The sequence below is a fragment of the Agromyces sp. NDB4Y10 genome, from assembly GCF_001620055.1.
GTDB lineage: Bacteria > Actinomycetota > Actinomycetes > Actinomycetales > Microbacteriaceae > Agromyces > Agromyces indicus.
On record NZ_LQGY01000025.1, the window covers coordinates 1 to 56221 of the forward strand.

Here is a 56221-nt window from a genome sequence, read left to right on the forward strand (position 1 = left end):
CGCCATGGCGGGCGGGGGAGGCGGCACGGGCCGCGCGGCGGCGGCGGCCTGCTGCGCGCGCATCCGGCTGAGGACGACCTGCCGCTCCGCCTCGGCGTCCCGCACGCGGGCGCCTGCCGCGAGCGCCTCGGCGGCGAGCGGGACGTCGAGCCGCAGGCCGCACGTGTCGCACACGTTCCGGAACAGCTGCGAGAAGCAGGCGGGGCAGCGGGTGGTGTCGACGAGCATGGCGGGGGCGCTCGGCCAGCGTCGCACGTCGGACGCCGCGGGATGCGTCTGATGGGGCATGCGCTCACTCTGGCACGCCGGCCCACCTCCGTCGTCGGTGTCCACACCGAGTCCGTTGTCCACAGGGCGCCGCCGGAGGAGTCGTCGTCAGGGCGGGCGGCGCCTCGTGCAGTAGACTTTCCGGCGTCCATCCCCACTTCGACGTGCTCCGGCATGCCGACCCGGGCGGACGACGAGTCAAGCCGACGGCTCGGGGCGTAGCTCAGCTTGGCTAGAGCGCCCGCTTTGGGAGCGGGAGGTCGCAGGTTCGAATCCTGTCGCCCCGACGAGTCGCACCGGCTCGACACGAACTTCCACCAAACAGGAGAATCTTCCCCATGCCGACCACTTCGGTTGAGAAGCTGAGCCCGACGCGCGCCAAGCTCACCATCTCGGTGACGCCCGAGGAGCTGAAGCCCAGCATCGCCCACGCCTACGAGCACATCGCCGAGCAGATCGCCGTGCCCGGCTTCCGCAAGGGCAAGGTGCCGCCGCCCATCATCGACCAGCGGGTCGGCAAGGCCGCCGTGCTCGAGCACGCGGTCAACGAGGGCCTCGACGGCTTCTACCGCGCCGCGGTGAACGAGCACGAGCTCCGCCCCCTCGGCCGCCCCTCGGCCGACATCGTCGAGTGGCCGAACGAGAAGGACTTCTCCGGCGACCTGCTGCTCGCGATCGAGGTCGACGTCCGTCCCGAGATCGAACTGCCCGACTACCAGGGCCTCGAGCTGACCGTCGACTCGGTCGAGGTCGGCGACGACGAGGTCACCGAGGAGCTCGAGCGTCTCCGCAGCCGCTTCGGCACCCTCATCACCGTCGACCGCCCGGCGAAGACCGGCGACTTCGTCACGCTCGACCTGGTCGCGACGATCGACGGCACCGAGGTCGACACCGCCAGCGGCGTCTCGTACGAGCTCGGCTCGGGCGAGCTGCTCGAGGGCATCGACGAGGCGCTCGACTCGCTCACCGCGGGCGAGACCACGACGTTCGAGTCGAAGCTGCTCGGCGGCGACCACCAGGGCGAGACCGCCGAGATCACCGTGAGCGTCACGGCCGTCAAGGAGCGCGAGCTCCCCGAGGCCGACGACGACTTCGCGCAGATCGCCAGCGAGTTCGACACGCTCGACGAGCTCACCGCGAGCCTCAAGGAGCAGGTCGCGAAGAACAAGTCGTTCGGGCAGGGCAGCCAGGCCCGCGACCTCCTCGTCGACAAGCTCCTCGAGCTGGTCGACGTGCCCGTCGCCGACAGCGTCATCGAGGACGAGGTGCACCGCCACCTCGAGTCCGAGGGTCGCCTCGAGGACGACGAGCACCGCGCCGAGGTCACCGAGTCCAGCACGAAGGCGTTCAAGACCCAGATCGTCCTCGACGCGATCGCCGAGCAGGAGAAGGTCCAGGTCAGCCAGGAGGAGCTCACCCAGTACCTCGTGCAGGGCGCCGCGCAGTACGGCATGGACCCGAACGAGTTCGTCCAGATCCTCAGCCAGAACGGTCAGATCCCCGCCATGGTCGGCGAGGTCGCCCGCAACAAGGCGCTCGCCATCGCGCTCGGCAAGGTCACGGTGAAGGATGCCGCCGGCAACGCGGTCGACCTCTCCGAGTTCACCGCCGTGGTCGACGAGAACGAGGCCGAGGGCGACGAGGCCGCGTCGGAGGCGCCCGCCGAGGAGGCGCCCGCCGAGGAGGCGCCCGCCGAGGAGGCGAAGCCCGCCAAGAAGCGCTCCAGCAAGAAGGCCGCCGAGGCCGACGAGGCGTCCACCGAGGAGGCCGACGCCGAGAAGAAGCCGGCGCGCAAGCGCACTGCGAAGCAGGCCGACGCCGAGTAGTCGGCGACGACCCGAGCGAGCACGCGACGGGGCCGGGCACCCATGCCCGGCCCCGTCCGTCGTCTCCGGAGGAGGAAGAGGAGCATGGACGACTGGCAGCGTCGGGTCGATGCCGTGTGGGCGGCGGCGTCCGACCTCGGCGATCGGGCCGTGATCGAGCGCATCGACCTGCTCGTGGCCGAACTCCCGGCGGACGACCCCCGCGGTCCCTTCGAGGCCGCGGGCGCACGCGACTCGGCGAGGCTCGAGGCGGAGGCGGAACCGCGCTACCGCCGGGCCCTCGAACTCGGACTGTCGGGTCGGGCTCGCGTCGAGGCGCACATCCAGCTCGCGTCGACCGTCCGCAACCTCGGACGTCCGGAGGAGGCGCTGGTGCTCCTCGACGGCGTCCGCGACGATGCGGGCGACCTCGCCGACGCGGTCGAGGCGTTCCGCGCGCTCGCGCTCGCGTCGTCGGGTCGAACGGATGCCGCGGCATCCGTCGCCCTCATCGCCCTCGCCCCGCACCTCACGCAGTACCGCCGCGCGGTCGACGCGTACGCGCGCGAACTCCTCGCGCCCGCACCGGAGGACGACACCACGACGCCGTGATGCCCGTCGTCGCGACGCGGCATCCGCCGACGGCGAACAGCCCGGTTCGCGCGTGTTGCACCGGATAGATTCGAGACAACGCACGAACGAAACGGAGCGAAATCCATGGCCGAACCGACACTGCAGCCCAGTGTGTTCGATCGACTGCTGAAGGACCGCATCATCTGGCTCGGCTCGGAGGTGCGCGACGACAACGCGAACGAGATCGCCGCGAAGCTGCTGCTCCTCGCCGCAGAGGATCCGAACAAGGACATCTACCTCTACATCAACTCGCCCGGCGGGTCGATCACGGCGGGCATGGCCATCTACGACACGATGCAGTTCGTCCCGAACGACATCGTCACGGTCGGCATCGGCATGGCGGCCTCGATGGGGCAGCTCCTGCTCACCGCGGGCACCAAGGGCAAGCGGTACATCACGCCGAACGCGCGCGTGCTGCTGCACCAGCCGCACGGCGGCTTCGGCGGCACCGCGAGCGACATCCAGACGCAGGCGCAGCTCATCCTCGACATGAAGAAGCGCCTCGCCGAGATCACCGCCGCGCAGACCGGCAAGTCGGTCGAGCAGATCAACCGCGACGGCGACCGGGACCGGTGGTTCAACGCGCAGGAGGCCCTCGAGTACGGCTTCGTCGACCACATCCGCGAGTCCGCGCTCGACGTCTCGGGCGGCGGCGGCACGCAGCCCGGCTTCGAGGACACCAAGGCCTGAGGAAGAGAGAACAGCGAATGAACATCCCCGCTTTCGGCGGCACCGCGTTCAGCGGCGTCCAGGCCCCCGGCTCGCGCTACATCCTGCCGAGCTTCGAGGAGCGCACCGCCTACGGCTACAAGCGACAGGACCCGTACGCGAAGCTCTTCGAGGACCGCATCATCTTCCTCGGCGTCCAGGTCGACGACGCGTCGGCCGACGACATCATGGCGCAGCTGCTCGTGCTCGAGTCGATGGACCCGGACCGCGACATCATGATGTACATCAACTCGCCCGGCGGCTCGTTCACGGCGATGACCGCGATCTACGACACGATGCAGTACATCCGTCCGCAGATCCAGACGGTGGTGCTCGGCCAGGCCGCCTCGGCCGCGGCCGTGATCGCCGCGGCCGGCACCCCGGGCCGACGCCTCGCACTGCCGAACGCGCGCGTCCTGATCCACCAGCCGGCGATGGGCGAGGCCGGCCACGGCCAGGCGTCCGACATCGAGATCCAGGCGGCCGAGATCCTGCGCATGCGCACCTGGCTGGAGGAGACGCTGTCGAAGCACTCCAACCGCACCATGGAGCAGGTGAACGCCGACATCGACCGCGACAAGATCCTGTCCGCGGCCGAGGCCCAGGAGTACGGCCTCATCGACCAGGTGCTCACGTCGCGCAAGACGCTGCCGGCGCTCGCGCGCTGATCGACGACGTCCGAGGGGCGGGTGCGGATGCCGCATCCGCCCCTCGTTCGTCACGTTTCCGCCAAACCGTGGCGGATCGGCCCCGCCCGGCTTCCGTCGGGCTAGGCTCGGAGCAGACGCGTTTCGAGGGAGGAAACGATGGCACGGATCGGGGAGAGTGCTGACCTGCTGAAGTGCTCCTTCTGCGGAAAGAGCCAGAAGCAGGTGCAGCAATTGATCGCCGGTCCCGGCGTGTACATCTGCGACGAATGCGTCGAGCTCTGCAACGAGATCATCGAGGAGCGGCTCGCCGAGGCGGGCGAGGCGGAGTCGGGCGAGTTCGAACTGCCCAAGCCGAAGGAGATCTTCGCCTTCCTCGAGGAGTACGTCATCGGCCAGGAGGCCGCGAAGCGTGCGCTCGCGGTGGCGGTGTACAACCACTACAAGCGCGTTCGGGCCAAGGCGGCGATCGCCTCCGCCGACCGGGCGCACGACGACGTCGAGATCGCGAAGTCCAACATCCTGCTCATCGGCCCGACCGGCTGCGGCAAGACGTACCTCGCGCAGACCCTGGCCAAGCAGCTGAACGTCCCCTTCGCGGTCGCGGATGCGACGGCGCTGACCGAGGCCGGCTACGTCGGCGAAGACGTCGAGAACATCCTCCTGAAGCTCATCCAGGCCGCGGACTACGACGTCAAGCGGGCCGAGACGGGCATCATCTACATCGACGAGGTCGACAAGATCGCGCGGAAGGCCGAGAACCCGTCCATCACGCGCGACGTGTCGGGCGAGGGCGTGCAGCAGGCGCTGCTGAAGATCCTCGAGGGCACCGTGGCATCCGTGCCGCCGCAGGGCGGGCGCAAGCACCCGCACCAGGAGTTCATCCAGATCGACACGACGAACGTGCTGTTCATCGTCGCCGGCGCGTTCGCCGGACTCGAGGACATCATCTCGTCGCGGGCCGGCAAGCGCGGCATCGGCTTCGGCGCCCCGCTGCACTCCAAGCAGGATGAGGCCGAGCTGTTCAGCGAGGTGCTCCCGGAGGACCTGCACAAGTTCGGCCTGATCCCGGAGTTCATCGGCCGTCTCCCCGTGGTCGCCACGGTGACGCCGCTCGACCGCACGGCGCTCATGGAGATCCTCACCGAACCCAAGAACGCCCTCGTGCGCCAGTACCAGCGCATGTTCGAACTCGACGGGGTCCAGCTCGAGTTCGAGCACGCCGCGCTCGAGGCGATCGCCGACCTCGCCGTGCTCCGCCAGACCGGCGCCCGTGGACTCCGCGCGATCATGGAGGAGGTGCTGGGGCCCATCATGTTCGAGGTGCCCTCGACCACCGGGGTCGCGCGAGTGGTCGTCACGAAGGAGACGGTCATCGACAACGCCGCGCCGACGATCGTTCCCTCGAAGCCGCGCCGCGCCGAGAAGTCGGCCTAGCCTCGGCAGCCGGCGCGCCGCCACCGGCGGCCGCCGTCAGTCGAAGACGCGGAACACCTGCCAGTGGCGACCGTCGTGGCCGACGTCGAAGACGTGGGTCTCGCCGTCGTCGGCGCTCGCCTGGAACCGCCACCCGGTGATCGCGAGCGGCGCGCGGCCGGGGGCGACGTCGTGGCCGTCGAACGGATGCCACCAGTCGGCCGGACCCACCAGGGGGGTGGGCGTGTCGCTCACGCGGTACCGGCGTGCCCGCCACACCAGCCGCTCGGGCGCGCCCGATGGCCCCGTCCAGACCTCCGCCGGTTCGACCGTGCGTCGCATGGCGCCCTCCGCCGTCATTCGAAACTGTGTTCGAATCCTAGCAGCGTTCGGGCACGACGGCACCGGTCGACCGAGGTCGACCGGTCGGCGTTCCGGTCAGGCCAGGTCGTCGTCCGTCCGGGCGCCGAAGACGATCTCATCCCAGCTGGGCATCGACGCGCGACCCTTCTTGGCGCGAGGAGCCGACGACGCCTTGCCGCCCCACAGGGCGCGCGCGGCCGCGCCCGCTCGACTCTCGTCGTCGTGCGAGGCGTCCGTCTCCGCCGGGGCCACCTCGGGAGCAATCGGTGCCTGGGTCGAGGGCGGGTCGGGCTGCGCCGTGACCGTCACGGTCGGAGCGAAGGGCGCCGGCTGCGGCATCCGCTCGGTCGCGCCGGAGAGGGACTCGCGTTCCCCGCGCCGGCGCCGGAGGGCCTCGAGCAGGTCCGCGGTCTCGCCGGTCGGGGGAGCGGGCTCGTCGGCGCGCTTGATCGCCGCCCTCGCGACCGCGCTGGAGGACCCCGCCGGCTGGCGCTGGACGGCGACCTCGGGCTGCGGCGCGGTGTCGTCGTCGGCGGTGTCCGACGATTCGAACGTGAACGCGCCGCTGTCGAATCGCGACGACTCGTCGTCGGCCGAGACCGCCCGCAGGCGCGGGATCATCCCGCCACGGACCTCGCCATGCTTGGACAGCGTCGCGGCGTCCGCGTTCTGCGGGTGCAGTGCCTGCTTTCGCGGCTCGAACGACCAGCGGGCGTCGTGGTCGATGCCATCGGCGGTGAACTCGAGCTTCACCATCCAGCCGTGCTCCTCGTCCTTCCAGCTCGCCCAGCGCTCGCCGTGCGCACCGAGGCCGGCGAGGCGCTCGCGCACCATGCTGCCGAAGGATGCCAGCTCATCGGCCTCGGCCTCGCCGGGGACGTGGATCGGGACGGCCAGCGCGGAGGTCACCATGTGCTCGCGCTCGGCGATCACCGGGCCCTCGAACCGGCGGATGTAGTCGACCGAGGCGCCGGTGAGTTCCGCGACCTCCTCGGCGGAGAGGCCCGAGCGGATGTGCGCCTGGACTTCGCGGGGCGACAGCTTCGGGCCCGTGTGGGCCTCGGGGATGGCCTGACGGATGCGCGACTGGAGCACCTCGTCGACCTCGATCCGGAATCGCGCCCCGTCTTCTGAGGCTGCGACGAGGGCGCCGTCTTCGACACCGATCACCTTCAGTTCCTGCATCGCGAGAAGCCTTTCCGTGCCTTCGTCTCCGCCCAAGGATGCCACGCCTCGGCCCGGCGCCCGGGAATACGGCGGGCGCGCCGCGAGTTGTGCCTGCAACCGGGGCGAACGCGACTCCGGGAGGGTTTGCCAACGGCATCGAATTGATGCAGACTATGGCGGCCGAACCCTCGGCACCGGAAAAAAGGATGGGAATGGCAACGGACTACGACGCGCCACGGAAGACCGAAGACGACTCCGAGTCGATCGAGGCCCTCAAGGAGCGCGTGCCCGACAAGATGTCGAGCGCCGTCGACGTCGAGGACGCCGACAACCCCGGCAGCTTCGACCTCGCGGGCGCCGACCTGTCCGACGTCGAGCTGGACGTGGTCGTGCTGCCGCCGCAGGCCGACGAGTTCACGTGCGTGAACTGCTTCCTGGTCAAGCACCGCTCGCAGATGGACCACGAGACCAAGCTCGGGCCGATCTGCCAGGAGTGCGCCGCCTAGGCCCGCTCCTCACCGACTCCTGGCCGCCGCGATCCGTTGATCGCGGCGGCCAGTTCGTTCGGGTGCCGCGTCGAGACGAGCCAGTACGGCGCCGGGTCCGCGGCATCCGTGATCGGTACCCGGACCACGTCGCGGATCCAACCGCGGATGACGAGGTGGGCGCGCGCGTCGAGGCCGGTGCCGCGTTCGACCCGGGCGTCCTCGCCGACCGCCGGGACCGCGGTGCCGACGTCCTCGATCGGGACGCGCGCACGACCGGCGCGGAACTCGCCGCCGGACACCTCGACCACCGGCGCCGTGAGGGTCAGCGACCCGGCCACCGCCGCGTACATCAGCAGGCCCGTGACCACGCCCGCGGGCACCGACACCGGCGCGAGCACGAGGATGCTCGAGGGGATGAGCAGGAGGCTGATGAGGTAGATCCAGGGCGTCGGCCACAGCCGTTCGCGGTACTCGGGCATGGATCTATCAGACCAGACTTCTGCACTACCCTCGAACGGTGACCGATTCCGTCGATGTGCTGATCACGGCCGACCGCGTCCCCGCCTACGCCCACCCGGGCGATGCGGGAGCCGACCTCCACGCCGCCGAGGCGGTGGTGCTCGAACCGGGGGAGCGCGCGACGGTCGGCACCGGAGTGGCGATCGCGCTGCCCGACGGCTACGTCGCGTTCGTGGTGCCCCGTTCGGGCCTGGCCTTCAAGCACGGCATCACGATCGTGAACGCGCCCGGGACCGTCGACGCCGGATACCGGGGCGAGATCAAGGTCGCACTGTTGAACACCGACGCCCGCGAGGCGTACCGCATCGAGCCGGGCGACCGCATCGCCCAGCTCGTGGTGATGCCCGTCAGCCGGGCGCGGTTCGTGGAGGTCGAGAAGCTGCCCGGCAGCCTCCGCGGCGAGGGGGGATTCGGGTCCACCGGATTCGGGGCGAACCAGTCAGGAGCACACGCGTGAGCGACATCGAGAACATCGACGACTTCCCGGTCGACCAGCCCAAGTCGGCCCCCGCCGATCGGGCCGCGAACGGCCCCCTCGACGAGTCGGAGGCCAATCCGGTCCGCCCGTACGTCGACCTCGGCGGCGTCAAGGTGCTGCCCCGCGAGGGCCTGCACCTCCGGCTCGAGGTCGAGGAGGGCAGCAAGCGCGTGGTCGCGGTCGGCCTCGACTACGCCAATTCGACCCTCCAGGTCCAGCCGTTCGCGGCACCGCGGTCGAGCGGGCTCTGGCATGAGATCCGCGACCAGATCGCCGAGCAGATCGCCCGGCAGGGCGGCACGACCACGGTCCGCGAGGGATCGTTCGGTCCCGAGCTCCTCGCGCAGATCCCAGTCACGACGGCCGACGGACAGGCCGGCCAGATGCGGCTCGCGCGCTTCATCGGCGTCGACGGCCCGCGTTGGTTCCTCCGCGGCGTGATCGCCGGCGAGGCGGCCACCGATCCGGCGGCGGCGGCGAAGGTCGAGGATCTCTTCCGCTCGATCGTCGTCGTCCGCGGCGACACGCCGATGCCCCCGCGCGACCTCATCCCGCTGCGCATGCCCGCGCCGTCGTCGGGCGGTCCCGGCGCGTGACCTCGCACGATCCGGACGCGAACCCGCCCGAGCGCGAGTCCGCTCCCGCCGACGGGGGCGGTCCCGCGCCGGCCGCGCGCGAGGGCGCCCCGGCCGACGACCTCGCGCGTCAGTTCGCGGCCGCGGCCGAACGATCAGGCCTGGGCCGGATCGCGCGCGACGAGAAGCTGACCCCGGCCGACCTGATCGGCGCGCTCGGCGGCGTGCGCGGCCTCGCCGAGGCGATCCTGCCCGGCCTGGTCTTCCTCGTCACCTACACCTTCACGCGCGAGCTCGTGTGGGCGCTCGTGGCGTCGCTCGGCCTCGCCGTCGTCTTCACGGTCGCGCGGCTCGTGGCCCGGACGCAGCCCACGCAGGCCATCGCCGGCCTGATCGGCGTCGCGGCATCCGCTGCGCTGGCGCTCTGGACCGGGCGCGCCGAGGACAACTACGTCATCGGCTTCTACACGAACGCCGCCTACGCGGTGGCGATCCTGGTCTCGCTGCTCGTGCGCTGGCCGCTCGTGGGACTCGTGGTCGGCTTCCTCATGGGCGACGGCACGGCGTGGCGCCGGCGGCGGCGGACCTATCGCGCCATGCAGCTGCTGACCGTCGTGTGGCTCGGCATGTTCGTCGCGCGCCTCGTGGTGCAGGTCCCGTTCTACTACGCCGGCAACGTCGAGGCGCTCGGCGCCACCCGGCTGCTCATGGGCGTGCCGCTGTACGCGCTGCTGCTCGTCTTCTCGTGGCTGGTCGTCCGGGCGGTGTACCCGGCGCGGACCGCGCCCGCGGAGTGATAGAGTTATCTCGACATCAAGATAATTTCCGGATGCCGGAGTGAGCCTGTCGGCAGGCGGGGCGCTGCACTAGCCTTGCTTGGGGCGGGGCAACGGATCATGACGAGCACCGCCATGCGCCGCCGCGCGGGCGGCATCCGCGAAGGAGAGGACACCGTGTCTGCAGTGAACAGTTTCGGGGCGAAGGACACGCTCCAGGTCGGCGACCAGGCGTACGAGATCTACCGGATCGACACGGTCCCCGGTCACGAGAAGCTCCCCTTCAGCCTGAAGGTCCTGCTCGAGAACCTGCTCCGCACCGAGGACGGCGCGAACGTCACCAAGGAGCAGATCCAGGCGCTGGGGTCCTGGGTCCCGACCGCCGAGCCCGACACCGAGATCCAGTTCACCCCGGCCCGCGTGGTGATGCAGGACTTCACCGGCGTGCCCTGCATCGTCGACCTCGCCACCATGCGCGAGGCCGTGGTCGCCCTCGGCGGCGACCCGAACAAGATCAACCCGCTCTCGCCGGCCGAGATGGTCATCGACCACTCGGTCATCGCCGACCTGTTCGGCACCGAGAACGCCCTCGAGCGCAACGTCGAGATCGAGTACGAGCGCAACGGCGAGCGGTACCAGTTCCTCCGCTGGGGCCAGACGGCCTTCGACGACTTCAAGGTCGTGCCGCCCGGTACCGGCATCGTGCACCAGGTCAACATCGAGCACCTCGCGAAGGTCATCTACCACCGCGACGTCGACGGCGTCACCCGCGCCTACCCCGACACCTGCGTCGGCACCGACTCGCACACCACCATGGTGAACGGCCTCGGCGTCCTCGGCTGGGGCGTCGGCGGCATCGAGGCCGAGGCGGCCATGCTGGGCCAGCCCGTGTCGATGCTCATCCCCAAGGTGGTCGGCTTCAAGCTCTCCGGTGAGATCCCCACGGGCGTGACCGCGACCGACGTCGTGCTCACGATCACCGACATGCTGCGCAAGCACGGCGTGGTCGGCAAGTTCGTCGAGTTCTACGGCTCCGGCGTGGCATCCGTGCCGCTGGCCAACCGCGCGACCATCGGCAACATGAGCCCCGAGTTCGGCTCGACCGCGGCGATGTTCCCCATCGACGAGGTCACCGTCGACTACCTGCGCCTCACCGGCCGCAGCGACGAGCAGATCGCCCTCGTCGAGGCGTACGCGAAGGCCCAGAAGCTCTGGCACGACGCCGACACGGAGCCCGAGTTCTCGGAGTACCTCGAGCTCGACCTGGCCACGGTCGTGCCGTCGATCGCCGGCCCGAAGCGTCCGCAGGACCGCATCGTCCTCTCGTCGGCGAAGGCGCAGTTCGAGGAGGACCTCACGAACTACGCCGACGTCGAGCACGACCTGGTCGACCTCGAGGTCGCCGAGTCGTTCCCGGCGTCCGACCCGCCGAGCAACACCCCGGAGGACGAGCACAACCAGCACGTGCACACGCACCGTTCGCACGCGCCGAAGACGGTCTCCAAGCCGACCTCGGTGCAGACGCCGGATGGCGCGAGCTACACGCTCGACCACGGCGCCGTGACGATCGCGGCGATCACCTCGTGCACCAACACGTCCAACCCCTCGGTCATGCTCGCCGCGGGCCTGCTCGCGCGCAATGCGGTGCAGAAGGGCCTGAAGGCCAAGCCGTGGGTGAAGACCACGCTCGCGCCGGGCTCGAAGGTCGTCACCGAGTACTACGAGAAGGCCGGCCTGACCAAGGACCTCGAGGACCTCGGCTTCTACACGGTCGGCTACGGCTGCACCACCTGCATCGGCAACTCCGGCCCGCTGATCGAGGAGGTCTCGGCTGCGGTGCAGCAGAACGACCTCGCGGTCACCGCGGTGCTCTCGGGCAACCGCAACTTCGAGGGTCGCATCAACCCCGACGTGAAGATGAACTACCTCGCGAGCCCGCCGCTCGTCATCGCGTACTCGCTCGCCGGGTCGATGAACTTCGACTTCGAGACCGACCCGCTCGGGCAGGACTCGGACGGCAACGACGTCTACCTGAAGGACATCTGGCCCGACGCCGCCGAGGTCCAGAAGACGATCGACGAGTCGATCAACGAGGAGATGTTCACGCGCCAGTACGCGAGCGTCTTCGAGGGCGACGAGCGGTGGCGCAACCTGCCGACCCCGACCGGTGCGACCTTCGAGTGGGACTCGGAGTCGACCTACGTGCGCAAGCCCCCGTACTTCGAGGGCATGACGCTCGAGACCACGCCGGTCACCGACATCAGCGGCGCGCGCGTGCTCGCGAAGCTCGGCGACTCGGTCACCACCGACCACATCTCGCCGGCCGGCTCGATCAAGGCCGACAGCCCCGCCGGGCGCTACCTCACCGAGCACGGCGTGGACCGGAAGGACTTCAACTCCTACGGGTCGCGTCGCGGCAACCACGAGGTGATGATCCGCGGCACGTTCGCGAACATCCGCCTGAAGAACCAGCTCCTCGACGGCGTCGAGGGCGGCTACACGCGCGACTTCACCCAGCCCGGCGGCCCCCAGTCGTTCATCTACGACGCGTCGATGAACTACCAGGCGCAGGGCACGCCGCTCGTGATCTTCGGCGGCAAGGAGTACGGATCGGGCTCGAGCCGCGACTGGGCGGCGAAGGGCACGAGCCTGCTCGGCGTGAAGGCGGTCATCACCGAGAGCTTCGAGCGCATCCACCGCTCCAATCTCATCGGCATGGGCGTCGTGCCGCTGCAGTTCCCGGCGGGGGAGTCGGCCGACTCCCTCGGACTCGACGGCACCGAGGTCGTGACCATCACCGGGCTCGAGCAGCTGAACGAGGGCGTCACCCCGAAGACGGTCCACGTCGTCGCCGAGCCGAGCGAGCACTCCCCGGAGGGCAAGCAGACGGTGGAGTTCGACGCGATCGTCCGCATCGACACCCCGGGCGAGGCCGACTACTACCGCAACGGCGGCATCCTGCAGTACGTGCTGCGCAGCCTCGTCTGACGCGGCGATCCACGAGGGCGGCGAGCACGGCTCGCCGCCCTCGTTCTCTGCCCGGGCTCTCAGGTCGCCCGGCGTAGACTTCTACGAACCCCGCCGGGGCGGCGACGCCCACGTCTTCGGAGGCACGACGAATGAGGCTGCTCGACACGATCCGCGGTCCCCGCGACCTGGACGCCCTCTCCCACGACCAGCTGGAGGAACTCGCTCGCGAGATCCGCGAGGTGCTCGTCGCGAGCGTCTCGAAGACCGGCGGTCACCTCGGACCCAATCTCGGCGTGGTCGAGCTCACCATCGCCATCCATCGCGTGTTCGACTCGCCCCGCGACCCGATCATCTTCGACACGGGCCACCAGTCCTACGTGCACAAGCTGCTCACCGGCCGTCAGGACTTCAGCAGCCTCCGCCAGACCGGGGGGCTCGCCGGCTACCCGCAGCGCTCCGAGTCCGAGCACGACGTGGTCGAGAGCTCGCACGCGTCGAGCTCGCTGTCCTGGGCCGACGGCATCTCCAAGGCGTTCGAGATGACCGGCCAGGGCGACCGGCACGTGGTCGCCGTCGTGGGCGACGGCGCCCTGACCGGCGGCATGACGTGGGAGGCGCTGAACAACATCTCCGACGACAACACGCGCAACCTCGTCGTCGTCGTGAACGACAACGGCCGGTCCTACGCGCCGACCATCGGCGGCATGGCCCGCTTCCTCAACTCGGTGCGCACCAAGCAGTCGTACCGCACGCTGCACCTGCGCAGCCGCAGCGCGTTCGACAAGCTCGGCTCGCCCGGCCGCGCGTTCTACCGCGGCGTGCGCGGTGGACTCCACGGCTTCCTCAGCCGGTTCAGCGGCAACGAGGCGCTCTACTCGAACCTCGACATCAAGTACATCGGACCGATCGACGGCCACGACGAACGCGCGGTGGAGGAGGCGCTCCGGCAGGCGAAGTCGTACGGCGCCCCCGTGATCGTGCACACCATCACCGACAAGGGCCGCGGTTACGAGCCGGCGCGTCGCGACGTCGCCGACCAGTTCCACGCCGTCGGCCAGATCGACCCCGAGACGGGCGAGTCGATCGAGAAGGCGTCGGCGCCCTCGTGGACCGGCGTATTCGCGGATGAGCTCGTGAGCCTCGCCGAGCGCGACGAGCGGCTCGTCGGCATCACCGCGGCGATGCTCCGTCCGACCGGACTCCACCGGATGGCTGAGCGCTTCCCCGCCCGCGTCTTCGATGTCGGCATCGCCGAGCAGCACGCGGCCACCTCGGCCGCCGGCCTCGCCTTCGGCGGCCTGCACCCGGTCGTCGCGGTCTACGCGACCTTCATCAACCGCGCCTTCGACCAGGTGCTGATGGATGTCGCCCTCCACAAGGCCGGCGTGACCTTCGTGCTCGACCGTGCCGGCGTGACCGGGCCCGACGGCCCCAGCCACCACGGCGTGTGGGACCTGTCGATCCTCCAGGTGGTCCCCGGGATCCGCATCGCCGCGCCCCGCGACTCCGTGCGCCTGGCCGAGGAGCTCGGCGAGGCCGTGCGGGTCGACGACGGCCCGACGGTCCTGCGGTTCCCCAAGGGCACGGTCGGCACGGAGTACGAGGCCGTCCGCCGCACCGACGACGGCGTGGACGTACTGGTCGAGTCCGAGCGGCGCGACGTGCTCATCGTCACGGTCGGCCCGATGGCCGGGGTCGGACTCGAGGTCGCGCAGCGACTCGAGGCGCAGGGCATCGGGGCCACGGTCGTCGATCCGCGTTGGGTCGTGCCGGTTCCGCAGAGCGTCGTCGAGCTCGCCGCCGACTATCGGATCGTCGTGAGCATCGAGGACGGGATCCGGGTCGGCGGCATCGGCACCCGCATCCGTCAGGACCTGCGGGAGGCCGGCGTCGACACGGCCGTGACCGAGGTGGGCCTGCCCGACGAGTTCCTCGACCACGGCTCGCGGGGCGACATCCTGGAGCGCGTCGGCCTCACGCCGCAGCACATCGCCCGGGATGTCACGGCGATGGTGCTCGGCAGCAAGCTCCCGCACGCGCGCAACGCGGGCATCGAGCTCCCGAGCGACACCGCGCCCCAGCCCCGGGTGTGAACGGCGCGGTCCCGCTCACTCGATGCGGTAGACGTGCTCGACGGCGTCGCCGATCCGAGTGACGCCGGTCAGCCGCATCGGCCGGGTCACGGTGCCCACCGGAAGCAACGGTCGCCCGCTCCCGAGCGCGACCGGCATGTACCCGATGAGCAGCTCGTCGAGCCGGCCCGCCTCGAGGAACTGCGCGGCCACCGGACCGCCGCCGATCACCCACACGTTCCGGCCGGCGGCCGCCTCCACCGCGGCATCGGCGATCGCGTCGACCTCGCCGGCGGCGAATCGGATGTCGGCGCCGTCGGGCACCGGCAGGTCGCGATGGGTGAGCACCCAGGTGGGCAGGGCTCCGTACGGCCAGCCGCCGCCCTCTCGGAGCACCCACTCGTAGGTCGTCGCTCCGAGCACGAGCGCGCCGACGTCGGCGAAGAACCGGTCGTAGTGCTCCTGGAAGTCCTCCATGCCGAACTGCAGCAGCCACCCGAGGTCGTCGTGCTCATCGGCGATGAACCCGTCGATGGTGGAGGCGACGTAGTACTGGATCTTCGTCATCCGCCGAGCATACGAACGACCCCCGACAACCAGGTGCCGGGGGTCGTTCGGTCGATCAGGCGTGGATCAGGCGTCGACGCCGCGGATCGGCGGGTGGTGGAACGTGTCGCCGAAGACGCGCTCCGACGCTCCCACCCGGTCGAGGTACGGCGTGAGCCCGCCCATCTGGAACGGGAAACCCGCCCCGAGGATCATGCAGAGGTCGATGTCCTCCGCGGCGCTCACGACGCCGTCGTCGAGCATGAGCTTCGTCTCACGCGCCAGGCCGTCCTGCAGGCGGGTCAGGATCTCATCGGGCGACGAGGGGTTCGTGCCGCCGGAGACGATCTTCATCGCGCCCTTGTCGAAGCCCTTGACCTTGCCCTTGTCGTCCTTCTCGAGCAGCTTGCCGTAGTCGGCGAGCCGGTGCAGGTTCTCGGAACGGTAGAACCGGTCGGGGAACGCCGCGTGGTGGGTGTCGAGCACATGCGCGCCGACCTTGAGCCCGACGAGGTCGAGCAGGTGCGACGGAGCCATGGGCAGGCCGAGCGGGGCCATCGCCTCGTCGACGGTCTCGAAGGGCGTGCCCTCGTCGACCGCGCGCATCGCCTCGCCGAGGAGCACCGCCAGCAGGCGGTTCACGACGAAGCCCGGCGTGTCGGCGGTGATCACCGCGTTCTTCTTGAGCTTCGCCGCGGTCACCATCGCGGTCGAGAGCGTCGCGTCATCCGTGCTGCTCGTCTTCACGACCTCGATCAGCGGCATGACCGCGACAGGAGTGAAGAAGTGGAAGCCCACCACGCGCTCGGGGTGCTGGAGCTTCGCGCCGATCTGCTCCACGGAGAGCGACGAGGTGTTCGTCGCGAGGACCGCCTCGGGCGAGATGAACTGCTCGACCTCGGCGAACACCTGCTGCTTGATCTCGAGCTCCTCGAACACGGCCTCGATGACCCAGTCGCAGTCGGCGAACTCGGACTTGTCGGTCGTGCCGTGCACGAGCGCCTTCAGGCGGTTCGCCTCGTCGGGGGAGATGCGGCCCTTGTCGCGCAGGGTGTCGATCTCGCCGGTGATGTACGCCACGCCCTTGTCGACGCGCGCCTGGTCGAGGTCGGTGATCACGACCGGCACCTGGAGTCGCCGGACGAACAGCAGCGCGAACTGGCTGGCCATGTAGCCGGCGCCGAGGACGCCCACCTTGGTGACCGGCTTGGCGAGCGCCTTGTCGGGGGCGCCTGCCGGCTTCTTCGCGCGCTTCTGCACGAGGTTGAAGGCGTAGACGGATGCCTGCAGCTGGTCGCCGGCGATGAGGTCGGCGAGGACCTCGTCCTCGCGCTCGAAGCCCTCGGCCTTCGTGCCGGACTTCGCGGCCTTCAGCAGGTCGAGCGCCGCGTAGGGCGACTTGGGCACCGAGCCGATGCGGCTCTGCAGCATCTTGCGGGCGATGCCGATCGCGGCATCCCACTTGACCAGGCGCTCGACCTTGCCGGGCTCGTTCGGGCGCTTGACCTTCACGCGGCCGGAGACCACGCCGTCGGCCCAGCGGATGGAGTCCTCGAGGTAGTTCACCGACGGGAACAGGGCGTCGGCGATGCCGAGCTCCAGCACGTCGCCCGCCTTCAGCGTGCGGTTCTGCTTGAGCGGATTCTCGATGACGACCTTGAGCGCGTTCTCGATGCCGATCAGGTTCGGCAGCAGGTAGGCGCCGCCCCAGCCGGGGATGAGGCCGAGGAACACCTCGGGCAGCGCCACGGCCGGCGTGGACGCGTCGACGGTGCGGTAGTCGGCGTTCAGGGCGATCTCGAGGCCGCCGCCGAGCGCCAGTCCGTTGATGAAGGCGAACGACGGGACGCCCACCTCCGAGAGCTTGCCGAGGGCGTGGTGTCCGAGCTGCCCCATGCGGAGCGCGATCTCCCGGCTGGGGATCTCGGCGACCTTCGACAGGTCGGCGCCCGCGGCGAGGATGAACGGCTTGCCGGTCACCGCGACCGCGTGGATCTCGCCGGCCGCGGCCCGCTCGCGCAGCCCGTCGAGGGTCGCGGCGTACTCGAGCAGCGACTTGGGTCCGAGCGTGTTGGGACGGGTGTGGTCGCGGCCGTTGTCGAGCGTGATGAGCGCGAGCGTGCGCCCCTCGGAGATGGGGATGTCGCGCACGTACGAGTGCGTGACGACCTCGTCGTCGGACAGCGTCTCGAGCTCGGAGAAGTCGATCTTGGTGTAGTCGGTCATCATTCCCCTCAGGCCTTCTTCGCGGCCTTGCGCGAGTAGTTCGGGTTCTCCCAGATCATCGTGCCGCCCTGTCCGAGGCCCACGCACATGGTGGTGATGCCGTAGCGGACGTCGGGGCGCTCGGCGAACTGGCTGGCGAGCTGGTTCATCAGGCGCACGCCCGACGAGGCGAGGGGGTGACCCACCGCGATCGCTCCGCCCCACGGGTTCACGCGGGGGTCGTCGTCGTCGATGCCGTAGTGGTCGAGCAGCGAGAGCACCTGGACGGCGAACGCCTCGTTGACCTCGATGAGCCCGATGTCGTCCATCTTGAGTCCGGCCAGCCGCAGCGCCTTCTCGGTCGCCGGGACGGGGCCGATGCCCATGATCTCGGGGTCGACGCCCGCGAAGGCGTAGCTCACGAGCTTCATCTTGACGTTCAGGCCGAATTCCTTCGCGGCGTCGGCGCTCGCGAGGAGTGCCGCGGTCGCGCCGTCGTTGAGGCCCGACGCGTTGCCGGCGGTGACCCGGCCGTGCGGACGGAACGGGGTCTTGAGCCCGGCGAGGCCCTCCATCGTGGTCTCCGGTCGCATGACCTCGTCGCGCGTCGCGAGCCCCCAGCCCTCGGCGGTGCGGATGGCGACGGGGACGAGGTCCTGCTGGATCTTGCCGGCCTCGTACGCCGCCGCGGTCTTCCGCTGGCTGCCCAGCGCGTAGCGGTCGGCGCGCTCCTTGGTCAGGTGCGGGAAGCGGTCGTGGATGCGCTCGGCGGTGGCACCCATGACGAGGGCGTCCTCCGAGACCATCCGCTCCGCGACGAAGCGGGGGTTGGGGTCGACGCCGCTGCCCATGGGGTGGTGGCCCATGTGCTCCACGCCGCCGCCGATGGCGAGGCGGTACTGGCCGTAGCCGATCGAGCCCGCGAGCATGGCGACGGACGTCATCGCGCCGGCGCACATGCGGTCGATCGCGAAGCCGGGCACCGACTTGGGCAGGCCCGCGAGGATGGCGGCCGTGCGGCCGATGGTCAGGCCCTGGTCGCCGGCCTGGGTCGTGGCGGCGATGGCCACGTCGTCGATCTGCTCCTTCGGGGCGCTCGGGTTGCGTTCCAGGAGTCCGACGATCGCCTTCACGACCAGATCGTCGGCTCGGGTGTTCCAGTACATGCCCTTTTCGCCGGCCTTGCCGAAGGGGGTTCGGACCCCGTCGACGAAGACGACATCAGCTCGTTCAGCCACGCTGCAGCTCCCTTTCGAATGAGGAATCACCCGATCCTAGGAACGCCGATCGGGCCGACGGAATCGGTTGGCGGTTCCTACGAAGCGTCGTGCGCGGCATCCTCGAGGGATTGTGCCGCCTTCACAAACGCGGCCGCGATTATCTGTGCGGTAGCGGCAACCTGCCACGGTCGTGCGCCGAGCGCCGCGAGCTCGCCGGCCACCGCGTCCGGGGTCGGCTCGGCGGGCGGATGCCACGCGAGCCGGCGCAGGTGGTCGGGCGTCAGGAGGTTCTCGACGGGCATGTCGTGCTGCTCGGCGATCTCGGTCACGGCGGCCTTCGCGAGGCGGAGCCGGGCGTCGGCTTCGGGGTTGCGGGCGGCCCAGGATCGAGGCGGCGGCGGGGCGTCGCTCGGAACGCGCGCGGCGGGCGGCGCGGCGGTCCGCGCCTCCTCGATCGCGGACCACCAGCGATCGATCTCTGACCGGCTCGCGCGGCCATTGAACGCCTTGAGGTCGGCGAGGGCCCGCTTGGACTCCGGCAGCGCCTTCGCGGCGGCGAGGATCGACGCGTCGGGCACGAGGCGGCCGGGCGCGGTGTCGGTCTCGGCGGCGAGGGCGTCGCGGGCGTGCCAGAGGGCGCGCGCGACAGCGAGGTTCCGCGGCGAACGCAGAGAGTGGATGCCGCTCAGCCGGCGCCACGGCTCGGCGGCGGGCGGCTTCGCCTCGCGTCGGACCGTGGCGTCGAACTCCTGCCGGGCGATCTCCTCCTTGCCTGCGTCCACGAGCCGCTCCGCGAGCCGGTCGCGGACGTCGACGAGGAGCTCCACGTCGAGCGCGGCGTACCGCAACCACGACTGCGGGAGCGGGCGCGTCGACCAGTCGGCGGCCGAGTGCTCCTTCGCGAGGCGGATGTCGAGCAGTTCCTCGACCACCGAGGCGAGCCCCACCCGCGGCATCCCGAGCAGGCGCGCTGCGAGCTCGGTGTCGAAGATCGCGGCGGGGTCGAGCCCCACCTCGCGCAGGCAGGCGAGGTCCTGGCTCGCGGCGTGGAGCACCCACTCCTCGTCGCGGATCACCGACTGCAGCTCCTCGAAGCCGCCGATCGTCGTCGGGTCGAACAGGAAGGTGCCCGCGTCCCGCCGGAAGAGCTGGATGAGGTACGCGCGCTGCGAATAGCGGAACCCGCTGGCACGCTCGGCATCCACGGCCACCGGGCCCACGCCGCCCGCGATGCGCTCGACGGCCTCGCCGTACGCCTCGCGGGTCTCGATCACGCGGAACTCGTCAGCCACGGTTCCTCCTCCGTCGGGGAAGGGCCGTCACCCCCTCGGTTCGGGGAGGCAGCCCCGCCAGCATGCACAACAACTCACTCCACCCTTCCACATGCGGCGCGGCGTGCTCGTCGAGCGGCGTCCACGACGCGCGGAGCTCGAGCTGTGCGCCGTCGCCCTGGCGGGCGAGCTCGCCGTAGCCGGTGGACAGGATCTTCGTCACGGTCCCCGACGCCGCGACGTATCGGGCGCCGCGAGCATCGAGCGCGTCGACGAGCCACGACCACGCGACATCCGCCAGGAACGGATCGACGCCGATGTCGGTCTCGAGCGGGGCCTGCGTGAAGCACACCACCCGGAACCGGCCGCCCCACGACTCCGGCTCGGACGGGTCGTACAGCAGCACGAACCGGCCCGTGCCGAGGTCGGAGTCCTCGCCGTGCGGACCGGGGGAGACGTCGGCGGCCAGGGCGACGGCCCAGGGCGCCAGCGACGAGGGCGCGTCGATCTCCGACACGCGCAGTTCAGGGCGCGGTGCCGCAGCACGCAGCGATTCGAGCGCCGCGGCGAACTCCGGGGGTGGCAACGCCGAGTCGGACACGTGTGCAGACTAGAGTCTGCGACAGGGGGCACGTCGGCGGCACGCCGCGACCGCCCCGGGAGGATCGACCACGCGGCGCGGAACGGGGGAGCGATGTCACGGGTGGATCGAGCGATCGGTCCGGTCACCGCCGTGCTCGGCGGCGTGGCACTCGTCGGCGCGGCCTTCATGGCCGCCGTGACGGCCACCGCGGTCGTGTTCGCCCGCCGGGTCGTCAGCCCCGAACCGCCCCGTGAGGACGACCAGCGCCTCGAGCGCGTCGACCTCGCGGCCGGCGAGGTGGTCCTCACGGCCTCCGACGACGCTCGCATGCGCGGCCGGTACGGCCTCTGGTTCGAGCACGACTCCGGCTACGCCCGCCTCGGCGACGTCATCGACGACGACGGCCACCGCGTGCGCCGCGCCATCGAGTCGGTCGACTTCGGCCGGCTCGACCGCGCCGGTCGGGGGCGCATCAGCGGGTGGTTCCACCTCGGCCCGTGGGAGGTCGCGGAGCGCTACGAGAACGTGGTCGTCGACACCCCGCTCGGTCCCGCACCCGCGTGGTTCGTGCCCGCGACGGATGCCGCCGGCGGGGTCTCCGCGGACTGGGTGATCCAGGTGCACGGCCGCGGCGCGAAGCGGCACGAGGGCCTCCGCGCCGTCCAGCCCGCGCGCGAGGCCGGATGGTCGACGCTGCTCATCTCGTACCGCAACGACGGCGAGGCGCCCGAGAGCGAGGACCGCCGATACGGGCTCGGCGGCACCGAGTGGGAGGACGTGGTCGCCGCCGTGCGATTCGCTGTCCGCCGCGGTGCCCGGCGCATCGTCCTCATGGGCTGGTCGATGGGCGGATCGATCTCGCTGCAGACCGTGTTCCGCTCCGCCGAGGTCCGGGAGCACCTCGTCGGACTCGTCCTCGAGTCGCCCGCGGTCGACTGGGCCGACATCCTCCGCTTCCAGGCGCGGGCCCTGGGCCTGCCCGCCGAGCTCGGCGGGGTCGTGGCCCGGGTGTTGAGCGCCCCCGTCGGCGGCACGCTCACGGGCCTCGCGGCCCCCATCGATCTCGAGGCGCTCGACGCCGTCGCCCGCGCCGACGAACTCGACGTGCCCGTGCTCCTCATGCACAGCGAGGACGACGGGTTCGTGCCCATCGAGGGCTCACGCCGGCTCGCGGCCGTCCGGGCCGACCTCGTCCGGTTCGAGGTGTTCGAGGGCGCGCGGCACACCAAGCTCTGGAACCACGCGCCCGAGCGGTGGACCGGACTCGTCCGCGACTGGCTCGAGGAGCGGTGAGCCGCAGCCGCGGCGCCGCGGCCCGCCGACGCGCGGCTCAGGCGGCCAGGCGCTCCTGCAGTTGGCGCTTCGCCCGCGCGAGCATGCCCGACATGCCGCGGACGCGGAGCGGCGAGACCGCCTCGCCGAGCCCCAGGGACTGCGGGTAGTCGGCCGGGATCGCGAAGACCTGCTCGGGGGTGAGCCCGTCGAGGCCCTGCGCGAGGATCGACGCGAACCCGCGCGTGGTCGGCGCCTCGGCCGGTGCCGTGGCGTGCATGTGCACCAGACCCGCCTCGTCGACCTCGACGAAGATGAACACCGGCGACTGGCACTCCTCGACGCGCTCGAGCAGGTCGGGGTGGTCGCGGTAGCGCTCCGGCAGCTCCGGAAGCTCGTTCGAGAAGTCGAGCAGGAGCGTCAGCCGGTCCTTCACCCCGAGCGCGAGGAAGTCCTCGCGCGTCTCGGCGAGCGCAGCGGGCAGGGTCGTTGCATCCATCGACGACATTCTCGCACCCGGGGATGGACGCGGCCTCAGCGCCCCGGCACCTCGCCCCGCTCGGTGCCGGTCACGATCGGCACCCGGACGGCGCTGCCCCACTCGGTCCACGAGCCGTCGTAGTTGCGCACCTTGTCGAAGCCGAGCAGGTGCGTGAGCACGAACCACGTGTGGCTCGAGCGCTCGCCGATGCGGCAGTACGCGATGACCTCGTCGCCCTCCTGCAGGCCGACCTCGTCGCGGTAGATCGCGTCGAGCTCCGCACGGCTGCGGAAGGTGCCGTCCTCAGCCGCGGCGCGCGCCCACGGCACCGATGCCGCGGTCGGGATGTGGCCGGCGCGCAGCGCCCCCTCCTCGGGGTAGGCGGGTGCGGTCGTGCGCTCGCCCGAGTACTCCTCGGGTGAGCGCACGTCGATGAGGGGCTTGCCGAGGTGCGCGAGCACGTCGTCCTTGTACGCCCGCACGCGCGAGTCGTCGCGCTCGACCACGGGGTACTCGACGGGCTCGACCTCGGGGGTGTCGGTGGTGAGCGGTCGCCCCTCGGCGATCCACTTGTCGCGGCCGCCGTCGAGCAGCCGCACGTCGTCGTGGCCGAAGAGCGTGAACACCCACAGGGCGTACGCGGCCCACCAGTTGTTCTTGTCGCCGTAGATGACGACCGTCGAGTCGCGCGAGATCCCCTTCGAGCCGAGCAGCTCGGCGAAGCGCTCGCTCGAGACGTAGTCGCGGACGACGGGGTCGTTGAGCTCGGTGTGCCAGTCGACCTTCACCGCACCCGGGATGTGGCCGGTCTCGTAGAGCAGGACGTCTTCATCGGACTCGACGACCACGAGTCCGGGCCGGCCGAGCTGGTCGGCGAGCCAGTCCGTGGTCACGAGCCGCTCCGGGTGCGCGTACTCGGCCAGCTTGGCGGCGGTGTCGAACTCGACGGGCATGGGGAACCTCCTGTGGTCGCCCGGTCGGGCGAGGCTGATGGGGAGCCGGGACTAGGCTGGTCACCTGTCCACCCTCGAATCTACGCGGCGCGCCCGACGGAGTCACCGCACCCGTCATGAGGTGCAACAGGGGAGTCCCACGCCTATGACCACCGGAGCGGCATCCGCCCTCGGCCACCTCGTCGACCGCAACCCGTCCATCACGGGTGCCGAGATCGCCTCCGAGCTCGTGCCGCCGCCCCAGTTCGAGCACGCCTCCTTCGAGTCGTACCGGCCCGACCACGACTTCCCGTCGCAGCAGGCCGCGCTCGACAAGCTCCACGAGTTCGCGAACGGATGGCGGGGCCAGCGCAATCCGGGCGGGTTCTTCTCCCGCAACCGAAAGCCGAAGTCCGAGCTGCCGGGCGTGTACCTCGACGGCGGGTTCGGCGTGGGCAAGACCCACCTGCTCGCGGCGCTCTGGCACGTCGCACCGGGACCGAAGTATTTCGGGACGTTCATCGAGTACACGGCGCTCGTCGGTGCGCTGGGCTACGCGCCCGCGGTCGAGCTGCTGCGCGGCTCGCGCCTGCTCTGCATCGACGAGTTCGAGCTCGACGACCCGGGCGACACGATGCTCATGACCCGATTCCTCGGCGAGCTCATGGCCGGCGGCACGCGCGTCGCGGCGACGAGCAACACGCCGCCGAACGCGCTCGGCGAGGGCCGGTTCGCGGCGGCGGACTTCCTGCGCGAGATCCACGGGCTCGCCGCGAACTTCGAGACGCTCCGCATCGACGGCCTGGACTACCGGCGCCGCGACACCGAGGGCCACGCCGAGGCGATGGCGGACGACGCCGCCGTCGAGCACGCGGCATCTGCCCTCGCCGGCCGCGGGCACCGCGTCACCCTGGATCGGTTCGACGCGCTCATCGCGCACCTCGCCACCGTGCACCCGTCGAAGTACATCAAGCTCATCGAGGGCACCGAGGTCATCGCCCTCACCGGGGTGCACGAGCTCACCGACCAGAACGCCGCCCTGCGCCTCGTGGCGTTCATCGACCGCGTCTACGACGCCGAAGTGCCCATCGTCGCGAGCGGGACGCCGCTGGACGCGGTGTTCGGCGGCGGCATGCTCGACGGCGGCTACCGGAAGAAGTATCAGCGCTCGATGTCGCGCATGATCGCCCTGACGACCGGCGAGCTCCCGCCGCACGACTGAGCCGCCGATTCGGAGCGCCGTCGCGGCATCCGGAAACACGCTCGTTACACGGACCGCGTTTTCGTAACCGTCGCGAAACGCTTCGTGCCCCGTCGACGAAACGTCCCCGCACCATCCTGATCCCCGTACCCCGAGACCGAGCCCCAGTCTCACCCCCTCGCGGTACGTCCCCTGCAGATCACGAGGTGTGAGGAAAACCTATGGATACGGGAAGCATTGCGTGGGCGATCACGGCCACCGCGCTCGTGCTGTTCATGACGCCGGGCGTCGCGTTCTTCTACGGCGGCCTGGTCAAGGCCAAGAGCGTCGTCAGCATGATGATGATGAGCTTCGGCGCACTCGGCCTGATCAGCGTCCTCTGGGTGCTGTACGGCTACAACATGAGCGCGGTCGACAGCGTGTGGAGCTTCGCGGGCAACCCGTTCTCCGACTTCGCGCTCGGCTCGCTCGCGACGGGTGAGACGGCCAACGTCGACCTGATCGGCGTCGCCTTCGGTGCGACCTTCGCGATCATCACCGTCGCCCTGATCTCGGGTGCGATCGCCGACCGCGCCAAGTTCGGCGCCTGGATGATCTTCGCCGGCGTCTGGGCCACGCTCGTCTACTTCCCGGTCGCGGCCTGGGTCTGGGGCGGCGGCTGGATCCTCAACCTCGGCGAGGAGCTCGGCCTCCCCGGCGTCATCGACTACGCGGGCGGTACGGCCGTGCACATCAACGCCGGTGCGGCGGCGCTCGCCCTGGCGCTCGTGCTCGGCAAGCGCGTCGGCTTCCAGAAGGGCATGGACAAGCCCCACAACGTGCCGCTGACCCTCCTGGGCGCCTCGGTGCTCTGGTTCGGCTGGTTCGGCTTCAACGCGGGTGCGGAGTTCCTCAACGAGCTCGCGAACACGGGCCTCATCGTGCTCAACACGCTCGGCGCGACCGCCGCGGCGATCCTCGGCTGGCTCGTGGTCGAGAAGTTCAAGGACGGCAAGCCCACCTCGGTCGGTGCCGCATCGGGCGCCGTCGCCGGCCTCGTGGCCATCACCCCCGCCTGCGCCAACCTCGAGCCGGGATGGGCGCTCCTGCTCGGTGCCGTCGCGGGCGCGGTCTGCGCCCTCGCCATCGAGCTGAAGTTCAAGCTCGGCTTCGACGACTCGCTCGACGTCGTGGGCATCCACCTCGTCGGCGGCCTCATCGGCACGCTGTACCTCGGGTTCTTCGCGATCGACACCGGCCTGTTCGTCGGCGGCGACCTCGGCCAGCTCGCGGTCCAGACGATCGCGGCCGTGGGCGTGCTGGCCTACTCCTTCGTCGTCGCCTTCGTCCTCGGGTTCGCGATCGAGAAGACCATCGGCTTCCGCGTGAAGAACGAGGACGAGCTGGCGGGCATCGACACCATCGTCCACGGCGAGGAGGGCTACAAGCTCGAGACCGTCTGATCCGCACGATCACCGCGAGGGCGGTGGGGATAGTCTGCGGGGGTGCCCGACACTCGCAGCCTCCTCACCGCCCTTCGGCGTGCCATCCGCTCGATCGCCGGGCCCGCCCGGGTGCGTCCCGCGAACCGGGTGCCGGATGCCGCGCCGGACCGCCGCCCCGACGACCGCGACGACTGGCCCGGCCGCTCGGGCCCGCACGCCACCGTCGAGGTCGACCCGGCGCGCGTGCGGCGGGTGCGCTTCGCCTACACGCCCGATCGCGACGGCGAGCCGGACCCGGGCGAGGTGGTGTGGACGTGGGTCCCGTACGAGGAGAACGACGGGCGGGGCAAGGACCGGCCGGTCGTGATCGTCGCCGCGGGCGGACCGGGGGAGTTCCTTGCCGTGCAGCTGACGAGCAAGGGCCGCGACGGCGATCGCGACCTCGTGCCCCTCGGAAGCGGCGCGTGGGACGGCGAGGGGCGTGCGAGCTGGGCGCGCGTCGACCGGCTCTTCCGGGTGCACGCCGTCGGGATGCGGCGCGAGGCCGCATCGTTGGACGCCGCCCGCTACGCGCGCGTGACCGAGGCGCTGCGCGCGCGGTACGGCTGGGACTGACGCGCGCGCACGCGTCGGGAAACGGAAGAACCCCCGGCTGGACCGGGGGTTCCGTTCGTGTGGGCGATGCCGGGCTCGAACCGACGACCTCTTCCGTGTGAAGGAAGCGCGCTACCAGCTGCGCCAATCGCCCATCAGGGTTGTCGCGGACCGGGCCTCGCCGGTGCCGCGGACTCGATACTAGCCCACGCGCGGGCTCCGGCGCACATCGACGGCGGGCCCGGGCGCGTCGACGGTCGACGGTGCCGGCCGAGGCCGCGTGGGGCGGATCCGACGCGTGCCGGAGTGGCGCCCGAACAGGCGACACGCCCGGCATGCACGGTCGGATTCGCCTGCTGATCGGCCATGACGTGCCACGCGGCCCGCTCGGTTTGTCATTCGTTCACGTCATCCGTTAGAGTCTCTCTGCACGCAAAACAGCGGGCAACGCGGATGTGGCGCAGTTGGTAGCGCATCACCTTGCCAAGGTGAGGGTCGCGAGTTCGAGTCTCGTCATCCGCTCTGACCAAGCCGGCGCAAGCCGGTTTGTTCTTTGGTGGTGAACCCAAGCAACGGTGGATTGGCCGAGAGGCGAGGCAGCGGCCTGCAAAGCCGTATACACGGGTTCGAATCCCGTATCCACCTCGAATGAGCCCCTCGCAGCTCACTCAAACCCGGGCGATTGGCGCAGCGGTAGCGCGCTTCCCTGACACGGAAGAGGTCACTGGTTCGATCCCAGTATCGCCCACCACATGAGAAACGCCCCGGCTCGCCGGGGCGTTCGTCGTTTCACGGGCGTCCCGCGTCATCCGTCGGAGATGGGCCCGATGACGATCGGCGGCAGGGCGATCCGCGTGCTGAACCAGGACCAGCTCTCGCCGTCCGTCTGTTCGATCGAGGCGGAGGCGTCCAGCCCCGGCGGCACGTCGCGGAGGATCACGGTGATGGCGCGCCGTCCCGTGAACCGGACCGAACCGGCCGCGTCCACCGTTCCGGATCCGGCGTACCCGCCGGGCCTGAAGTGCGCCCGGGCAGGGGCGTCGACCGCGAACGTGAAGACGTACGTGCCCACTCCGGTCGCTCCGTAGGCGGCGGGTCGGAAGTGCACGGAGACGGCCGGGTTGCGGCTCGGCGACTCCCGTCGGTCGAACCCGGCGTACGGCTCCGTCGCGTCGGTCTGCAGGATGGTCGGCCGGATGAGGGTCAGGTTGGTGCGCCCCCGTCCCACCGTCCTCGTCGGCGAGATCACCTCGAGCGTCGACCAGAACAGCGGGCCGCGCCCCAGGTCGCCGGCGCGGTGCTTCGCGAGCCACTCCTCGGCGGTCAGGTCGCTCTCGAATTCGGTGAACGCGTCGGATCCCGCCGGGCGACCCGCGGCGTCATCAGGTGCACTGAACATGAGGATCACTCTACAAAGGCTGAAGTTGCCACGCATCCGGGCGGCCCCTGACCGAACGGCGGCCCACCGGGTCGAGACTCTGGGCCGGCGGGTGCGGCCGGGACCGGCAGGTGATCGCCCGCCGATCCACGCGACTACAGTTGAGGGGTTGCGTCTCACACTGCAGGGGAGTGGATCCACTTGGCCGACGGCTTCGAGCTCTTCACCGATCGATCCGTTGTCGCGATGCGCGTCAACGGCGAGCTCCGCGACCTCGCGACGACGGTCGCCGACGCCGACGTGGTCGAGCCGGTCACCATCGACTCGCCCGACGGCCTCGCGATCCTCCGCCACTCCACCGCCCATGTCCTCGCCCAGGCGGTGCAGAAGATCAACCCCGACGCGAAGCTCGGCATCGGCCCGCCCGTGACCGACGGGTTCTACTACGACTTCGACGTCGCGGAGCCGTTCACGCCCGAGGACCTGAAGGCGCTCGACAAGGAGATGGCCCGCATCATCCGTTCCGGGCAGCGCTTCGTGCGCCGCGTCGTCTCCGACGACGAGGCCAGGGCCGAGCTCGCCGACGAGCCGTACAAGCTCGAGCTCATCGGGCTGAAGGGCGCCGCGGCATCCGGTGACGACAACGAGAACGTGGAGGTCGGCGGCGGCGAGCTGACGATCTACGACAACGTCGACCCGAAGTCGGGCGAGGTGCAGTGGAAGGACCTCTGCCGCGGTCCCCACCTGCCCAGCACCCGCATGATCGGCAACGGCTGGGCGCTCATGCGCGTGGCCGCCGCCTACTGGCGCGGATCCGAGAAGAACCCGCAGCTCCAGCGCGTGTACGGCACCGCGTGGCCGACCAAGGACGAGCTGCGCGCCTACCAGCACCGGCTCGAGGAGGCCGCCCGCCGCGACCACCGCAAGCTCGGCGTCGAGCTCGACCTGTTCAGCTTCCCCGACGAGATCGGGTCCGGCCTGCCGGTGTTCCACCCCAAGGGCGGCGTGATCAAGCGCGAGATGGAGGACTACGTCCGCCGGCGCCACATCGAGGAGGGCTTCCAGTACGTCTCGACCCCGCACATCACGAAGGCGCACGTCTTCGAGCTGTCGGGCCACCTGCCGTACTACAAGGACACGATGTTCCCGCCGATGGAGCTCGAGAACTCCGAGTACTACCTCAAGGCGATGAACTGCCCGATGCAGAACCTCATCTTCCGCTCGCGCGGTCGCTCCTACCGCGAGCTGCCGCTGCGGTTCTTCGAGTTCGGCACCGTGTACCGGTACGAGAAGTCCGGCGTCGTCCAGGGCCTCACGCGCGTGCGCGGTCTCACCCAGGACGACTCGCACAGCTACGTGACCCCCGAGCAGGCACCCGGCGAGATCAAGCACCTCCTCGACTTCGTGCTGGGCCTGCTACGCGACTTCGGCCTCGACGACTACTACCTCGAGCTCTCCACGCGCGACGCCGACTCCGACAAGTTCAAGGGCACCGACGAGCAGTGGGAGGTCGCCACCGGCGTCCTCCGCGACGTGGCGGAGGCGTCCGGCCTGGAGCTGGTGCTGGACCCGGGCGGTGCCGCCTTCTACGGCCCCAAGATCTCGGTGCAGGCGCGCGACGCGATCGGCCGCACCTGGCAGATGTCGACGATCCAGTACGACTTCAACCAACCCGAGGGCTTCGGACTCGAGTACACGGCCGCCGACGGCACGCACCAGCGCCCGGTCATGATCCACTCGGCGAAGTTCGGTTCCATCGAGCGCTTCTTCGGCGTGCTCACCGAGCACTACGCCGGGGCCTTCCCGGTGTGGCTGTCGCCCGTGCAGGTGGTCGGCATCCCGGTCGCCGACGAGTACGCGCCCTACCTCGGCGCCATCCTCACCCAGCTCGCCGGTGCCGGCGTCCGCACGGAGCTCGACACGAGCGACGACCGCATGCAGAAGAAGATCCGCACCCACACCACGCAGAAGGTGCCGATCCAGCTCATCGCCGGTGAGAACGACCGGTCCGGCGAGACCGTGAGCTTCCGCTTCCGCGACGGCACGCAGGAGAACGGCGTCTCGATCGCCGAGGCCGAGCGACGCATCCTCGAGGCGATCGCCGACCGCCGCCAGGTGACCACGAGGGACGACCTGTTCGCATGACCCACTACCGGCCCGACGAGTTCGACCGCGACGACGTGCAGACGGATGCCGCGGCCGACCTCGCGGGCGTGCCGGACGCCTTCCAACGGCTCTGGACGCCGCACCGACTCGTCTACATCCAGCACGGACAGCAGCCGGACGAGCACTCGTGCCCGTTCTGCCGGGCGCCGGAGCTCGACGACGAGCAGTCGCTGATCGTCGCGCGCGGCGAGCACGCGTATGTGCTGCTCAACCTCTTCCCCTACAACAGCGGACACCTGCTCGTGTGCCCGTACCGGCATATCGCCACCTACGACCAGGCGACGCCCGAGGAGGTCGCCGAGATCGGCGAACTCACGCAGGTCGCCATGCGCACCGTGAAGCAGGTGTCGAAGTGCGACGGCTTCAACATCGGCATGAACCAGGGACGGATCGCCGGCGCGGGCATCGCCGAGCACCTGCACCAGCACATCGTGCCGCGGTGGGCGCTCGACTCGAACTTCTTCCCGATCATCGCCGGCACCAAGGCGCTGCCTCGCCTGCTCGGCGAGGTGCGCCAGGAGATCGCCGAGGCCTGGCCCCGCTGATCCGGTCGCTCAGCGGACCTGTCGCACCTCGAACTGCATGCGCGGGTTCGCGTACGCCTCCTGCGACTCGACGAGCTGCAGCTCGCGCTCGCCCGACTCGTGCGTGTTCGCGAGGAGGTCGAACACGCTCGACGCCGTCCGTGCGAGCGCGTCGGCCGCGTCGCCGGTGCGACGGTAGTGGGCCGTGAAGAGCGCCGCCGTGACGTCCCCCGAGCCATTGGCCTTCATCGGGAGGAGTGGAGTCCGGACGATCCACGCGCCGCCGTCGTCGACGGCGAGCATCTCGATCGTGCCCGGCTCCCGGTCGGGACGTTCCACGCTCGTCACGAGGACCGTGCGGGGACCCGACGCCCGCGCGAGGTCGACGGACGCGAGCGTGGACTCGAGCGAATCGGGCTCGGTCTCGGTGAGGTAGCCGAGCTCGAACTGGTTCGGCGTGATGAGGTCGGCGGCGGGCACCACGCGGTCGCGCAGCAGGACGGGGATCGCCGGCGCCACGAAGCATCCGCTCTTCGCGTTGCCCATGACCGGATCGCAGGAGTACACCGCGTCGGGGTTCGCCGCCTTGATGCGGGCGACCGCGTCGAGGATGACGTCGGCGATGCCCTCCGAGCCCTGGTACCCCGAGAGGATCACGTCGATCTTCGGGAACGCGCCGCGGTCCTCGATGCCGTTGATGACCTCGCGCACGTCGTCCGGGCTGATGAGCGGGCCGCGCCACGCGCCGTAGCCGGTGTGGTTCGAGAAGTTGACGGTGTAGACCGGCATGACCTCGACGCCGATGCGCTGGAGCGGGAAGACAGCGGCGGAGTTGCCGACGTGGCCGTAGGCGACGGCGGACTGGATCGAGAGGACCTTCACCCCTCGATCATTCCATCCCCGCTGCGGCGAGCCGTCCGCCGGCGGCACGCACGGCCGCCGCGATGTCCTCGGCGAGCCGGTCGGCGTCGGCCGCGTTCAGGTCGTGCACCGTCAGCCGCAGGCGACGGCTCGCCTCCGGCGCGTCGGCCAGGGCGAACTCGTCTCCGGCTCGCACGAGCCAGCCGCGTCGCATGAGCTGCTCGGAGACGTCACGTGCCGGCACGGGCATCGGCACCCAGAGATTGAGGCCGTCGCCCGCCGACGCGGGAACCCCTGACGCGGTGAGCCGTGCGGCGAACGCGTCGTTCCGCGCGGCGTAGTGCTCGCCCGCCGCGCTGATGGCCCCAGTGACGTCGGGGTCGGTGACGAGGGCGAGCACCAGTCGCTGCAGCAGGTGGCTGACCCACGTCGTGCCCGGCGTCAGTCGCATGGCGAGCCGCTCCGCCGTGTCGGGGTCGGAGGCGGTGACCGCGAGGCACATGTCGGGACCCAGGAACTTCGAGACCGAGCGGACGAGCGCCCACCGTCGATGCTCGGGGCCGATGAGCGAACGGAACGGCCGTCGGGAGAGCATCGAGAAGTGGTCGTCCTCGATCACGAGCACGTACGGGTGCGCGCGGAGCACCTCGCGCAGCTCCGCGGCCCGCCGCTCCGACAGGCTCGCCCCCGTCGGGTTCTGCGCCCGGGGCGTGCAGACGACCGCGCGCACGCCCTGCTCGAGCGCGGCGCGCAGCCCGTCGACCGTCATGCCCTCGTCGTCGACGGGGACCGGGACGGCCCGGTAGCCGCCGACGCGGACCGTGTGGATGCTCGTGAGGAAGCAGGGGTCCTCGAGGGCGACCGCGTCGTCGCGCACGAGCGCTTGGGCGAGGAGCCGCTCGACCGCGTCGGCCGCTCCGCTCGTGATCGTGAGGCGGAGGTGGTCGGGTGCGAGGTCGGCGCGCATCCAGTCCAGCGCCCACCGCTCGAGGCCGGGGTCGATGACGGGCTCGCCGTAGAGCACCGGTCGACCCGCCATCCCGGCGAGCGCGCGCGACGGATCCGGGATCAGGTCGGGATCGGGGTTGCCGGTGGCGACGTCGCGCAGCACGCTGTCGGCGGCGAACCCCTCCTGCGCGACCGCCGAGCGGTCGGCGACGTGCGTGCCGCCGCGCCCACGGGTGACCACGACGCCGGCCGCGGTGAGCTGCCGGTAGGCGGCGACGGCGGTGTTGCGGTTCACGCCGAGCCGGTCGGCGAGGTTCCGCACGGGTGGCAGCGGGTCGCCCGGCAGCAGCGCGCCGCGCTCGATGAGGGCGCGCACGTTCGCGGCGATGTCGGCGGCCGAACGGCCGGTGATCTCGAGGGTCAGGTCATGTGACATGGGCGGCTCCGATGGTCGGCACGGTCCATGCTATCTTTTGGCCTAGGCCAAGCCACCTGATTGTTCCGAGCGTCGCGCGATCCGAGCGCGTCATCCGTCGAAGGGATCCCCGATGAGCACTGCCCAGACCGGCTCCAGCCGCGTGAAGCGCGGCCTCGCCGAGATGCTGAAGGGCGGCGTCATCATGGACGTCGTCACGCCCGAGCAGGCGCGTATCGCCGAGGACGCCGGTGCGGTCGCCGTCATGGCGCTCGAGCGCGTGCCCGCCGACATCCGAGCCCAGGGCGGCGTCGCCCGCATGAGCGACCCCGACCTCATCGAGGCGATCATCGCCGAGGTGTCGATCCCCGTCATGGCGAAGGCGCGCATCGGCCACTTCGTCGAGGCGCAGGTGCTCCAGGCGCTCGACGTCGACTACATCGACGAGTCCGAGGTGCTCTCGCCGGCCGACTACGTCAACCACATCGACAAGTGGGGCTTCGACACGCCCTTCGTCTGCGGTGCGACGAACCTCGGCGAGGCGCTTCGCCGCATCAACGAGGGCGCCGCCATGATCCGCTCGAAGGGCGAGGCCGGCACGGGCGACGTCTCCGAGGCGACCAAGCACATCCGCAAGATCACCTCCGAGATCAACCAGCTGAAGTCGATGACGCGCGACGAGCTCTACGTCGCCGCCAAGGAGCTGCAGGCCCCCTACGAGCTCGTGCTCGAGGTCGCCGAGACCGGCAAGCTCCCCGTCGTGCTCTTCACCGCTGGCGGCGTCGCGACGCCCGCCGACGCGGCCATGATGATGCAGCTCGGCGCCGACGGCGTCTTCGTCGGCTCCGGCATCTTCAAGTCGGGCAACCCCGAGCAGCGCGCGGCCGCCATCGTCAAGGCGACCACGTTCTACGACGACCCGAAGGTCATCGCCGAGGTGTCGCGCGGCCTGGGCGAGGCGATGGTCGGCATCAACGTCGGCGACCTGCCCGCACCGCACCGCCTCGCCGAGCGCGGATGGTGACCCTCCGCGACGAGTCGCTCGGGGCGACGGACGCCACCGGTCCGACGGTCGGCGTCCTCGCCCTGCAGGGCGACTTCCGCGAGCACGCACGCGTGCTGGGCGAGCTCGGCGCGAAGGTCGTGCTCGTCCGCCGCCCCGAGGACCTGGAGGGCCTCGAGGGGCTCGTCATCCCCGGCGGCGAGTCGACCGTGATGGACAAGCTCTCCCGCGCGTTCGGCGTCGCCGAGCCGCTGAAGCGCCGCATCGCCGAGGGCCTGCCCGTGTACGGCACCTGCGCCGGGCTCATCATGATCGCCGACACGCTGCTCGACACGATCGAGGGGCAGCAGAACCTCGGCGGGCTCGACGTCGTCGTGCGCCGGAACGCGTTCGGCTCGCAGAACCAGTCCTTCGAGACCGACCTGCCGGTGCCCGCACTCGGCGAGCCGCCCGTGCACGCCGTCTTCATCCGCGGCCCCGTCGTGGAGTCGGTGGGGGAGAAGGCGACCCCGCTCGCGTCGCTGCCCGACGGCCGCGTGGTCGCGGTGGAGCAGGGCGACCTCGTCGGCACGAGCTTCCACCCGGAGATCCAGGGCGACCACCGGTTCCACGAGTACTTCCTCGGCAAGGTGCGCGCCCGCGCGAGTGCCGCGTCGCCGACCCCGTAGCGACGGGGCCCCGCCCGCGCCAGAGTGGGGGCATGAAGCTGTACTCGGATTTCCACGGACCGCGCGCGGTGCAGGTCGTCGGCGACCTCCTCGCGCTCGGGCTCATCGTCGCGTCGGTGTGGGCCGCCGTGGTCGTCCACGGGCTCGTGACCGAGTTCGCCGCCCTCGGCCGGCGACTCGAGGAGGCCGGCACGGGATTCCGTGGCAGCATGAGCGACATCGGGAGCACCCTCGCGGGCGTTCCGCTCATCGGCTCGGGGATCGCCGAGCCGTTCGACGGCGCGAGCGCCGCGGGCGCGACGCTCGAGTCCGTCGGTCGGGGCCAGCAGGACGTGGTGGGCTGGATCGCCGTGGTCGCGGCGATCGGCATCGCGGCCCTGCCCGTGGCGGCGGTGCTCCTGCTCTGGGTCGCGCCCCGGGTGGTCCGCGCGGTTCGCGCCCAGCGCACGACCGCGGTGCTCGCACGCCCGGGCGGCGCCGACCTGCTCGCGCTGCGCGCGCTCACCGACCGGAACCCGCTCGACGTGCTCACTGCCGATGCCGACGCGGCAGGCGGATGGCGACGCGGCGACCCGGAGACGATCCGTGCGCTGGCCGCGCTGGAGGCCCGGGCGGTCGGCGTGCGGCTGTCCGGTGCTCCGTCCGCCACGATCCGTCCCGCGGGGAGTTCGCGCACATGACGGCGGCCCGCCCTACGCTGGCCGCATGACCGAGTGGATCGCACTGCTCCGCGGCGTCAACGTCGGCGGCATCACGGTGAGGTCGGCCGAGCTGCGCGAGACGTTCACCGGGCTCGGATTCGGCGGGGTGCGAACCGTGCTCGCCAGCGGCAACGTCGCCTTCGAGAGCGACCGCACGGATGCCGCCGCGCTGAAGCGCGACATCGAGCGGGCCCTCGCCGACCGCTTCGGCTATGAGGCGTGGATCGTGCTGCTGACGCGCGAGCGCCTCGGAGCGATCGTCGCAGCCTTCCCGTTCGACGCCTCCGACGCGTCGCGCCAGCCGTACGTCGTCTTCGCCTCCGAGGCGTCCGTCGTCGATGACCTCATGGCGGCGGCCGGTGAGCCGGACCCCCACGCCGATCCGCTCGAGCGCGGGGACGGGGTCGTGTACTGGCATCCGCTCGTCGGCACCTCGGTCGACACCGCGTTCGCGAAGGTGCTCGCCAGGCCCGTGTTCAAGCCGACGACGACCAACCGCAACCTCCGCACGCTCGAGAAGCTGCTCGGCTGACGACGGCGCCCGCGACCTCCCCGTGTGGCGGTCTCAGGGTGATCCCCGGCTCGCAGTCGGGGGATGGCCCCGGGGCGATCCGGGGGCCCGCACGGGCGCGGCGGAGCGCGGCATCCGCTTGCCTTGCCCACATGACCGAACGACTTCCCAGCACCGGCGCGCCGGCGCCGACCGCCGCCCCCGCCACGACCTGCCGCAGCGACGAGGTCGTGATGATCCACCGCCTCTTCCGCCGGCTGTTCGCCGAGGCGCCCGGCCTCGTCCGCGCCGTCCCGCCCGGTGACACGGATCGCGCGCGGTACCTGGCGAAGCACCTGCACGGCATCACCGCGCTGCTCCACGTGCACCACCGCACCGAGGACGACTTCTTCTGGGACCGCATGACCGAGCGCGCGCCCGCGTGCGGCCTCCACGTCGAACTCATGCGTCGCCAGCACGGTGCGGTCTCCGATCGGCTCGATCTCGTCGACGCGCTCGTCGACCGGTGGTCGAGGGCAGCGGATGCCGCGACGGCCGCCCGCCTCGCGACCGAGCTCGACGAGGTCGATCGGCTGCTCGTCGAGCACCTCGCCGACGAGGAGCGGGAGGCGTTCCCGGTGCTCGACCGGATCCTCTCCGACGCCGAGTGGGACGACATCCACCGGCATGCCCGTCGGCACAAGCCGCCGCTGCCGATCTTCGTCCTGCTCGGACTCATGATCGAGAGCGTGCCCGAGGGGGAGCGCGACCAGTGGGTCGCCACGCAACTGCCGGCGCCGATCCGCACGGCCTACCGCATCGTGGGCCGCCGGCAGTACGAGCGGGCCGTGCGGCGCCTCCGCCCGACCCGCGCGAGGGGCGCCGGGGCTCCGGCCACCGCCTGATCTCGGGACGCCGCCCCCGAAGTGGGGGCTCGCTCCGGCCCGCTCGCTCTGGCGGACGGGACCGCGGAGGAGTTCGATGAGCGCATGACCGAGCGACTTCCCAGCACCTCCGACCCGTTGCCGGAGGGTGAGACCGCCGGATGCGACACGTCGGACATCCTCCTCGTGCACCGGATCTTCCGCTGGGGCTTCCGCGAGATGCCCCGGCTGGTCCGCGCTGCGCCGCCGGGCGATCGGTCGCGGACCGCGACCGTGGCCGATTCGGTCGACCTCGTGCTGCTGGGCCTGCACGTCCACCATGAGGCGAGGACCTGCTGCTGTTCGGCAGGGTCGAGGCGCGACGTCCGGCCTGCGCCGCCACCATCGACCTGATGCGCGACCAGCATCGTCACGTCGCCGAGCTCCTCAGTCGTGCGGAGCCGCTCTCGGCCGCCTGGCGCGACTCCGCAGACGGCCGCGCGGCGGAGCGGCTCGCCGCCGCGCTCGACGAGATCGGAACGGTGCTCGGCGTCCACCTCCACGACGAGGAGGACGACGTCATCCCGGTCGCGGCCGAGGAGTTCAGCCAGCGCGAATGGGACGCGCTCGGCGAACACGGACGCGAGAGCTTCCCCAAGGACGGCATGCCGATCCAGCTCGGCCTCATGCTGGATGCCCTTCCGCCGGCTGAGCGGGCGGAATGGTCGCGGGGTCACCTTCCCTTCCCGATCCGACTCCTGTGGGCGATCCTCCTCAAGCGGCGCTACACCGCCTGGCAGCGGGAGCTCTTCCCCGAGGGCATGCCGGCGCTCGTGTGACGGGCGGGCGGCCGCGGCATCCGCCGAGGTGAGGCACTCGGCCGCCGGAGGGCGTCGCTCAGGGGCGTGCGCCCGCGACCGCCTAGAATGACGGGGTACTGATCACCGTTACGGGAGACGCATGTCCGGGCATTCCAAGTGGGCGACGACCAAGCACAAGAAGGCCGTCATCGACGCGCGCCGCGCGAAGTCGTTCGCCAAGCTCATCAAGAACATCGAGGTCGCGGCCAAGCTCGGCGGCGCCGACCTCGCGGGCAACCCGACCCTGTACGACGCCGTGCAGAAGGCCAAGAAGACCTCGGTTCCGAACGACAACATCGATCGCGCGATCAAGCGCGGCGCGGGCATCGGCGGCGAGGCGGTCGAGTACCAGAACATCACGTACGAGGCGTACGGCCCGAACGGCGTCGCGATGATGATCGAGGTGCTCACCGACAACAAGAACCGCGCCGCCGCCGAGGTCCGCACGGGGCTCAGCCGGAACGGCGGGACGCTCGCCGACCCGGGCTCGGTCGCGTACAACTTCACCCGCAAGGGGGTCATCGTCGTCAGTGGCGAGGGCACGACCGAGGACGACGTCATGATGGCCGCCCTCGAGGCCGGCGCCGAGGAGGTCGAGCCGCACGCGCAGGGCTTCGAGGTCGTCACCGACCCCTCCGACATGGTCGAGGTCCGCAAGGCGCTCCAGGAGGCCGGGCTCGACTACGAGTCGGCCGACATCGAGTTCGTGCCGAACCTGAAGGTCGAGATCGACGCCGAGACGGCGAAGAAGGTCTTCCGCCTGATCGACGCGCTCGAGGACAGCGACGACGTGCAGAACGTGTACAGCAACTTCGACCTCACGCCCGAGGTGCAGGCCGAGCTCGAGAACGAGTCGGAGTAGCCGTGATGCGGGTGCTCGGCATCGACCCCGGGCTGACCCGCTGCGGCGTGGGCGTCGTCGACGTGGCGCCCGACCGTTCCGCGGTCCTGGTCGACGTGGTCGTGCTGCGCTCGCCCGCCGACCTCGCGACGCCGGGACGGCTCGCGCGCATCGCCGACGGCCTCGAGGCGATCGTCGAGGAGCACCGGCCGCATGCGGTGGCGCTCGAGCGCGTGTTCGCGCGCAGCGACGTGTCGACGATCATGGGCACCGCGCAGATCTCCGGTGTGGCCATGCTGATCGCCGAGCGGCGGGCGCTCCCGGTCGCGCTCCACACGCCGAGCGAGGTCAAGGCCGCCATCACCGGCTACGGTCGCGCCGACAAGAAGCAGGTCGGGGCGATGGTCGCGCGCATCCTCGGTCTCGACGCGGTGCCCAAGCCGGCGGATGCCGCGGACGCGCTCGCCCTCGCGATCTGCCACGCCTGGCGCACCGGCGGCGTCGCCGGGGCGGCGGTCGCCGACGCGGCCGCCGGACGAGGCGCGGCACCCGCCGGCGGGCTCACTCCCGCGCAGCGGGCGTGGCTCGCCGCGGAGCGTGCCGCGTCGGTGTCGGGAGCCGCCCGTAGGCTGAAGGAGTGATCTCCTCCCTCCGCGGCCGCGTCGCCTCCGCCTCAGGCGGAACCCTCGTGATCGACGTGTCCGGCGTCGGCTACCTCGTGAACGCGACGCCCGCCTTCGTGCTCTCGAGTCGCGAGGGTCACGAGGTGTTCGTGCACACGGCGCTCATCGTGCGCGAAGACGCGATGACGCTCTTCGGCTTCGCCTCGCGCGACGAGCTCGACGTCTTCGAGCTCCTCATCGGGGTGACCGGCGTCGGGCCGAAGTCGGCGCTCGGGGTGCTCTCGGCGATGTCGCCCGCCGAGGTCGCGCGGGCGGTGCACGACGACGACGACGCCGCCTTCCGGCGGGTCAGCGGGATCGGGCCGAAGACGGCGAAGCTCATCACCGTCTCGCTGGCGGGCAAGGTCGCGGTTCCGACGGCGGGGGCAGCCGGCGCCCCGGTGGCATCCGGGGGCGTGGCCGACGACGTGCTCGCGGCGCTCACCGGGCTCGGCTGGTCCGAGAAGCTCGCGGGCGAGGCGATCGCCGAGACGCTCGAGGCGGCCGACCCCGCCGAGGCGGCATCCGTGCCCGCGCTGCTCCGGCTCACCCTGGCCAGGCTCGGGCCGGCACAGCAGGCCGCGAGGGCCCGATGAGCGACGCGGACCTCGACCTGACCGACCCCGAGCTCGCGTCCGAGGCCGAGCTCGCCTTCGAGGGCGCGCTCCGCCCGCGCAGCCTCGAGGAATTCGTCGGGCAGACCCGCGTGCGCGGACAGTTGCAGCTGCTGCTCTCCGCGGCGGCCATGCAGCAGCGCACGCCAGACCACATCCTGCTCGCCGGGCCCCCGGGCCTCGGCAAGACCACCCTCGCTATGATCGTCGCCCACGAGGGCGGCCGGCCGCTCCGGATGTCGAGCGGGCCGGCGATCCAGCACGCCGGCGACCTGGCGGCGATCCTGTCGTCCCTCGTGCCGGGCGAGGTGCTGTTCATCGACGAGATCCACCGCATGGCACGGTCGGCCGAAGAGATGCTCTACCTCGCGATGGAGGACTTCCGCATCGACATCATGGTGGGCAAGGGCGCCGGCGCGACCTCGGTCCCGCTCGACCTCGCCCCGTTCACGCTCGTCGGCGCGACCACGCGAGCGGGGCTGCTGCCGAATCCGCTCCGCGATCGCTTCGGGTTCACGGCGCACCTCGAGTTCTACGACGAGGCCGAGCTCGAGCAGGTGCTCGCCCGCGCGGCGACCATGCTCGGCCTGCCCATCGGCGCCGAGGCCGTCGCCGAGATCGCCGGACGGTGCCGCGGCACGCCCCGCATCGCGAACCGGCTGCTGCGCCGGGTGCGCGACTACGCGCTCGTGCACGGAGGTCACGCCGACGTGGACGCGGTCCGGGCCGCCCTCGAGCTCTACGACGTCGACCCGCTCGGGCTCGACCGTCTCGATCGCGCCGTGATGATGACGATCCTCACCCGATTCGGCGGTGGGCCGGTCGGCCTCAACACCCTTGCGGTCTCGGTGGGCGAGGAGGCCGAGACCATCGAAGCGGTCGTCGAGCCGTTCCTCGTCCGGATCGGCCTGATCACGCGGACTCCTCGCGGCCGGGTGGCGACGCCCCAGGCCTGGCGGCACTTCGGACTCGTCCGCGAGGGCGAGGACGCCGCCGCGACGCTCCCGATCGATGACCTATAATCCTTGGAGGCTCCAGCCTCCCCGCCCTTGACTGTGCGCACCGCGCACTCCGGAAGGTTCCCACCCCATGGTCTTCGATCCGTTCACCATCATCATGCTCGCCGTCCTGGCGGTCCTGATCTTCTTCATGTTCCGCAATTCGCGGAAGCGGCAGCAGGAGATGCGCGACCTCCAGTCGAAGGTCGTGCCGGGTGCGCAGGTGATGACGAACTTCGGGGTGTTCGGCACGATCCTCTCCATCGACGAAGACGAGAACAAGGTCGAGCTCGAGGCCGGCCCCGGCACGGTGCTCACCGTGCACCGCCAGACCATCGCGCGCGTCATCGACGCGGTCGAGGCGCCCGTCGCCGGCTCGACGCCCGTCATCGAGACCGAGCCGGAGTTCGGCGAGCGCGCCGACGAGACGCCTCGCGACGACACCCCCGACACCAAGAAGTCCGAAGGCTGAGCGACCCGAAACCCGACGCTCGGCCCGCGCGATGCTGCGCGGACTCCTGCACAGAAAGCAGAACACGTGGCTGCACCATCCAAGCGGTCCTCGCGACCCACGCCCGTCCGTAAGGCCTGGCGCTCCCTCACCTGGCTCGGCGTCCTCATCGTCGCGCTCTTCGGCATCAACGCCGCAGGCGTGATCTGGGGCGACGGCTCGTGGACGCCGAAGCTCGCGCTCGACCTCGAGGGCGGTACGCAGATCATCCTCGAGCCGTCGGTCGCCGACGGGGAATCGGTCTCGCAGGAGCAGCTCGACCAGGCCGTGTCGATCATCCGCCAGCGCGTCGACGCCTCCGGCGTCTCCGAGGCGGAGATCAACACGCAGGGCGGCCAGAACGTCGTCGTCGCGATCCCGGGTGAGCTCGACGAGCAGACCCGAGCGCGGATCGAGTCGTCCGCGAAGCTCGAGCTGCGGCCGGTGCTGCTCGCCGACGCGGCAACCAACCAGTCGATCGACCCGAGCGCCAGCCCCGAGCCCGAGGATGGCGCCGAGGAGGAGCTCGAGTCCACGCCCACGGCCGAGCCGACCGACGCGAGCGACCCGGCCTGGGTCACGCCGGCGCTGCAGGACCAGTTCAACACCTTCGACTGCGCTGCCGTCGACGAGAGCGGTGCGAACGTCGCCCCCGCCGACGAGCCGCTCGTGACCTGCGACGCGACGCGCACCATCAAGTACCTCCTCGGTCCGGTCGAGGTCGGCGGCGAGGACATCGTCGACGCGACGAACGGCATGGTGCAGACCCAGACCGGCGCCACGACCGGCCAGTGGGCCGTGAACATCGTCTTCAACGAGCGCGGCGCCGAGCAGTTCGCCGAGGTCAGCCAGCGGCTGTTCGCGCTGAACGGGCAGACCCCGCGCGACCAGTTCGCGTTCGTGCTCGACGGCGCGGTGCTCTCCGCCCCCCAGATGAACGGCGTCATCACCGACGGCCGTCCGCAGGTGACCGGCAGCTTCACGCAGGAGTCGTCCAAGGCGCTCGCCGACCAGCTGAAGTTCGGCGCCCTGCCGATCAGCTTCGAGGTCCAGTCCTCCGACACGATCTCCGCCACGCTGGGCACGTCGCAGCTGCAGGCGGGTCTCGTCGCCGGCCTCATCGGCCTCGTCCTCGTCGTCATCTACACGCTGTTCCAGTACCGCCTCCTCGGGACGGTGACGATCGCCTCGCTCATCATCGCGGGCGTGATCACCTACCTCACGATCACGATCCTGTCGTGGCGCGAGGGATACCGGCTCTCGCTCGCGGGCATCGCCGGACTCATCGTCGCGATCGGCTTCACCGCCGACTCGTTCATCGTGTACTTCGAACGCGTGCGCGATGAGCTCCGCGACGGCCGGCCGCTCGTCGGCGCGGTCGAGGCCGGATGGAAGCGCGCGCTCCGCACGGTGCTCTCGTCGAAGGGCATGAACCTGCTCGCCGCGATCGTGCTGTTCATCCTCGCGGTCGGCAGCGTGCGCGGCTTCGCCTTCACCCTCGGTCTCACGACCGTGATCGACGTGATCGTCGTGATCCTCTTCACCCACCCGATGCTGCAGCTGCTCGCGCAGACCCGCTTCTTCTCGAGCGGCCACCCCTGGTCGGGCCTCGACCCGAAGGCGCTGGGCGCGGTCTACCGCGGTCGCGCCGAGTTCCGGAAGCCCGTCCAGGTTCCCGCGACGAAGGTCGCTTCGAGCTCGCGCGAGGCGCAGCGCCGACAGACGATCGCCGAGCGCAAGGCGGCACAGGTCGACGCCACCGTGGGCGCCGGCGAGAGCAAGGAGTCCTGATGGCCAACCGCCTCACCACCTTCGGCAACGACCTCTACACGGGCAAGCGCTCGTTCAACTTCATCGGCGGGCGTCGCAAGTGGTACACGATCGCCGCCGTGCTGCTGATCCTGTCGGCGCTCGTGATGGTCGTCCGCGGCTTCAACTTCGGCATCGAGTTCCGCGGAGGCTCGCAGTTCCAGATCACCGGCGTCGCCGAGGCGACGCAGGACCCGGCCGCCCAGGCGGTCGAGCAGGTCGCCCCCGGCACCGTGGCTCGCATCACGGTCGTCGGTGACTCGGGCGTGCGCGTCCAGACGGAGCAGCTCGAGAAGACGGAGTCCGAGGAACTCGTCGTCGCCCTCGCCGACGCCTACGGCGTCGACCGAAGCGAGGTGACCTCGTCCTTCATCGGCGCGAGCTGGGGTGCCGACGTGACCCGTCAGGCGATCCTCGGCCTCCTGGCCTTCCTCCTGCTCGCGGGCATCGTGATGGCGCTCTACTTCCGAACGTGGAAGATGTCGGTGGCGGCGATCCTGTCGCTCATCGGCGACCTCGTCCTCACGGCCGGCGTCTACGCGGCCGTCGGCTTCGAGGTGACGCCCGCGGCGATGATCGGCATCCTGACGATCCTCAGCTACTCGCTCTACGACACGGTCGTGGTGTTCGACAAGATCCGCGAGAACACCGCCGAACAGGGCGAGGAGTCCCGGCGCACGTTCGCCGAGTCGGTCAACCTCGCCGTGAACCAGACCCTGGTGCGATCGATCAACACGAGCGTGGTCGCGGCCCTGCCGGTCGCCGCCATCCTCTTCATCGGCGCGGGTGCGCTCGGGGCCGACACGCTCCGCGACATCTCGCTCGCGCTGCTGATCGGCATCATCGTCGGAACCTGGTCGACGGTCTTCATCGCCGCCCCGCTCTACTCGCAGCTCCGCGAGGGCGAGCCGGCGATCAAGCGCCACGACCAGCGCGTGCTGAAGGAGCGGGAGCGGGCCGGCGTCGCCGGCGCATCGACCGCCGTCACCGCCTCCTGAGCGTCCGCTCGGAGCTCGTGGCGCGCGCCCCGCTCTCGAGCAGTGATAATTGAGGTCTGGAGGTGCGGCGGCGATGACTGAGACCGGAGTCAACTCGACGGCATCGTTGCGCCGTCTGGTGCCCCGGATCTTCTCGAAGGCCGTCCCCTCCGGCGCCGTCGATGCGGTCATCCGCACGGTGCGCATGCACCATCCGAAAGCCGACCTCGCGGTCATCGAGCGTGCCTACACCGTCGCCGAGCGCGCGCACGAGGGACAGAAACGTCGGAGCGGCGAGCCGTACATCACCCACCCGATCGCCGTCGCGCAGATCCTCGCCGATCTCGGCATCGGATCGAAGGCGGTGGCCGCGGCGCTGCTGCACGACACAGTCGAGGACACCGCGTACACGCTCGACCAGCTGCGAGCCGACTTCGGCGATGAGATCGCGATGCTCGTCGATGGCGTGACCAAGCTCGACAAGGTCAAGTACGGCGACTCGACCCAGGCCGAGACCGTCCGCAAGATGATCGTGGCGATGTCCAAGGACATCCGCGTGCTCATCATCAAGCTCGCGGACCGGCTGCACAACGCCCGCACCTGGGGATTCGTGCCGGCTCAGTCGGCCGCGCGCAAGGCGACCGAGACGCTCGAGATCTACGCGCCGCTCGCGCACCGCCTCGGCATCCAGACGATCAAGTGGGAGCTCGAGGACCTGTCGTTCGCGGTGCTCTACCCGAAGCTCTACGCCGAGATCGAGAGCCTCGTGAAGCAGCGGACGCCGCAGCGCGAGGAGTACGTGCAGTCGGTGATCGACATGGTCTCCGACGACCTGAAGGGCGCGCGGATCCGCGGCAAGGTGGTCGGGCGTCCGAAGCAGTACTACTCGATCTACCAGAAGATGATCGTGCGAGGCCGCGACTTCGACGACATCTACGACCTCGTCGGGATCCGCGTGCTCGTGAACTCGGTGCGCGACTGCTACGCGGTGCTCGGATCCATCCACGCGCGCTGGACCCCGGTGCCCGGGCGGTTCAAGGACTACATCGCGACCCCGAAGTTCAACCTGTACCAGTCGCTCCACACGACCGTGATCGGCCCGAAGGGCCGCCCGGTCGAGATCCAGATCCGCACCCACGACATGCACCAGCGCGCCGAGTACGGCGTCGCGGCGCACTGGAAGTACAAGGAGCGGATGGCGGGCGGCCGCGCCGAGGTGGGCGGCCCGAAGGACGACGCCGACATGGCGTGGCTCGCGCACATCTCCGACTGGCAGGCCGAGACCGCCGACCCGGGCGAGTTCCTCGACTCCCTCCGCTTCGAGATCGGCGCCAAGGAGGTCTACGTCTTCACGCCGAAGGGCCGTGTGATCGGGCTTCCCTCGGGAGCGACGCCCGTCGACTTCGCGTACGCGGTGCACACCGAGGTCGGGCACCGCACCATGGGGGCGAAGGTGAACGGCCGCCTGGTCCCGCTCGAGAGCGTGCTGACGAGTGGCGACGTCGTCGAGGTCTTCACGTCGAAGAACCCGGACTCCGGACCGAGCAAGGACTGGCTCAACTTCGTCAAGAGCCCGCGCGCGCGGAGCAAGATCCGCCAGTGGTTCACCAAGGAACGTCGCGACGAGGCCATCGAGCACGGTCGCGACGCGATCGCCCGAGCGATGCGCAAGCAGAACCTGCCGTTGCAGAAGCTGATGAGCCAGGACTCCTTCGCCGAGGTGGCCGCCCAGCTGCGCTATGAAGACGTCTCGGCGCTCTACGCCGCGGTCGGCGAGGGACACGTCTCCACGCAATCGGTGATCGAGAAGGTCCTCGCACTCGTCCAGGACGAGGACGACGTCGAGGAGCCCGCCCTCCCGCTGCCCACGCGGTCGCGCTCGCTGCCGCGCAACAGCGACTCCGGGGTGCTGGTCCGGGGCGCGCCCGACATCCTCGTCAAGCTCGCACGCTGCTGCACGCCCGTCCCCGGCGACGAGATCGTCGGATTCATCACCCGCGGCTCCGGGGTCTCGGTCCACCAGGCGACGTGCCACAACGTGCAGTCGCTGCTCCGCGAGCCCGAGCGCATGATCGACGTCGAGTGGGCACCGAGCTCGAAGAGCGTCTTCCTCGTGCAGATCCAGATCGAAGCCCTCGACCGGGCGGGCCTGCTGTCGGATGTCACCCGCGTGCTCTCCGAGCACCACGTCAACATCCTGTCGGCGAACGTCTCGACGTCGACGGACCGGCTGGCCATCAGCCGCTTCGTGTTCGAGATGGGCGACACGACGCATCTCGACCGGGTGCTGAACGCCGTTCGGCGCATCGACGCCGTCTACGACGTCTATCGCGTCAGCGACGGCTGACGCACGGCGGCCTCCAACCGCGCGAGCGCGCGGGACTTGTGGGGGAGTCGGTGCGCCGCCGCGACCCGAGTGCGCAGTCGCTCGTCGAGTCCGGGCGTCGTCTCGAGCAGCGCGCCGACGACCCACGCCACCTCCGCGTCGTCGGCCTCGGCATCGCGCAGCAGGTCGAATCCGGTGCGGGTCGGCGTCGTGCAGCGGATGCCGCCGATCTCGACGACCTCGGCGGCCTCGATCACCACCTCGCGGACGATGCACGACGGGTCGATCCAGGAGGAGCCGCGGTCGGCGTAGGGGATGCAGTACTCCGCGACGGCGGGCGGCGCGGGCAGGGCACCGTGCACCCATGCCGCCGAACGCCGCTCGACGATGAGCCGGCCCGGCGAGACGGGGGCGACCGCGGCGGCGCGCAGGGCGGGCAGGTCCGGTTCATCGACCGGGCACCAGCCACCCCCGATGGCCATGAGCTCGCCGTCGAGACGCGCCGCGCACAACTCGGGGAGGGGGAGGTCATCGGTGCGCAGCACCGCGGGGAGTCGCGCCATGCCGCCATCGTGCCGCACCCGTCGCCCCACGCGACGGCGCCCGGTCCTCCCTGTGGAGAACCGGGCGCCGAGGCGATGCGTGGGGGAGTGGTCAGCCTCCGACGGCCTTGAGCCAGGCCCGGCGCGCCTCGAGCGCCTCGCGAGCCTCGGCCGCGGCCTTCGCGTCGCCGGCGGCCTCGGCGTCGGCGAGCTCCGCCTCGAGCTTGGCGATGGCGTCGTGCAACTGACCGAGCATGCCCTCGGAGCGCGCCTTCTTCTCGGGGTCCTCGCGCTGCCAGCGCTCGTCCTCGAGCGCTCGGACGTGGTTCTCGACCTTGCGCAGGCGGTCCTCGATCGTGCGCACCTGGTCGCGCGGAACGCGACCGATCTCGTCCCAGCGGCGCTGGATGCCGTTCAGCGTGGTGCGGGCGGAACGCGGGTCCTTCGCCGTGAGCAACGCGTCGGCCTCGTCGAGCAGTGCGAGCTTCTGCTCGAGGTTCGCGCGGTACTCCTCGTCGTCCTTCGCGTCGATCTCGGCCTTCGCCTGGAAGAGCACGTCGCCGGCGGCCTTGAACTTCGCCCACAGGGCGTCGTCGACCTTCTTGCCCGCGCGACCCGCGAGCTTCCACTCGTCGAGCAGCGAGCGGTACTCCGCCACGCCGTCGGCACCGCGCGGCGCGAGGGCCTCGGCGCGCTCGATGAGGCGCTGCTTGCGCTGGCGCACGTCGCGGTGGGCGGCGTCGAGCTCGGCGAAGAACGCCTTGCGGTGCTGCTCGATCGTCGAGCGCGCGGTGCGGAACCGCTTCCAGAGGTCGTTGGCCTCGCCCTTGGGCAGGCGCGGGCCCTCCTGCTGGTGCTTCTGCCAGGCGGCGAACAGGGCGTCGAGTTCGGCGCTCGTCTGCTTCCACTGCGTCTTCGCCGGGTCCTGCGCGGCCAGCGCCTCAGCCTGCTCGACGATGCGGGTGCGCTCGGCGATCGCCGCCTCGACCGCGGCCTTCGCCTCCGCCTGCTGCTGGGCCGTGAGTTCCTGGGTCGTGCCGGACAGCGCCTCGAGGCGGCGCTGGAGTGACTCGAGGTCGCCGACCGCGTGCGCGTCGGCCACGTTGGCCTGCAGCGTGGCCACGGCCTTGGCGACATCCGCTGCCGGTGCACCGCGACGCACGCGCTGCTCGAGGAGCGCCACGGCGCCCGCCAGGTCGGAGTACTTGCGCTCGAAGTACGCGAGCGCCTCCTCCGGCGTCGCGTCGGGGTACTGCCCGACCTCGCGCTCGCCCTCGCTGGTCCGCACGAAGACGGTGCCCGTCTCGTCGACGCGGCCCCACGGTTGCTGTGCTGAATCGGTCACGGACTCACCCTGTCGTCGGTCGGATGCCGCATGCGCGGCGGATGACGGCATCAAGCCTATTGCACCCCGAGAATCGTCGGCGGCCGGTGGCGGGCGCCCGCGTCGAGGCGGCGCGGAGGGCGCTTCGCCGGTCGGTCACTCCACGTCGAAGGACGTGATGGTGACGGGTCGGACGGGCTGGCCGTCCGGTGCCTCGTCGACCGTGCCGAAGTCGACGATCTCGCTGCGGAGCGCGTCCAGGCCGTCGGTCACGCGCCCGATGACCGTGTAGCCGCCCGCCTCGTCCGCGGTCAGGGTCGTGTCCTCGTAGACGATGAAGAACTGGCTCCCCTGGCTCTCGGCGTCGCCCGCCTGACGGGCCATCGCGATGGTGCCGGCCGGGTAGACGCCGTCCTCGGGCGCGTTCTCGATGGGACCGTACGTGTAGCCCGGGCCGCCGGTGCCGTCGCCGTTCGGGTCGCCGCACTGCAGCACGAACAGGCCCTCGGTGGTGAGTCGGTGGCACCCGAGGCCGTCGTAGAAGCCGGACTGCACGAGGCTGATCGTGCTGGAGACCGCCTGCGGGGCGGCCGCGCCGTCGAGCTCGATCGACAGGGTGGTGTCGTTGAGCGTGAGCGCGCCCACCCACGTGCGGTCGCCCGCGAGCTCGGCGGAGGGCACCGGCTGGGGCGTCTCCGTCGCTGCGGGAGTGGCCGTGGGCTCGGCCTCGGGCGAGCCGGGGCCGCCGTCGAAGTAGAGGAGCTGCGCGGCGGTGGCGAGCGCCAGTACGACGACGAGGGCGATGCCGGCGATGACGTTGTCGCGCCGCCGACGGCGGACGGAGCGGGCGTGGACCTCCTGCCGTGCCTGGTAGGTGCGCAGTCTCGCGCGCGCCTCGCGCGCCTGACGGTCGTTCGTTGCCACGCTGCTCCTTCTCGGGATCCTGCGACGGAACTCTACGCAACGGCGGCGTCGGGGTGCCAATCGCCGCGGCCTCCGCCGAGCGGTGGCCGGGAAGCGCTGTCGGATGCCGCGGCTACGCTGATCGGCATGGTGGATACGGCTGCGGGCCTGCGCTCGGGCGCGACGCCGCTCGCGGTGCGCATGCGGCCGCGGAGCCTCGACGAGGTGGCCGGTCAGCGCCACCTGCTCACGCCCGGTTCGCCCCTCGTCGCGCTCGCCGCCGACCGGACGGGCGAGTCCGGCGCGGTCTCCGTCATCCTCTGGGGGCCGCCCGGCACGGGCAAGACGACGCTCGCGCAGGCGATCGCGCGGTCGTCGGGGCGCAAGTTCGTCGAGCTCTCGGCCGTGACCGCCGGTGTGCGCGACGTCCGCCAGGTCATGGAGGAGGCGCGGGCCAACCGCGACCTCTACGGCGTCTCGACCGTGCTGTTCCTCGACGAGATCCACCGCTTCACCAAGGCGCAGCAGGACGCCCTGCTGCCCGGCGTCGAGAACGGCTGGGTCATCCTCGTCGCCGCGACGACCGAGAACCCCTCGTTCTCCGTGATCTCGCCGCTCCTGTCGCGGTCGCTGCTGCTCACCCTCGAGACGCTCGACGACGACGACCTCGGCATGCTCGTCGACCGAGCGGTCGCCGACCCCCGCGGCCTCGCCGGGCGGGTCGCGCTCGCGCCCGAGGCGCGTGCGGCGATCATCCGGCTCGCCTCCGGCGACGCACGGCGCGCCCTGACGGCGCTCGAGGCCGCATCGCTGTCGGCGACGGCCGAGGCCGAGGCCGAGGCAGAACGGGCCGGGGGCTCGGGCGCCGCGTCGGTCGACGGCGACGACGCGGATGCCGCGGCATCCGTCGACGGCGACGAGCCCGCCGTTCCCGTGATCACGCCCGAGACGGTCGCCCGCGCGGTCGATCGCGCCCTCCTGCGGTACGACCGCGACGGCGACGAGCACTACGACGTGATCAGCGCCTTCATCAAGTCGGTCCGCGGCAGCGACGTCGACGCGGCCCTGCACTACCTCGCGCGCATGATCGAGGCAGGGGAGGACCCCCGCTTCATCGCGCGACGCATCATCGTCCTGGCCTCGGAGGACATCGGTATGGCCGATCCGACGGCCCTCGGGGTCGCGGTCGCGGCCGCCGACGCGGTGCAGTACATCGGTATGCCGGAGGGGCGCATCCCGCTCGCGCAGGCGGTCGTCCACCTCGCGACGGCGCCGAAGTCGAACGCGGCGTACGTGGGCATCGACCGCGCCATCGCCGACGTGCGCGCGGGCAAGGCCGGCCGGGTCCCGAAGCACCTCCGCGATGCGCACTACCCGGGCGCGAAGCGGCTGGGGCACGGCAAGGGCTACGTCTACCCGCATGACGACCCCATCGGCGTCGTCCCGCAGCAGTACCTGCCCGACCCGCTGCGCGGGGCGGTGTACTACACGCCGACCGAGCACGGCAATGAGCGCGACGTGTCGTCCCGACTGGGCAAGCTGCGGCGCATCGTGCGCGGTGAACGCTGAGCCGGGCGTTCGTGGTAGCATTTCCGTTGGCCTGAAGCCAGATTCTCGCGTGCGGCTGCGCGGTTTCCACGGCGAAGGGCGCGACCTGTAGCCGGTCCGCCCGTGGCGAACCCCTCTGACAAGTCTTTCCGGCGCCTCGCGCGCCCGGAACCACACCGTTCGAGAATCTTCCGAAAGGACATCGTGACCAGCCAGTCCCGAAGCAAGACCCGCCTCTCCCGCGCGCTCGGCGTCGCCCTCACCCCGAAGGCCGCCAAGTACATGGAGAAGCGCCCGTACGCTCCCGGTGAGCACGGCCGCACCAAGCGCAAGCAGGACTCCGACTACGCGGTCCGCCTCCGCGAGAAGCAGCGCCTGCGCGCCCAGTACGGCATCCGCGAGAAGCAGCTCCGCATCGCGTTCAACGAGGCTCGCCGCACCGACGGCCTGACCGGTGAGAACCTGGTCGAGCTGCTCGAGATGCGCCTCGACGCGCTCGTGCTCCGCGCCGGCTTCGCCCGCACCATCTCGCAGGCCCGCCAGTTCGTGGTGCACCGCCACATCACCGTCGACGGCCGCATCGTCGACCGCCCCTCCTTCCGCGTGAAGCCGGGCCAGATCATCGGCGTCAAGCAGCGCTCCGAGGGCACCGAGCCCTTCCAGGTCGCCGCGGCCGGCGGCCACGTCGACGTGCTCCCCAAGGTCCCGGGCTACCTCGAGGTCGAGCTCGACAAGCTGCAGGCGAAGCTCGTGCGTCGCCCGAAGCGCGTCGAGGTGCCCGTCACCTGTGACGTGCAGCTCGTCGTCGAGTACTACGCCGCCCGCTAGTCGGCGGTTTCCGAACGGGGTCGCGGTTCGCCGCGGCCCCGTTCGTCGTCCCGGCGGGGAGTGCCGCGCACACCCTAGACTGGACGGACGCGTGCGCATCGCACGCCGCAACGCCCGACCTCTCGAGGAGTGAGACGTGAAGAGCATCCTGTGGTTCGCCGTCGGCGTCGCGACCGGCTTCGCCGTCGCGCACCAGGTCAACCGCACCGCGCAGGGCCGGGAGTTCTTCGCGGGCCTCGACGCGAAGGCGCGCGCCTTCGGCCGCGCGGTCGCCGAGGGCTACCACGCCCGAGAGGCCGAGCTCCGCGCCGCCGAGCAGTCCTGATGCTCGGGCGCGACGACGCCCTCGCCCGCCGTGCGGGCCGCTCCGCCACCCCCTGATCCAGAACGGAACCATGCAGACTGCCGAGATCCGCCAGCGCTGGCTCGACTTCTTCGCCGCTCGCGGCCACACGGTCGTGCCGTCGGCCTCCCTCGTGTCCGACGACCCTTCGCTGCTGTTCACCGTCGCCGGCATGGTGCCCTTCGTGCCCTACCTCACCGGCGTGGTGCCCGCGCCCTACGACCGGGCGACGAGCGTGCAGAAGTGCATCCGCACGAACGACATCGAAGAGGTCGGGAAGACGCCGCGCCACGGCACGTTCTTCCAGATGAACGGCAACTTCTCGTTCGGCGACTACTTCAAGGAGGGAGCGATCCAGTACGCCTGGGAGCTCCTCACGACGCCCGAGGCCGACGGCGGCTACGGCTTCGACCCGGCCGACCTGTGGGTCACGGTGTACGAGGACGACGACGAGGCGCGCGAGATCTGGCGCCGCGTCGCCGGGCTGCCCGACGACCGCATCCAGGGCCTCGGCAAGGACACGAACTACTGGCACACGGGTCAGCCCGGCCCCGCCGGCCCGTGTTCCGAGATCTTCTTCGATCGCGGGCCCGAGTACGGCGCCGACGGCGGCCCCGCGACCGACGACGACCGGTACGTCGAGATCTGGAATCTCGTGTTCATGCAGTACCTCATCGACGACGTGCGGTCGAAGACCGATTTCCGGATCGTCAAGGAACTGCCGAAGAAGAACATCGACACCGGCATGGGCCTCGAGCGCGTCGCGTTCATCAAGCAGGGCGTCGACAACATGTACGAGATCGACCAGGTGCGCCCGGTCCTCGACGCTGCCGCCGACCTGTCCGGCCGACGCTACGGGGCCGACCACGACGACGACGTGCGCATGCGCGTCATCGCCGACCACATCCGGTCCGCGCTCATGCTCATGAGCGACGGCGTCACGCCGTCGAACGAGGGCCGCGGGTACATCCTGCGCCGCCTGCTCCGTCGCAGCATCCGCGCCATGCGCCTGCTGGGCGTCGAAGGACCGACCTTCGAGCGCCTCTTCGCGGCGTCGCGCGACGCGATGAAGGCCGCATACCCCGAGGTGGCCGAGAACTACCGCCAGATCGAGCAGCTCGCGCTCGGCGAGGAGGAGACGTTCCTTCGCACCCTGAGCGCCGGCACGTCGATCCTCGACCAGGCCGTGGCGAAGACCAAGGGCACGGGCTCCGACCTGCTCGCGGGCGACACCGCCTTCCTCCTGCACGACACCTACGGCTTCCCGATCGAGCTCACCCTCGAGATGGCCGAGGAGGCCGGGCTGTCGGTCGACCGGCACGCCTTCGACTCGCTCATGGCCGACCAGCGATCGCGCGCGAAGGCGGACGCGAAGTCGAAGAAGAAGGTCCTCGCGGACCTCTCGGTCTACGCCGACCTGCGGGCTCGCGGTGAGACGGTCTTCACCGGGTACACCGACCTCCTGACCGACTCGACCGTGCTCGGCATCCTCGTCGACGGGCGGCCCGCCACGAAGGCCACCCAGGGCCAGACCGCCGAGGTCATCCTCGCCGAGACCTCCCTCTACGCCGAGTCCGGTGGCCAGGCGCCCGACCAGGGCCGCATCGTCGGCGACGGGTTCGACCTCGAGGTGCTCGACGTGCAGAAACCGGTCAAGGGCCTCATCAGCCACACGGTCAAGGTCACCTCGGGCGAGGTCGGCGTCGGCGTGCCCGCCACGACGGTGGTCGACGAGCACTATCGCCGCGGCGCGACCCAGGCGCACTCCGGCACCCACCTGGTGCACGCCGCGCTCCGGCAGGTGCTCGGTCCCAACGCGCATCAGTCCGGCTCGTTCAACAAGGCCGGCTACCTGCGGCTCGACTACGGCTGGAACCAGGCGCTGTCGACCGCCACGCGCAGCGAGATCGAGGAGATCGCCAACGACGCCGTGCGCGACAACCTCGAGGTCGTCACGCGCGAGATGCCGATCGACGAGGCCAAGGCGCTCGGCGCGATGGCGCTGTTCGGCGAGAAGTACGGCGACGTCGTGCGCGTCGTTGACATCGGCGGTCCGTGGTCGCGCGAGCTCTGCGCCGGCACGCACGTCGCGCGGAGCGCCGAGATCGGGATGATCAACATCATCGGCGAGTCGTCGGTCGGCGCCTCGAACCGTCGCGTCGAGTCGCTCGTCGGACAGGACGCGTTCCGTCGATTCGCGGCCGAGCGCGCCCTGGTGAACGAGTTGACCTCGACGCTCAAGACGCGCCCCGAGCAGCTGGTCGACCGGATCGGCGAACTGGTGTCGAGCCTGAAGGCCGCCGAGAAGCGCATCCAGCAGTTCGAGGCGAAGGCGCTGAACGACCGCGTGCCCGACCTCGCGGGCAAGGCCGAGCGACTCGGCGACCTGCTCGTGGTGGTCCAGCCCGTGGGCGCGCTCGGCTCGGGCGACGAGCTCCGGTCGCTCGCGACCGCGGTGCGCGGTCGACTCGGCGATGCGGCATCCGTCGTCGCGCTCGTCGGCGAGGTCGGCGGCAAGCCGCTGGCCATCGCCGCCACCTCGCCCGCCGCGCGCGAGGCCGGCGCGAACGCGGGCTCGATCGCGAAGGCGATGGCGGGCGCGCTCGGCGGAGGAGGCGGCGGCAAGCCCGACCTGGCCCAGGGCGGGGGCAACGACCTCTCGGCCGTGCCCGCGGCGCTCGAGGCGGCACGGTCGGCGATCACGCGATGACGTTGCGGCCCGGCGCGCGACTCGGCATCGACGTGGGCCGGGCGCGCGTCGGCGTGTCCCGCTGCGACCCGTCGGCGATCCTCGCGGTCCCCGTCGAGACCGTGGCGCGTGACGCAGACGGCGACGAGGACATCCGTCGCATCCTCGAACTCGCGGCGGAGCACGAGGTGATCGAACTGGTGGTCGGCAATCCGCTGTCGCTGTCGGGCACGTCGACGGCCTCGACCGACGATGCGGTGGCGTTCGCCGAGCGGCTCGCGGCAGCCGGTGCAGCGGTCCGGCTCGTCGACGAGCGGATGTCGACGGTGAGCGCACAGCAGGCGCTGCGATCGGCCGGCAAGTCGTCGCGCAAGCAGCGTCCCATCATCGACCAAGCGGCAGCCGTTATCATTCTGCAACACGCCATCGATGCCGAGCGGGCATCCGGCACCGCTCCCGGACGAACGATCTCCGCCGACGAAGGGCTCTGACCCCGTGACCCAGCTCCCCCCAGAGCAACGACGCGGCTCCGACCAGCAGCCTCCCTCCGATTGGGATGCCATCCTGTCGGGCAGCGCTCCGCCCACGCCGCCGAGGGGGGTGCCAGAGCCTCCGCCGCAGCGCCGCCCGGAGCCCGCGGCGTCCACGGCGGACGACGCGCCGCCGCCACGCAGCCGACGCGAACTCCGCGAGGCCGAGCAGCGACGCGCCGCCGAGGCCGAGCAGCGGCGGACCGCCGAGCACGAGTTCGAGCGGGCGCCCGTGCCGGACGGCCGCGAGCCCAGCGAGCCCCGCGAGCGCATGGTCTCCTCCGCAGAGCCCGACTCCCGCGTCCGGCGGGAACCGGTGCCGACGCGTCCGGAACCCGACCTCCTGAACCCCTGGGACGACGACCCGGCGCCGCGCTCCTCCCGAGCGGACCGGCGCGCCCTCGCCGACCTCGACCTCGACGAGCACGAGGTCGAGCATCGCCGGCGCGGTCGCGGCGCGCTCGGATGCCTCGTGGCGTTCCTGGTGCTCGCCGGCCTCGTGGTCGCCGCGGTGTTCTTCCTGCAGGGGCCGATCAACTCGGTGCTCGACCGCTTCCAGCCACCGGAGGACTACAGCGGGTCCGGCTCGGGCGAGGTCGTCTTCATGATCGAGGACGGCGACGGCGGCGAGACCATCGCCGCGAACCTCGCCGAACAGGACATCGTGGCCTCCGCCGAGGCGTTCATCGACGAGATGAGCGCACGCGATGCCGCGCCGACGTTCTACCCGGGCGCGTACCGGATGGCGAACCAGATGAGCGCCGAAGCCGCGCTCGACGCCCTGCTCGACCCCGCGTCGAAGATGGAGAACACCTTCGTCATCCAGGAGGGCCTCTGGGCGCGCGACGCCCTCGAGGCGGCATCGGCGGCCACGGGCATCCCGCTCGAGGAGTTGCAGGCCGCCGCGGCCGACCCCCAGGCGCTCGGGCTGCCCGCCGAGGCGAAGTCCGTGGAGGGCTTCCTCTTCCCGGCCACCTACACGTTCGGGCCCGACGTCACGGCCGAGCAGCTGATCCAGACCCTGGTCGACCGGACCTTCCAGTCGCTCGACGCCGCCGGCGTGGCCCCGGCGGATCGCTGGGAGACCATCATCATCGCCTCGCTCATCGAGCGCGAGTCCGGCTCGGAGGCCGACTCCTACAAGGTGTCGCGCGTCATCCAGAACCGCCTCGATCCGGCGCAGTTCGACAGCGGACTGCTGCAGTTCGACTCGACCGTGCACTACGGCACGGGTGACGACTCGGTCGTCACCACGACCGACGCGGAGCGCGCCGACGCGTCGAACCCGTACAACACCTACGTGCATC

The 56221-nt window shown here is 71.0% G+C and carries 54 protein-coding genes and 5 tRNA genes (1 of these 59 cut by a window edge); 41 read left to right on the forward strand and 18 right to left on the reverse strand.

The genetic code is table 11. The features are described 5' to 3' along the window. Positions 1–288 (reverse strand): hypothetical protein (locus tag AVP42_RS06135; RefSeq protein ID WP_197466972.1); only part of this gene is annotated, 288 nt, incomplete at its 3' end. A 191-nt stretch (positions 289–479) separates the two neighbouring features. On the opposite strand from AVP42_RS06135, the gene AVP42_RS06140 reads away from it, so the two are divergent. The 6 genes from AVP42_RS06140 to clpX all read left to right on the forward strand — a co-directional run bounded on the left by AVP42_RS06140 (position 480) and on the right by clpX (position 5497). Continuing rightward, a tRNA-Pro gene (locus AVP42_RS06140) sits at positions 480–554 on the forward strand. Positions 555–605: 51 nt separating this feature from the next. Further along, positions 606–2093, forward strand: coding sequence for a trigger factor (gene tig, locus AVP42_RS06145; RefSeq protein ID WP_067947162.1), 1488 nt, complete (start codon positions 606–608; stop codon positions 2091–2093). 84 nt (positions 2094–2177) lie between these two features. Next, positions 2178–2684 (forward strand): tetratricopeptide repeat protein, encoded by a 507-nt coding sequence (locus AVP42_RS06150; RefSeq protein ID WP_067947164.1) that lies wholly within the window; start codon positions 2178–2180, stop codon positions 2682–2684. A gap of 105 nt (positions 2685–2789) precedes the next feature. After that, positions 2790–3395, forward strand: coding sequence for an ATP-dependent Clp protease proteolytic subunit (locus tag AVP42_RS06155; protein WP_067947166.1), 606 nt, complete (start codon positions 2790–2792; stop codon positions 3393–3395). A gap of 17 nt (positions 3396–3412) precedes the next feature. Then, positions 3413–4081: an ATP-dependent Clp protease proteolytic subunit gene (locus tag AVP42_RS06160; protein WP_067947168.1), complete on the forward strand. Its 669-nt coding sequence runs from the start codon at positions 3413–3415 to the stop codon at positions 4079–4081. A gap of 138 nt (positions 4082–4219) precedes the next feature. After that, a complete protein-coding gene (gene clpX / locus AVP42_RS06165) occupies positions 4220–5497 on the forward strand; it encodes an ATP-dependent Clp protease ATP-binding subunit ClpX (protein WP_067947170.1) in 1278 nt (425 codons plus the stop codon). A gap of 36 nt (positions 5498–5533) precedes the next feature. On the opposite strand, the gene AVP42_RS06170 is transcribed toward clpX, so the two are convergent. Together AVP42_RS06170 and sepH are read right to left on the reverse strand one after the other, a co-directional pair. Beyond that, complete coding sequence (locus AVP42_RS06170) at positions 5534–5818, reverse strand: hypothetical protein (RefSeq protein WP_067947401.1); 285 nt, start codon at positions 5816–5818, stop codon at positions 5534–5536. A 96-nt stretch (positions 5819–5914) separates the two neighbouring features. Beyond that, the gene (gene sepH, locus AVP42_RS06175) at positions 5915–7024 is read right to left on the reverse strand and encodes a septation protein SepH (RefSeq protein ID WP_067947171.1); all 1110 of its coding nucleotides are present in this window, start codon (positions 7022–7024) and stop codon (positions 5915–5917) included. 194 nt (positions 7025–7218) lie between these two features. Here sepH and AVP42_RS06180 point away from each other — a divergent pair, with 194 nt between their 5' ends. Then, complete coding sequence (locus tag AVP42_RS06180; protein ID WP_067947173.1) at positions 7219–7512, forward strand: DUF4193 domain-containing protein; 294 nt, start codon at positions 7219–7221, stop codon at positions 7510–7512. Here the strand turns inward: AVP42_RS06180 and AVP42_RS06185 are convergent. Further along, positions 7509–7973, reverse strand: a complete 465-nt coding sequence (locus tag AVP42_RS06185) for a DUF3093 domain-containing protein (RefSeq protein ID WP_067947175.1) — start codon at positions 7971–7973, stop codon at positions 7509–7511. The genes AVP42_RS06180 and AVP42_RS06185 overlap by 4 nt on opposite strands. Positions 7974–8011: 38 nt before the next feature. Between AVP42_RS06185 and dut the strand changes: the two genes are divergently transcribed. The 5 genes from dut (at position 8012) to dxs (ending at position 14905) form a co-directional block, all read left to right on the forward strand. Further along, positions 8012–8470: a dUTP diphosphatase gene (dut, locus tag AVP42_RS06190; RefSeq protein WP_067947177.1), complete on the forward strand. Its 459-nt coding sequence runs from the start codon at positions 8012–8014 to the stop codon at positions 8468–8470. Then, a complete protein-coding gene (locus tag AVP42_RS06195) occupies positions 8467–9087 on the forward strand; it encodes a DUF3710 domain-containing protein (protein ID WP_067947179.1) in 621 nt (206 codons plus the stop codon). The genes dut and AVP42_RS06195 overlap by 4 nt, the downstream gene beginning before the upstream one ends. Further along, positions 9084–9863: a DUF3159 domain-containing protein gene (locus AVP42_RS06200; RefSeq protein ID WP_067947181.1), complete on the forward strand. Its 780-nt coding sequence runs from the start codon at positions 9084–9086 to the stop codon at positions 9861–9863. The genes AVP42_RS06195 and AVP42_RS06200 overlap by 4 nt, the downstream gene beginning before the upstream one ends. Positions 9864–10019: 156 nt before the next feature. Further along, positions 10020–12830: an aconitate hydratase AcnA gene (gene acnA, locus AVP42_RS06205; protein ID WP_067947404.1), complete on the forward strand. Its 2811-nt coding sequence runs from the start codon at positions 10020–10022 to the stop codon at positions 12828–12830. Positions 12831–12961: 131 nt separating this feature from the next. After that, positions 12962–14905: a 1-deoxy-D-xylulose-5-phosphate synthase gene (gene dxs / locus AVP42_RS06210; protein WP_067947183.1), complete on the forward strand. Its 1944-nt coding sequence runs from the start codon at positions 12962–12964 to the stop codon at positions 14903–14905. 15 nt (positions 14906–14920) lie between these two features. On the opposite strand, the gene AVP42_RS06215 is transcribed toward dxs, so the two are convergent. From AVP42_RS06215 to AVP42_RS06235, 5 genes are all read right to left on the reverse strand, one after another. Next, positions 14921–15451, reverse strand: a complete 531-nt coding sequence (locus tag AVP42_RS06215; protein ID WP_067947185.1) for a dihydrofolate reductase family protein — start codon at positions 15449–15451, stop codon at positions 14921–14923. A 66-nt stretch (positions 15452–15517) separates the two neighbouring features. Next, positions 15518–17656, reverse strand: coding sequence for a 3-hydroxyacyl-CoA dehydrogenase NAD-binding domain-containing protein (locus AVP42_RS06220; protein WP_067947406.1), 2139 nt, complete (start codon positions 17654–17656; stop codon positions 15518–15520). Between the two features lie 8 nt (positions 17657–17664). Beyond that, positions 17665–18873 (reverse strand): acetyl-CoA C-acyltransferase, encoded by a 1209-nt coding sequence (locus tag AVP42_RS06225; protein WP_067947187.1) that lies wholly within the window; start codon positions 18871–18873, stop codon positions 17665–17667. Between the two features lie 77 nt (positions 18874–18950). Then, the gene (locus AVP42_RS06230; protein WP_067947189.1) at positions 18951–20147 is read right to left on the reverse strand and encodes an HRDC domain-containing protein; all 1197 of its coding nucleotides are present in this window, start codon (positions 20145–20147) and stop codon (positions 18951–18953) included. Further along, entirely contained in the window at positions 20140–20727 is a 588-nt protein-coding gene (locus AVP42_RS06235) for a DUF3000 domain-containing protein (protein ID WP_067947191.1), read from the reverse strand. The genes AVP42_RS06230 and AVP42_RS06235 overlap by 8 nt, the downstream gene beginning before the upstream one ends. 93 nt (positions 20728–20820) lie before the next feature. Between AVP42_RS06235 and AVP42_RS06240 the strand changes: the two genes are divergently transcribed. After that, positions 20821–22002, forward strand: coding sequence for a S9 family peptidase (locus AVP42_RS06240; protein ID WP_067947193.1), 1182 nt, complete (start codon positions 20821–20823; stop codon positions 22000–22002). 37 nt (positions 22003–22039) lie between these two features. Here the strand turns inward: AVP42_RS06240 and AVP42_RS06245 are convergent, their stop codons facing one another. Together AVP42_RS06245 and AVP42_RS06250 are read right to left on the reverse strand one after the other, a co-directional pair. Next, a complete protein-coding gene (locus AVP42_RS06245; protein WP_067947195.1) occupies positions 22040–22480 on the reverse strand; it encodes a SufE family protein in 441 nt (146 codons plus the stop codon). A gap of 35 nt (positions 22481–22515) precedes the next feature. Then, a complete protein-coding gene (locus tag AVP42_RS06250) occupies positions 22516–23415 on the reverse strand; it encodes a sulfurtransferase (protein ID WP_067947197.1) in 900 nt (299 codons plus the stop codon). A gap of 145 nt (positions 23416–23560) precedes the next feature. Between AVP42_RS06250 and zapE the strand changes: the two genes are divergently transcribed. From zapE to AVP42_RS06265, 3 genes are all read left to right on the forward strand, one after another. Further along, positions 23561–24616 carry a cell division protein ZapE gene (gene zapE / locus AVP42_RS06255; RefSeq protein ID WP_067947199.1) on the forward strand — a complete coding sequence of 352 codons (1056 nt, stop codon included), beginning with the start codon at positions 23561–23563 and terminating at the stop codon, positions 24614–24616. 200 nt (positions 24617–24816) lie between these two features. Beyond that, positions 24817–26037 carry an ammonium transporter gene (locus AVP42_RS06260; protein ID WP_067947201.1) on the forward strand — a complete coding sequence of 407 codons (1221 nt, stop codon included), beginning with the start codon at positions 24817–24819 and terminating at the stop codon, positions 26035–26037. Between the two features lie 42 nt (positions 26038–26079). Next, positions 26080–26634 (forward strand): type II toxin-antitoxin system PemK/MazF family toxin, encoded by a 555-nt coding sequence (locus AVP42_RS06265; RefSeq protein ID WP_231878558.1) that lies wholly within the window; start codon positions 26080–26082, stop codon positions 26632–26634. Between the two features lie 60 nt (positions 26635–26694). Here the strand turns inward: AVP42_RS06265 and AVP42_RS06270 are convergent. Continuing rightward, positions 26695–26767 (reverse strand) — tRNA-Val (locus AVP42_RS06270). A 295-nt stretch (positions 26768–27062) separates the two neighbouring features. Here AVP42_RS06270 and AVP42_RS06275 point away from each other — a divergent pair. From AVP42_RS06275 to AVP42_RS06285, 3 genes are all read left to right on the forward strand, one after another. Then, a tRNA-Gly gene (locus AVP42_RS06275) sits at positions 27063–27135 on the forward strand. 52 nt (positions 27136–27187) lie between these two features. Next, a tRNA-Cys gene (locus tag AVP42_RS06280) sits at positions 27188–27258 on the forward strand. A 31-nt stretch (positions 27259–27289) separates the two neighbouring features. Further along, positions 27290–27364: transfer RNA gene (locus AVP42_RS06285), tRNA-Val, on the forward strand. 54 nt (positions 27365–27418) lie between these two features. Here the strand turns inward: AVP42_RS06285 and AVP42_RS06290 are convergent. Then, on the reverse strand, positions 27419–28012 hold the full coding sequence (locus AVP42_RS06290) for a hypothetical protein (RefSeq protein ID WP_157356749.1): 594 nt from the start codon (positions 28010–28012) through the stop codon (positions 27419–27421). A gap of 225 nt (positions 28013–28237) precedes the next feature. Here AVP42_RS06290 and thrS point away from each other — a divergent pair, with 225 nt between their 5' ends. Together thrS and AVP42_RS06300 are read left to right on the forward strand one after the other, a co-directional pair. Further along, complete coding sequence (gene thrS, locus AVP42_RS06295; RefSeq protein WP_231878562.1) at positions 28238–30136, forward strand: threonine--tRNA ligase; 1899 nt, start codon at positions 28238–28240, stop codon at positions 30134–30136. Then, on the forward strand, positions 30133–30702 hold the full coding sequence (locus AVP42_RS06300; RefSeq protein ID WP_067947207.1) for an HIT domain-containing protein: 570 nt from the start codon (positions 30133–30135) through the stop codon (positions 30700–30702). The genes thrS and AVP42_RS06300 overlap by 4 nt, the downstream gene beginning before the upstream one ends. 9 nt (positions 30703–30711) lie before the next feature. On the opposite strand, the gene pdxY is transcribed toward AVP42_RS06300, so the two are convergent. Next, positions 30712–31563, reverse strand: a complete 852-nt coding sequence (gene pdxY / locus AVP42_RS06305) for a pyridoxal kinase PdxY (protein ID WP_067947209.1) — start codon at positions 31561–31563, stop codon at positions 30712–30714. 7 nt (positions 31564–31570) lie between these two features. Continuing rightward, positions 31571–32926 carry an aminotransferase class I/II-fold pyridoxal phosphate-dependent enzyme gene (locus AVP42_RS06310; protein ID WP_067947211.1) on the reverse strand — a complete coding sequence of 452 codons (1356 nt, stop codon included), beginning with the start codon at positions 32924–32926 and terminating at the stop codon, positions 31571–31573. Between the two features lie 112 nt (positions 32927–33038). Between AVP42_RS06310 and pdxS the strand changes: the two genes are divergently transcribed. The 14 genes from pdxS (at position 33039) to AVP42_RS06385 (ending at position 46228) form a co-directional block, all read left to right on the forward strand. Beyond that, entirely contained in the window at positions 33039–33929 is an 891-nt protein-coding gene (gene pdxS / locus AVP42_RS06315) for a pyridoxal 5'-phosphate synthase lyase subunit PdxS (RefSeq protein WP_067947213.1), read from the forward strand. Continuing rightward, positions 33923–34576, forward strand: a complete 654-nt coding sequence (gene pdxT, locus AVP42_RS06320) for a pyridoxal 5'-phosphate synthase glutaminase subunit PdxT (protein ID WP_067947216.1) — start codon at positions 33923–33925, stop codon at positions 34574–34576. Before pdxS ends, pdxT begins: the two co-directional genes overlap by 7 nt. A 32-nt stretch (positions 34577–34608) precedes the next feature. Further along, positions 34609–35256 (forward strand): hypothetical protein, encoded by a 648-nt coding sequence (locus AVP42_RS06325; protein WP_067947218.1) that lies wholly within the window; start codon positions 34609–34611, stop codon positions 35254–35256. 25 nt (positions 35257–35281) lie between these two features. Beyond that, on the forward strand, positions 35282–35809 hold the full coding sequence (locus tag AVP42_RS06330) for a DUF1697 domain-containing protein (protein WP_067947220.1): 528 nt from the start codon (positions 35282–35284) through the stop codon (positions 35807–35809). A gap of 131 nt (positions 35810–35940) precedes the next feature. Beyond that, positions 35941–36672, forward strand: coding sequence for a hemerythrin domain-containing protein (locus AVP42_RS06335; RefSeq protein WP_067947222.1), 732 nt, complete (start codon positions 35941–35943; stop codon positions 36670–36672). A gap of 317 nt (positions 36673–36989) precedes the next feature. Further along, positions 36990–37469: a hemerythrin domain-containing protein gene (locus AVP42_RS06345; protein WP_255361411.1), complete on the forward strand. Its 480-nt coding sequence runs from the start codon at positions 36990–36992 to the stop codon at positions 37467–37469. Positions 37470–37590: 121 nt separating this feature from the next. Further along, entirely contained in the window at positions 37591–38352 is a 762-nt protein-coding gene (locus AVP42_RS06350) for a YebC/PmpR family DNA-binding transcriptional regulator (RefSeq protein WP_067947228.1), read from the forward strand. A 5-nt stretch (positions 38353–38357) separates the two neighbouring features. After that, positions 38358–38972: a crossover junction endodeoxyribonuclease RuvC gene (gene ruvC / locus AVP42_RS06355; RefSeq protein WP_067947410.1), complete on the forward strand. Its 615-nt coding sequence runs from the start codon at positions 38358–38360 to the stop codon at positions 38970–38972. Continuing rightward, positions 38969–39589, forward strand: a complete 621-nt coding sequence (ruvA, locus tag AVP42_RS06360; protein WP_067947230.1) for a Holliday junction branch migration protein RuvA — start codon at positions 38969–38971, stop codon at positions 39587–39589. The genes ruvC and ruvA overlap by 4 nt, the downstream gene beginning before the upstream one ends. After that, entirely contained in the window at positions 39586–40629 is a 1044-nt protein-coding gene (gene ruvB / locus AVP42_RS06365; RefSeq protein WP_067947232.1) for a Holliday junction branch migration DNA helicase RuvB, read from the forward strand. Before ruvA ends, ruvB begins: the two co-directional genes overlap by 4 nt. A 67-nt stretch (positions 40630–40696) precedes the next feature. Then, complete coding sequence (yajC, locus tag AVP42_RS06370; protein WP_067947234.1) at positions 40697–41077, forward strand: preprotein translocase subunit YajC; 381 nt, start codon at positions 40697–40699, stop codon at positions 41075–41077. 66 nt (positions 41078–41143) lie between these two features. Next, positions 41144–42886 (forward strand): protein translocase subunit SecD, encoded by a 1743-nt coding sequence (secD, locus tag AVP42_RS06375; RefSeq protein ID WP_067947236.1) that lies wholly within the window; start codon positions 41144–41146, stop codon positions 42884–42886. Next, a complete protein-coding gene (secF, locus tag AVP42_RS06380; RefSeq protein ID WP_067947238.1) occupies positions 42886–43902 on the forward strand; it encodes a protein translocase subunit SecF in 1017 nt (338 codons plus the stop codon). The genes secD and secF overlap by 1 nt, the downstream gene beginning before the upstream one ends. Positions 43903–43975: 73 nt before the next feature. After that, complete coding sequence (locus AVP42_RS06385) at positions 43976–46228, forward strand: bifunctional (p)ppGpp synthetase/guanosine-3',5'-bis(diphosphate) 3'-pyrophosphohydrolase (protein ID WP_067947240.1); 2253 nt, start codon at positions 43976–43978, stop codon at positions 46226–46228. On the opposite strand, the gene AVP42_RS06390 is transcribed toward AVP42_RS06385, so the two are convergent. The 3 genes from AVP42_RS06390 to AVP42_RS06400 form a co-directional block, all read right to left on the reverse strand. After that, the gene (locus tag AVP42_RS06390) at positions 46207–46770 is read right to left on the reverse strand and encodes a hypothetical protein (protein ID WP_067947242.1); all 564 of its coding nucleotides are present in this window, start codon (positions 46768–46770) and stop codon (positions 46207–46209) included. The genes AVP42_RS06385 and AVP42_RS06390 overlap by 22 nt on opposite strands. 91 nt (positions 46771–46861) lie before the next feature. Then, a complete protein-coding gene (locus AVP42_RS06395) occupies positions 46862–48094 on the reverse strand; it encodes a DUF349 domain-containing protein (protein WP_067947412.1) in 1233 nt (410 codons plus the stop codon). 135 nt (positions 48095–48229) lie between these two features. Next, entirely contained in the window at positions 48230–48997 is a 768-nt protein-coding gene (locus tag AVP42_RS06400; protein WP_067947244.1) for a peptidylprolyl isomerase, read from the reverse strand. Between the two features lie 126 nt (positions 48998–49123). Here AVP42_RS06400 and AVP42_RS06405 point away from each other — a divergent pair, with 126 nt between their 5' ends. The 6 genes from AVP42_RS06405 to mltG form a co-directional block, all read left to right on the forward strand. Next, a complete protein-coding gene (locus tag AVP42_RS06405; RefSeq protein WP_082847044.1) occupies positions 49124–50545 on the forward strand; it encodes a replication-associated recombination protein A in 1422 nt (473 codons plus the stop codon). Between the two features lie 183 nt (positions 50546–50728). Then, the gene (gene rpsD, locus AVP42_RS06410; RefSeq protein WP_067947246.1) at positions 50729–51352 is read left to right on the forward strand and encodes a 30S ribosomal protein S4; all 624 of its coding nucleotides are present in this window, start codon (positions 50729–50731) and stop codon (positions 51350–51352) included. Positions 51353–51488: 136 nt separating this feature from the next. Next, positions 51489–51677, forward strand: coding sequence for a hypothetical protein (locus AVP42_RS06415; protein ID WP_067947248.1), 189 nt, complete (start codon positions 51489–51491; stop codon positions 51675–51677). 70 nt (positions 51678–51747) lie between these two features. Then, the gene (gene alaS / locus AVP42_RS06420; RefSeq protein WP_067947250.1) at positions 51748–54405 is read left to right on the forward strand and encodes an alanine--tRNA ligase; all 2658 of its coding nucleotides are present in this window, start codon (positions 51748–51750) and stop codon (positions 54403–54405) included. A gap of 2 nt (positions 54406–54407) precedes the next feature. Continuing rightward, positions 54408–54875: a Holliday junction resolvase RuvX gene (ruvX, locus tag AVP42_RS06425; protein ID WP_197466975.1), complete on the forward strand. Its 468-nt coding sequence runs from the start codon at positions 54408–54410 to the stop codon at positions 54873–54875. A gap of 109 nt (positions 54876–54984) precedes the next feature. Continuing rightward, positions 54985–56221: the 5' portion of an endolytic transglycosylase MltG gene (gene mltG, locus AVP42_RS16230; RefSeq protein ID WP_231878559.1), read on the forward strand. It continues 194 nt past the right edge of the window; only the first 1237 of its 1431 coding nucleotides appear in the window; it begins with the start codon at positions 54985–54987; the stop codon falls past the right edge of the window.

Excerpts from the sequence above, each read along its gene's own strand:
- tig (WP_067947162.1), top strand. The coding sequence starts at position 606 with ATGCCGACCACTTCGGTTGAGAAGCTGAGCCCGACGCGCGCCAAGCTC.
- AVP42_RS06150 (WP_067947164.1), top strand. The coding sequence starts at position 2,178 with ATGGACGACTGGCAGCGTCGGGTCGATGCCGTGTGGGCGGCGGCGTCC.
- AVP42_RS06155 (WP_067947166.1), top strand. The coding sequence starts at position 2,790 with ATGGCCGAACCGACACTGCAGCCCAGTGTGTTCGATCGACTGCTGAAG.
- AVP42_RS06160 (WP_067947168.1), top strand. The coding sequence starts at position 3,413 with ATGAACATCCCCGCTTTCGGCGGCACCGCGTTCAGCGGCGTCCAGGCC.
- clpX (WP_067947170.1), top strand. The coding sequence starts at position 4,220 with ATGGCACGGATCGGGGAGAGTGCTGACCTGCTGAAGTGCTCCTTCTGC.
- AVP42_RS06170 (WP_067947401.1), bottom strand. The coding sequence starts at position 5,818 with ATGCGACGCACGGTCGAACCGGCGGAGGTCTGGACGGGGCCATCGGGC.
- sepH (WP_067947171.1), bottom strand. The coding sequence starts at position 7,024 with ATGCAGGAACTGAAGGTGATCGGTGTCGAAGACGGCGCCCTCGTCGCA.
- AVP42_RS06180 (WP_067947173.1), top strand. The coding sequence starts at position 7,219 with ATGGCAACGGACTACGACGCGCCACGGAAGACCGAAGACGACTCCGAG.
- AVP42_RS06185 (WP_067947175.1), bottom strand. The coding sequence starts at position 7,973 with ATGCCCGAGTACCGCGAACGGCTGTGGCCGACGCCCTGGATCTACCTC.
- dxs (WP_067947183.1), top strand. The coding sequence starts at position 12,962 with ATGAGGCTGCTCGACACGATCCGCGGTCCCCGCGACCTGGACGCCCTC.
- AVP42_RS06215 (WP_067947185.1), bottom strand. The coding sequence starts at position 15,451 with ATGACGAAGATCCAGTACTACGTCGCCTCCACCATCGACGGGTTCATC.
- AVP42_RS06220 (WP_067947406.1), bottom strand. The coding sequence starts at position 17,656 with ATGACCGACTACACCAAGATCGACTTCTCCGAGCTCGAGACGCTGTCC.
- AVP42_RS06240 (WP_067947193.1), top strand. The coding sequence starts at position 20,821 with ATGTCACGGGTGGATCGAGCGATCGGTCCGGTCACCGCCGTGCTCGGC.
- AVP42_RS06245 (WP_067947195.1), bottom strand. The coding sequence starts at position 22,480 with ATGGATGCAACGACCCTGCCCGCTGCGCTCGCCGAGACGCGCGAGGAC.
- AVP42_RS06250 (WP_067947197.1), bottom strand. The coding sequence starts at position 23,415 with ATGCCCGTCGAGTTCGACACCGCCGCCAAGCTGGCCGAGTACGCGCAC.
- zapE (WP_067947199.1), top strand. The coding sequence starts at position 23,561 with ATGACCACCGGAGCGGCATCCGCCCTCGGCCACCTCGTCGACCGCAAC.
- AVP42_RS06260 (WP_067947201.1), top strand. The coding sequence starts at position 24,817 with ATGGATACGGGAAGCATTGCGTGGGCGATCACGGCCACCGCGCTCGTG.
- AVP42_RS06290 (WP_157356749.1), bottom strand. The coding sequence starts at position 28,012 with ATGTTCAGTGCACCTGATGACGCCGCGGGTCGCCCGGCGGGATCCGAC.
- thrS (WP_231878562.1), top strand. The coding sequence starts at position 28,238 with ATGCGCGTCAACGGCGAGCTCCGCGACCTCGCGACGACGGTCGCCGAC.
- AVP42_RS06300 (WP_067947207.1), top strand. The coding sequence starts at position 30,133 with ATGACCCACTACCGGCCCGACGAGTTCGACCGCGACGACGTGCAGACG.
- AVP42_RS06310 (WP_067947211.1), bottom strand. The coding sequence starts at position 32,926 with ATGTCACATGACCTGACCCTCGAGATCACCGGCCGTTCGGCCGCCGAC.
- pdxS (WP_067947213.1), top strand. The coding sequence starts at position 33,039 with ATGAGCACTGCCCAGACCGGCTCCAGCCGCGTGAAGCGCGGCCTCGCC.
- pdxT (WP_067947216.1), top strand. The coding sequence starts at position 33,923 with ATGGTGACCCTCCGCGACGAGTCGCTCGGGGCGACGGACGCCACCGGT.
- AVP42_RS06325 (WP_067947218.1), top strand. The coding sequence starts at position 34,609 with ATGAAGCTGTACTCGGATTTCCACGGACCGCGCGCGGTGCAGGTCGTC.
- AVP42_RS06330 (WP_067947220.1), top strand. The coding sequence starts at position 35,282 with ATGACCGAGTGGATCGCACTGCTCCGCGGCGTCAACGTCGGCGGCATC.
- AVP42_RS06335 (WP_067947222.1), top strand. The coding sequence starts at position 35,941 with ATGACCGAACGACTTCCCAGCACCGGCGCGCCGGCGCCGACCGCCGCC.
- AVP42_RS06350 (WP_067947228.1), top strand. The coding sequence starts at position 37,591 with ATGTCCGGGCATTCCAAGTGGGCGACGACCAAGCACAAGAAGGCCGTC.
- ruvC (WP_067947410.1), top strand. The coding sequence starts at position 38,358 with ATGCGGGTGCTCGGCATCGACCCCGGGCTGACCCGCTGCGGCGTGGGC.
- ruvB (WP_067947232.1), top strand. The coding sequence starts at position 39,586 with ATGAGCGACGCGGACCTCGACCTGACCGACCCCGAGCTCGCGTCCGAG.
- yajC (WP_067947234.1), top strand. The coding sequence starts at position 40,697 with ATGGTCTTCGATCCGTTCACCATCATCATGCTCGCCGTCCTGGCGGTC.
- secF (WP_067947238.1), top strand. The coding sequence starts at position 42,886 with ATGGCCAACCGCCTCACCACCTTCGGCAACGACCTCTACACGGGCAAG.
- AVP42_RS06385 (WP_067947240.1), top strand. The coding sequence starts at position 43,976 with ATGACTGAGACCGGAGTCAACTCGACGGCATCGTTGCGCCGTCTGGTG.
- AVP42_RS06390 (WP_067947242.1), bottom strand. The coding sequence starts at position 46,770 with ATGGCGCGACTCCCCGCGGTGCTGCGCACCGATGACCTCCCCCTCCCC.
- AVP42_RS06405 (WP_082847044.1), top strand. The coding sequence starts at position 49,124 with ATGGTGGATACGGCTGCGGGCCTGCGCTCGGGCGCGACGCCGCTCGCG.
- alaS (WP_067947250.1), top strand. The coding sequence starts at position 51,748 with ATGCAGACTGCCGAGATCCGCCAGCGCTGGCTCGACTTCTTCGCCGCT.